At 42.4% G+C, this 57,671-nt stretch carries 55 protein-coding genes, 1 pseudogene and 1 riboswitch (1 of these 57 running past the window's edge); of the genes and pseudogenes, 45 read left to right on the plus strand and 11 right to left on the minus strand.

Features of this window, described 5'->3' with window-relative positions; all coding sequences use genetic code 11:
• Positions 1-257: zinc ribbon domain-containing protein (locus FTU58_RS08610; protein WP_180008849.1), on the plus strand; the 257-nt coding region annotated here is incomplete at its 5' end.
• A 227-nt stretch (positions 258-484) separates the two neighbouring features.
• On the opposite strand, the gene FTU58_RS08615 is transcribed toward FTU58_RS08610, so the two are convergent.
• The 5 genes from FTU58_RS08615 to FTU58_RS08635 form a co-directional block, all read right to left on the minus strand.
• Entirely contained in the window at positions 485-1,930 is a 1,446-nt protein-coding gene (locus FTU58_RS08615) for a YdiU family protein (protein WP_154320364.1), read from the minus strand.
• A gap of 124 nt (positions 1,931-2,054) precedes the next feature.
• Positions 2,055-3,221 carry an acyl-CoA desaturase gene (locus FTU58_RS08620; protein WP_104852484.1) on the minus strand — a complete coding sequence of 389 codons (1,167 nt, stop codon included), beginning with the start codon at positions 3,219-3,221 and terminating at the stop codon, positions 2,055-2,057.
• Positions 3,222-3,510: 289 nt separating this feature from the next.
• Entirely contained in the window at positions 3,511-4,224 is a 714-nt protein-coding gene (locus FTU58_RS08625) for a glycerophosphodiester phosphodiesterase (RefSeq protein ID WP_004975054.1), read from the minus strand.
• 168 nt (positions 4,225-4,392) lie between these two features.
• Entirely contained in the window at positions 4,393-4,977 is a 585-nt protein-coding gene (locus tag FTU58_RS08630; RefSeq protein WP_154320365.1) for a cob(I)yrinic acid a,c-diamide adenosyltransferase, read from the minus strand.
• A gap of 139 nt (positions 4,978-5,116) precedes the next feature.
• The gene (locus FTU58_RS08635; protein ID WP_167846255.1) at positions 5,117-6,973 is read right to left on the minus strand and encodes a TonB-dependent siderophore receptor; all 1,857 of its coding nucleotides are present in this window, start codon (positions 6,971-6,973) and stop codon (positions 5,117-5,119) included.
• Positions 6,974-7,008: 35 nt separating this feature from the next.
• Positions 7,009-7,233, minus strand: a riboswitch (cobalamin riboswitch).
• Positions 7,234-7,425: 192 nt separating this feature from the next.
• On the opposite strand from FTU58_RS08635, the gene FTU58_RS08640 reads away from it, so the two are divergent.
• From FTU58_RS08640 to der, 23 genes are all read left to right on the plus strand, one after another.
• Positions 7,426-8,079, plus strand: coding sequence for a phosphoribosylanthranilate isomerase (locus FTU58_RS08640; protein ID WP_004975062.1), 654 nt, complete (start codon positions 7,426-7,428; stop codon positions 8,077-8,079).
• Positions 8,051-9,295 carry a tryptophan synthase subunit beta gene (gene trpB, locus FTU58_RS08645; protein WP_004975067.1) on the plus strand — a complete coding sequence of 415 codons (1,245 nt, stop codon included), beginning with the start codon at positions 8,051-8,053 and terminating at the stop codon, positions 9,293-9,295. The genes FTU58_RS08640 and trpB overlap by 29 nt, the downstream gene beginning before the upstream one ends.
• A 174-nt stretch (positions 9,296-9,469) precedes the next feature.
• Entirely contained in the window at positions 9,470-9,991 is a 522-nt protein-coding gene (locus FTU58_RS08650; RefSeq protein WP_096901526.1) for a DUF1543 domain-containing protein, read from the plus strand.
• Between the two features lie 203 nt (positions 9,992-10,194).
• Positions 10,195-11,187 carry a DUF2804 domain-containing protein gene (locus tag FTU58_RS08655; RefSeq protein ID WP_179995987.1) on the plus strand — a complete coding sequence of 331 codons (993 nt, stop codon included), beginning with the start codon at positions 10,195-10,197 and terminating at the stop codon, positions 11,185-11,187.
• A 179-nt stretch (positions 11,188-11,366) separates the two neighbouring features.
• A complete protein-coding gene (locus FTU58_RS08660; RefSeq protein WP_004975071.1) occupies positions 11,367-12,173 on the plus strand; it encodes an enoyl-ACP reductase in 807 nt (268 codons plus the stop codon).
• A gap of 176 nt (positions 12,174-12,349) precedes the next feature.
• Complete coding sequence (gene glnE, locus FTU58_RS08665; RefSeq protein WP_167846252.1) at positions 12,350-15,094, plus strand: bifunctional [glutamate--ammonia ligase]-adenylyl-L-tyrosine phosphorylase/[glutamate--ammonia-ligase] adenylyltransferase; 2,745 nt, start codon at positions 12,350-12,352, stop codon at positions 15,092-15,094.
• A 34-nt stretch (positions 15,095-15,128) separates the two neighbouring features.
• Positions 15,129-16,055 (plus strand): branched-chain amino acid transaminase, encoded by a 927-nt coding sequence (locus tag FTU58_RS08670; protein WP_004975074.1) that lies wholly within the window; start codon positions 15,129-15,131, stop codon positions 16,053-16,055.
• Between the two features lie 754 nt (positions 16,056-16,809).
• A complete protein-coding gene (locus tag FTU58_RS08675) occupies positions 16,810-17,355 on the plus strand; it encodes a hypothetical protein (protein ID WP_154320368.1) in 546 nt (181 codons plus the stop codon).
• 97 nt (positions 17,356-17,452) lie between these two features.
• Positions 17,453-18,169, plus strand: a complete 717-nt coding sequence (locus tag FTU58_RS08680) for a molecular chaperone (RefSeq protein WP_154320369.1) — start codon at positions 17,453-17,455, stop codon at positions 18,167-18,169.
• A 3-nt stretch (positions 18,170-18,172) separates the two neighbouring features.
• A complete protein-coding gene (locus FTU58_RS08685) occupies positions 18,173-20,482 on the plus strand; it encodes a fimbria/pilus outer membrane usher protein (RefSeq protein WP_154320370.1) in 2,310 nt (769 codons plus the stop codon).
• A gap of 31 nt (positions 20,483-20,513) precedes the next feature.
• Positions 20,514-20,939 carry a hypothetical protein gene (locus tag FTU58_RS08690; RefSeq protein ID WP_004975083.1) on the plus strand — a complete coding sequence of 142 codons (426 nt, stop codon included), beginning with the start codon at positions 20,514-20,516 and terminating at the stop codon, positions 20,937-20,939.
• 265 nt (positions 20,940-21,204) lie between these two features.
• Positions 21,205-22,512, plus strand: a complete 1,308-nt coding sequence (locus tag FTU58_RS08695; protein ID WP_180062335.1) for a glycosyltransferase family 1 protein — start codon at positions 21,205-21,207, stop codon at positions 22,510-22,512.
• Positions 22,513-22,537: 25 nt separating this feature from the next.
• Positions 22,538-23,089, plus strand: a complete 552-nt coding sequence (locus tag FTU58_RS08700) for a phosphatase PAP2 family protein (RefSeq protein ID WP_180005866.1) — start codon at positions 22,538-22,540, stop codon at positions 23,087-23,089.
• Positions 23,090-23,190: 101 nt separating this feature from the next.
• Positions 23,191-23,391: a Fe-S cluster assembly protein IscX gene (gene iscX / locus FTU58_RS08705; RefSeq protein WP_004975089.1), complete on the plus strand. Its 201-nt coding sequence runs from the start codon at positions 23,191-23,193 to the stop codon at positions 23,389-23,391.
• Between the two features lie 161 nt (positions 23,392-23,552).
• On the plus strand, positions 23,553-23,984 hold the full coding sequence (gene ndk, locus FTU58_RS08710; RefSeq protein WP_004975092.1) for a nucleoside-diphosphate kinase: 432 nt from the start codon (positions 23,553-23,555) through the stop codon (positions 23,982-23,984).
• A gap of 136 nt (positions 23,985-24,120) precedes the next feature.
• The gene (rlmN, locus tag FTU58_RS08715) at positions 24,121-25,353 is read left to right on the plus strand and encodes a 23S rRNA (adenine(2503)-C(2))-methyltransferase RlmN (protein ID WP_004975094.1); all 1,233 of its coding nucleotides are present in this window, start codon (positions 24,121-24,123) and stop codon (positions 25,351-25,353) included.
• Between the two features lie 75 nt (positions 25,354-25,428).
• The gene (gene pilW / locus FTU58_RS08720) at positions 25,429-26,217 is read left to right on the plus strand and encodes a type IV pilus biogenesis/stability protein PilW (protein ID WP_371971077.1); all 789 of its coding nucleotides are present in this window, start codon (positions 25,429-25,431) and stop codon (positions 26,215-26,217) included.
• On the plus strand, positions 26,208-27,017 hold the full coding sequence (locus tag FTU58_RS08725; RefSeq protein ID WP_004975098.1) for a RodZ domain-containing protein: 810 nt from the start codon (positions 26,208-26,210) through the stop codon (positions 27,015-27,017). The genes pilW and FTU58_RS08725 overlap by 10 nt, the downstream gene beginning before the upstream one ends.
• A gap of 22 nt (positions 27,018-27,039) precedes the next feature.
• Positions 27,040-28,161 (plus strand): flavodoxin-dependent (E)-4-hydroxy-3-methylbut-2-enyl-diphosphate synthase, encoded by a 1,122-nt coding sequence (gene ispG / locus FTU58_RS08730; RefSeq protein WP_004975100.1) that lies wholly within the window; start codon positions 27,040-27,042, stop codon positions 28,159-28,161.
• Between the two features lie 3 nt (positions 28,162-28,164).
• Entirely contained in the window at positions 28,165-29,460 is a 1,296-nt protein-coding gene (gene hisS, locus FTU58_RS08735) for a histidine--tRNA ligase (protein ID WP_180062336.1), read from the plus strand.
• A gap of 30 nt (positions 29,461-29,490) precedes the next feature.
• Positions 29,491-30,192 carry a tetratricopeptide repeat protein gene (locus tag FTU58_RS08740; RefSeq protein WP_004975103.1) on the plus strand — a complete coding sequence of 234 codons (702 nt, stop codon included), beginning with the start codon at positions 29,491-29,493 and terminating at the stop codon, positions 30,190-30,192.
• Positions 30,192-31,340 carry an outer membrane protein assembly factor BamB gene (gene bamB / locus FTU58_RS08745; RefSeq protein WP_004975105.1) on the plus strand — a complete coding sequence of 383 codons (1,149 nt, stop codon included), beginning with the start codon at positions 30,192-30,194 and terminating at the stop codon, positions 31,338-31,340. The genes FTU58_RS08740 and bamB overlap by 1 nt, the downstream gene beginning before the upstream one ends.
• Positions 31,341-31,558: 218 nt before the next feature.
• Complete coding sequence (gene der / locus FTU58_RS08750; RefSeq protein WP_004975107.1) at positions 31,559-32,971, plus strand: ribosome biogenesis GTPase Der; 1,413 nt, start codon at positions 31,559-31,561, stop codon at positions 32,969-32,971.
• 137 nt (positions 32,972-33,108) lie between these two features.
• Here the strand turns inward: der and FTU58_RS08755 are convergent, their stop codons facing one another.
• Both FTU58_RS08755 and FTU58_RS08760 read right to left on the minus strand, forming a co-directional pair.
• Positions 33,109-33,663, minus strand: coding sequence for a hypothetical protein (locus tag FTU58_RS08755; protein WP_180062337.1), 555 nt, complete (start codon positions 33,661-33,663; stop codon positions 33,109-33,111).
• Between the two features lie 209 nt (positions 33,664-33,872).
• Entirely contained in the window at positions 33,873-34,646 is a 774-nt protein-coding gene (locus FTU58_RS08760) for an SDR family oxidoreductase (RefSeq protein WP_154320374.1), read from the minus strand.
• Between the two features lie 107 nt (positions 34,647-34,753).
• Here FTU58_RS08760 and mazG point away from each other — a divergent pair, with 107 nt between their 5' ends.
• The 9 genes from mazG (at position 34,754) to yjgA (ending at position 41,464) form a co-directional block, all read left to right on the plus strand.
• Positions 34,754-35,515 carry a nucleoside triphosphate pyrophosphohydrolase gene (gene mazG / locus FTU58_RS08765; RefSeq protein ID WP_004975111.1) on the plus strand — a complete coding sequence of 254 codons (762 nt, stop codon included), beginning with the start codon at positions 34,754-34,756 and terminating at the stop codon, positions 35,513-35,515.
• A gap of 16 nt (positions 35,516-35,531) precedes the next feature.
• The gene (locus tag FTU58_RS08770) at positions 35,532-35,999 is read left to right on the plus strand and encodes a ComEA family DNA-binding protein (protein WP_096901517.1); all 468 of its coding nucleotides are present in this window, start codon (positions 35,532-35,534) and stop codon (positions 35,997-35,999) included.
• 129 nt (positions 36,000-36,128) lie between these two features.
• Positions 36,129-37,595, plus strand: coding sequence for a polynucleotide adenylyltransferase PcnB (gene pcnB, locus FTU58_RS08775; RefSeq protein WP_096901516.1), 1,467 nt, complete (start codon positions 36,129-36,131; stop codon positions 37,593-37,595).
• Entirely contained in the window at positions 37,592-38,080 is a 489-nt protein-coding gene (folK, locus tag FTU58_RS08780) for a 2-amino-4-hydroxy-6-hydroxymethyldihydropteridine diphosphokinase (protein ID WP_004975118.1), read from the plus strand. Before pcnB ends, folK begins: the two co-directional genes overlap by 4 nt.
• Positions 38,081-38,129: 49 nt before the next feature.
• The gene (gene panB / locus FTU58_RS08785) at positions 38,130-38,939 is read left to right on the plus strand and encodes a 3-methyl-2-oxobutanoate hydroxymethyltransferase (protein ID WP_096901515.1); all 810 of its coding nucleotides are present in this window, start codon (positions 38,130-38,132) and stop codon (positions 38,937-38,939) included.
• Between the two features lies 1 nt (position 38,940).
• Positions 38,941-39,786, plus strand: a complete 846-nt coding sequence (gene panC / locus FTU58_RS08790; protein ID WP_004975122.1) for a pantoate--beta-alanine ligase — start codon at positions 38,941-38,943, stop codon at positions 39,784-39,786.
• Positions 39,787-39,810: 24 nt separating this feature from the next.
• The gene (rapZ, locus tag FTU58_RS08795) at positions 39,811-40,662 is read left to right on the plus strand and encodes an RNase adapter RapZ (protein ID WP_180062338.1); all 852 of its coding nucleotides are present in this window, start codon (positions 39,811-39,813) and stop codon (positions 40,660-40,662) included.
• On the plus strand, positions 40,659-40,928 hold the full coding sequence (locus FTU58_RS08800) for an HPr family phosphocarrier protein (RefSeq protein WP_026438354.1): 270 nt from the start codon (positions 40,659-40,661) through the stop codon (positions 40,926-40,928). Before rapZ ends, FTU58_RS08800 begins: the two co-directional genes overlap by 4 nt.
• Before the next feature lie 2 nt (positions 40,929-40,930).
• Positions 40,931-41,464 (plus strand): ribosome biogenesis factor YjgA, encoded by a 534-nt coding sequence (gene yjgA / locus FTU58_RS08805; RefSeq protein WP_167846246.1) that lies wholly within the window; start codon positions 40,931-40,933, stop codon positions 41,462-41,464.
• Positions 41,465-41,571: 107 nt separating this feature from the next.
• On the opposite strand, the gene FTU58_RS08810 is transcribed toward yjgA, so the two are convergent.
• Positions 41,572-43,218, minus strand: a complete 1,647-nt coding sequence (locus FTU58_RS08810) for an acyl-CoA synthetase (protein ID WP_180062339.1) — start codon at positions 43,216-43,218, stop codon at positions 41,572-41,574.
• Between the two features lie 202 nt (positions 43,219-43,420).
• Complete coding sequence (locus tag FTU58_RS08815) at positions 43,421-44,449, minus strand: AraC family transcriptional regulator (protein WP_004975134.1); 1,029 nt, start codon at positions 44,447-44,449, stop codon at positions 43,421-43,423.
• A gap of 121 nt (positions 44,450-44,570) precedes the next feature.
• Between FTU58_RS08815 and FTU58_RS08820 the strand changes: the two are divergent.
• The 8 genes and pseudogenes from FTU58_RS08820 to FTU58_RS08855 all read left to right on the plus strand — a co-directional run bounded on the left by FTU58_RS08820 (position 44,571) and on the right by FTU58_RS08855 (position 53,278).
• Positions 44,571-46,288 (plus strand): annotated as a pseudogene (locus FTU58_RS08820) (neutral/alkaline non-lysosomal ceramidase N-terminal domain-containing protein).
• A 191-nt stretch (positions 46,289-46,479) separates the two neighbouring features.
• The gene (locus tag FTU58_RS08825; RefSeq protein WP_167846245.1) at positions 46,480-47,763 is read left to right on the plus strand and encodes a D-arabinono-1,4-lactone oxidase; all 1,284 of its coding nucleotides are present in this window, start codon (positions 46,480-46,482) and stop codon (positions 47,761-47,763) included.
• Between the two features lie 58 nt (positions 47,764-47,821).
• Positions 47,822-48,991: an alanine racemase gene (locus FTU58_RS08830; RefSeq protein ID WP_154320381.1), complete on the plus strand. Its 1,170-nt coding sequence runs from the start codon at positions 47,822-47,824 to the stop codon at positions 48,989-48,991.
• 188 nt (positions 48,992-49,179) lie between these two features.
• Positions 49,180-51,102, plus strand: a complete 1,923-nt coding sequence (thrS, locus tag FTU58_RS08835) for a threonine--tRNA ligase (protein ID WP_004975142.1) — start codon at positions 49,180-49,182, stop codon at positions 51,100-51,102.
• A gap of 5 nt (positions 51,103-51,107) precedes the next feature.
• Positions 51,108-51,656 carry a translation initiation factor IF-3 gene (gene infC, locus FTU58_RS08840; RefSeq protein ID WP_096902435.1) on the plus strand — a complete coding sequence of 183 codons (549 nt, stop codon included), beginning with the start codon at positions 51,108-51,110 and terminating at the stop codon, positions 51,654-51,656.
• Positions 51,657-51,867: 211 nt separating this feature from the next.
• On the plus strand, positions 51,868-52,485 hold the full coding sequence (locus tag FTU58_RS08845; RefSeq protein WP_004975146.1) for a glutathione S-transferase N-terminal domain-containing protein: 618 nt from the start codon (positions 51,868-51,870) through the stop codon (positions 52,483-52,485).
• 72 nt (positions 52,486-52,557) lie between these two features.
• Entirely contained in the window at positions 52,558-52,842 is a 285-nt protein-coding gene (locus FTU58_RS08850) for a hypothetical protein (RefSeq protein WP_167846244.1), read from the plus strand.
• Between the two features lie 7 nt (positions 52,843-52,849).
• Positions 52,850-53,278 (plus strand): YqaA family protein, encoded by a 429-nt coding sequence (locus FTU58_RS08855; RefSeq protein ID WP_167846243.1) that lies wholly within the window; start codon positions 52,850-52,852, stop codon positions 53,276-53,278.
• A gap of 32 nt (positions 53,279-53,310) precedes the next feature.
• Here the strand turns inward: FTU58_RS08855 and FTU58_RS08860 are convergent, their stop codons facing one another.
• Complete coding sequence (locus tag FTU58_RS08860) at positions 53,311-54,069, minus strand: energy transducer TonB (RefSeq protein WP_373686812.1); 759 nt, start codon at positions 54,067-54,069, stop codon at positions 53,311-53,313.
• A 340-nt stretch (positions 54,070-54,409) separates the two neighbouring features.
• On the opposite strand from FTU58_RS08860, the gene rpmI reads away from it, so the two are divergent.
• Together rpmI and rplT are read left to right on the plus strand one after the other, a co-directional pair.
• Positions 54,410-54,604, plus strand: coding sequence for a 50S ribosomal protein L35 (rpmI, locus tag FTU58_RS08865; protein ID WP_004975152.1), 195 nt, complete (start codon positions 54,410-54,412; stop codon positions 54,602-54,604).
• Positions 54,605-54,615: 11 nt separating this feature from the next.
• Positions 54,616-54,975: a 50S ribosomal protein L20 gene (rplT, locus tag FTU58_RS08870; protein WP_004975153.1), complete on the plus strand. Its 360-nt coding sequence runs from the start codon at positions 54,616-54,618 to the stop codon at positions 54,973-54,975.
• A 292-nt stretch (positions 54,976-55,267) separates the two neighbouring features.
• Here rplT and FTU58_RS08875 read toward each other — a convergent pair whose 3' ends face one another.
• The gene (locus FTU58_RS08875; RefSeq protein ID WP_180062341.1) at positions 55,268-56,296 is read right to left on the minus strand and encodes a hypothetical protein; all 1,029 of its coding nucleotides are present in this window, start codon (positions 56,294-56,296) and stop codon (positions 55,268-55,270) included.
• Between the two features lie 159 nt (positions 56,297-56,455).
• Between FTU58_RS08875 and pheS the strand changes: the two genes are divergently transcribed.
• Positions 56,456-57,436, plus strand: coding sequence for a phenylalanine--tRNA ligase subunit alpha (gene pheS / locus FTU58_RS08880; RefSeq protein WP_004975156.1), 981 nt, complete (start codon positions 56,456-56,458; stop codon positions 57,434-57,436).
• A gap of 174 nt (positions 57,437-57,610) precedes the next feature.
• On the plus strand, positions 57,611-57,671 hold the beginning of the coding sequence (gene pheT / locus FTU58_RS08885) for a phenylalanine--tRNA ligase subunit beta (RefSeq protein WP_180062342.1). The gene runs 2,321 nt beyond the window's last position; the window shows 61 of its 2,382 coding nt (coding positions 1-61); its start codon is at positions 57,611-57,613; its stop codon lies beyond the right edge, outside the window.

Raw genomic sequence — 57,671 nt, forward strand, 5'->3', positions numbered from 1 at the left:
CACTAAAAACAATGCTCAAGTATAAATGCGAGAACGCAGGCGTATTGTTTGAAGAAGTCCAAGAAGCCTATACCACCCAAATCTGTTCGTGCTGCGGTGAGATCACCTCAAGTAGTCCCAAAGGTAGGACAGATCTTGGAATAAGAGAATGGGAGTGCATGAGCTGTGGTACAGCTCATGATCGAGATATAAACTCAGCTCTAAACATTCTTGCGCTTGGGCATAAGCGTCTAGCTGTAGGAATCACCCTCTTTTAAGGGGGTGAGGATGTCAAGCACCAAACAGCCATCACCAAAAGGTTCGCTCAGGCTAACTTGAGGCAGTTATGTTGCAACACTTGCTGCAATTTGATGCAGTGATGACTGTGTTTGTGCCACTTATTTTCTCCTAAAAAGTTTATCCTGTGGATAACCACAGCTTTTTCCACAGAAAATGTGTATAACTTTGCTGGAATTCTAAACGTCCTTTGGCGAGTGCATCAGTATTAAGATGAACAACTCACCATCACTTCTGGCACATCACTTGGCAAAGGCGCTAAATCTTCAGGTTTTTCCAATGCTGTTTGCTGAATATAGGGTTGGCTGAGCAAGTTAAATAAACGCTCAACTTCTGAAAAATCATCACGCTCTGCTTGCTCAATCGCCTTTTGTGCCATGTGATTGCGCAAAATATAGTGAGGGTTTACCTGTTGCATTGCAGCATCTAAATCATCGGTGTCTTGATATTCACGAATCTGTAAATACTGCGCTAAAAAGCTTTCCCACTGACGACGATCCAAACAATCATCCAGTATTTCTGTGTATTGTTTATTTTGTAGGCGGATAAAGCTTTGGGTGTAATCCAGTTGCTCACTTTGCAAAATGCGTAAGAAGTTGGTAGCGCAGTCAAAACTGTCTTTGTGGAAACTTGGTAGTCCCATTTTTTCACATAAACCAAGTTTGTAATGCTCTAAAAAAGTCGGTTCAAAATGCTCTAAACATGCTGCCAGTGCTTGTTTCCAGTGTTCTTTCTGATCTGGGTTTTGTTCAAGCGGAATTAAATTGTTCAACCAAACCCACAAATTCCAGTGTGCCACACTCGGTTGTTGTTGGTAGGTATAACGTCCTTGATAGTCCGAATGGTTGTTGATCCAGTTGGGACGAAAACGCTCCATAAAGCCATAAGGGCCAAAATCGAGTGTTGAACCTGTAATATTTAAATTATCGGTGTTCATCACGCCATGCGCAAAACCGACCAATTGCCATTTGGCAATCATGACAGCGGTACGTTGAATGACTTGTGTAGCAAAGGCGAGTACAGGCTGTTCGGCTGTCAAGCATTCATGATAGTGCCATTCGATACACTTTTGCACAAATTCAGGCAGTAATTCAGGTTGATACTGATTGATCCATTCAAAATGTCCCAAACGAATATGACAGTCTGATGTGCGTAATAGCATTGCGCCAAGTTCTAATTTTTCACGTTGTACGCCTTGAGTAGATGAGGTAAATCCAACTGCATTGCTTGATGGCACACCCAGCGCATTTAAAGCATGACCTGCCAAATATTCACGAATCACTGAACGTAACACGGCACGTCCATCCCCCATACGTGAATAAAGCGTTGCACCTGCACCTTTTAAATGAAGATCAATTGTACGTTGTTGTGTGTCCAAAACTTGCGCAATAAGTAAACCGCGTCCATCGCCCAATTGACCTGCCCACTGACCAAATTGATGTCCCGCATAGACCATTGCCAAAGCAGGAAATTCTTTAAACGTGGTTTGTCCGCTGCAAATTTCAACCCATTGTTGTTGTTCCTCTGCTGTCCATTGCAGTTCTTTTGCCAATGCAGCATTAAAGTGTCCTGCTTTTGCACCTTTTAAAGGTAAAGGCTGCTGCATGTGATAAAGACGGGCGGGCAGGGTCGGATAACGTGGATTAAATTGCATGATGATGAAGCGCTTGGCACAAAGTGAGTTTCACTATAGCAAACTTGGACTTTAAAAACTGTAGCCTAACAATGCAGAAAGCCCTGAACAGGTCAGGGCTTTCGCAGTGCATCAGAACAGAGGTTTATTCAGATACAGGGTTCTTTTTTAGGTTACGCATCAGCAAGTTCAATGTTTCACGATGGTGTGAAAGACGCTGTTCAACCAACTGGAATTCAACTTTTAATTTGTCATCCATTTGGTGAATTTTTTCAGCTACAGACGCTTTTTTCGCCTGAATTTCTTGCTCTTTTAACTTTGCCCAATCGTTCAGGGTTTGGGTAAAGGCATCATATTCTTGCGCAAGACGGCTTTTAACTTGACCAATGTCATCATTTACATTGTGACCATAAACTGCCAAGTCTTGCTCTGCATATTTAAAACGCATCGCCAATTCTGCTTTTTTAATATTAAAGCTTGGAATACGACGCAAGTTTTTCGCTAAGCCCAACTTTGAGCATGTCCAAATTAACCATTTGGTTGGGTCATATTGCCACCATTTTACGCCATTACGATAATCGTACTGGAAAATATGGTGATAGTTATGATAGCCCTCGCCCCAAGTGGCAATTGCTAACCAGAAGTTATCACGCGCGGTGTTTTCGTCAGTATACGGACGCGAACCCCACATGTGGCACAGCGAGTTAATAAAGAAGGTAACATGGTGGCTTAAAATCAGACGCATTAAACCGCCCAATAACAACACGCCCCACATATCGCCCACAGCCCAACCAATTGGCACCAAAATGCCAACGTGAACTGCAATTACGAGCGGAATATAGTATTTGTGTTGGAACATCACCAACTTGTCATTTAACAAATCTGGCGCATTTTTAAAGTTTGGCTCTGCGGCAGGGTAGTCACGTAGCATCCAGCCCATATGCGCAAACCAAAAACCATTATTAATTGAATATGGGTCTTTTTCGACATCATCAACATGGCGGTGATGGGTGCGGTGACCTGAACCCCAGAACAAAATACTGTTCTGAACGGCAAATGTTCCCATAATCATTAAAATGATTTTCAAGGGAAGGGTAGCTTCATAAGCACGGTGTGCCCATAAACGGTGATAACCTGCTGTAATACCCAAGCTACTTACGCCAAGTAATACAAACATGCTGATCCAAGCGGCTAAGCTAAAATCATGGTGATAGGCATACCAAGGAATCGCGATCACTGCAACAATAGGTAAGAAAACCAGTGCAAAGATGGCAATCCAGTTGATTGGGGCTTTGGGTAAGGGAGCATTCATCTCCAACAGCACTCCTAGAACCTTGGGAGGTATAAATGGACGCTTAATCCGTTATAACGCTATGACCGATCTATAGATTGAAATCATAGTATTAAATTTTTTAGGGATTAATTTTTTCGCATATTAGCATGAGCGTATTCACGATCACAGCATTATTGTACAGTTGTATTGTACTGGGTGGTAACAGAATATAATGGTATCTGCGAGATTTTACGGAAATATGATATACGGTAGCCAAACAAGCACGATAAATCATTTATTTATTCATCAATATGCTTAAGGTTACCGCTTACAAGTGTTGCATCATCAGTTTAGGATAATCGGTAATTAAACCCTGAATCCCTAAATCTTTAAGCTGTTTGGCGCGTTCAATCTGGTTGACTGTCCAAACGCTGATATTCAGTTTGGCCTGTTGTGTGGCTTGAATGAGCGCACCGGTTGCGAGTTCGTTCATCCAACCAATTTGGCAACAACCTAATTCTAAAGCCTGATCAATGGCTTGATATTGCAGATCATCTTCAACCAATAAACCGCGTTTAAAGCGTGATTTTTGTTGTTGCAAAGCCCAGTGAATTTTCGGATCAAAACTGGTGATGATGGCGTTGTGTTCAAAACCCTTCAAATGTTGCTCTAAACTTTGGGTAATTTTTTCGGCAGCGGCATGCGAGTTGACCGCTTTGACTTCTACTTCAATATGATCAAAATTTTGAATAATGGTCATGGTTTGATTGAGTAGGGGCGTGGTTTCGACTTTATTCCAGTCCGACCACATCACCGCATGATTGTAATGGTTTAAATCTTCCAGACTACATTCATACAGTGCTTTGTCTTGTCCTGTGGTGCGAATGAATTGATCATCATGCATAACCACTAAGGCATTGTCTTTGAGTTGACGCACATCAAACTCAACCGCTCGAATGCCAATATTTTGAATATATTCAAAACCACCGAGTGTGTTTTCAGGTGCTTCGCCACGCGCACCACGATGACCAATTATGCGCATAATGTGCCCATGAATTGAAAGTTTGCTTTCATTTTGCAAGTACGACGTGACAAAGAGATGACATTTCTTATTTTGGTCGGATGATGTGAAATTTCAAGCAGCATCCGACGTGATTTTTTAGATGCAAAATCAGGGCTTTATTTTAGTTTCCGATTCTAGAGTGTGATGTCAGTTACCAATACTGTCGTTGATGTTCTTTTGCCATAACACTTCGCTGCCTCTTTCGGCACGTTGCAAGCTGCGAGATGCCACAAATAGCCAGTCAGACAGTCGGTTCAGTAGTTGCAAAGACGGTGCCTGAATATTTTGATCACGGTTGTGTACGGTCATTAAACTGCGTTCTGCACGACGGCATACGGCACGAGCTTGATGTGCATAACTACATGCCAATGTACCTGCAGGCAAAATAAACTCTTTGAGCATTGGCAGGCTTTCATTCATGCGGTCAATGTCTTGTTCTAAGTATTCGATCGCAAGCGGTTGTACGAGGTGGTAATTGGGGATACAGACTTCACCGCCTAAATCGAATAGCCAGTGCTGAATCAGGCTGAGCGATTTGTCCCAAGTGTTTTTGTCTTGAATGTTGCTATGTGTAATTTGTGAGCGCAAAACGCCTATGCAGGCATTGAGTTCATCGACATCGCCCAGTGCATGAATGCGTAAGTCGTCTTTGGCGACACGTGAGCCATCGCCCAGTCCTGTTGTGCCTGAATCGCCTGTGCGGGTGTAGATTTTGCTTAAACGGTGGCCCATGATCGTTCCTTGTTTGAAAGTGAAAGTTGCGTTTACTTGGTTGTAAGAAATAAAAGCTGGCGCAATAAAAAAGGATAATGTCGGTCATTACATTATCCATAAACTGCGCTGTTTTAAAGTTTTTGTTGTTATGCGGGTTTTAGTAGCGGAAAGTTACGCCTGCAGAAGCGACGCGACCGCCACTGAGGTAATACTGACCATCAGAGTTACCTGCAGAAGCCATTTTATAGTTTACATCGCCAGCATTTTGAATGTTAAAGAACAATTTGGTATATGGATTGGCATTGTAATAACCATGTAAATCAATTTGCATATGACCTGGAATGCTATCTTCATCGTAGGCACTGCTATCTGAACGGCTATTGGCGGTAAGTGTTGCAGATAAACCATAAACTTCTTCAGCCAAACCTAGCGATAAAGCAATTTTTTGACGTGGGCGACGGCTTAAGTCTTCGCCTGAGGCGTCATTGGTGGCTTTGCTATAGCTATAACTGGTTTTTGCAAACCATTGATCTCGATTAAAGTGTAGATAAACTTCAGTACCGTCAATGGTCGTTTCATCAATATTGGCAAACTTCCATCCGTTGGCTGGGTCACTATCAATCAAGTTATCAATTTCAGTGCGATAGACCGATAAGCCACTGCGCCAAGCAGAACTCATCTGCCAATCTGCGCCGACTTCATAAGATACGCTTTCTTCAGGTTTGAGTTCAGGATTGGCATAGTTACCATAATATAAGTCATTCATGGTTGGAGCTTTAAATGCGGAACCAATATTGCTGTATATACTGATATGAGGCTTAAAGAAGTAGCGAGCTGCTGCTTGACCCACAGTATGAGAACCATATTTTTCGTGATCTTCAATACGTACACCGATTTGGGTTTTTAGTTTGTCGGTCTGTAATTGGTGTTGTGCATAATAGCCTGTGCTGTCCAATTGTTCTTGAAATGAATCTGATGGTTTGTGGGTTTCGGTATCTAAGGCTTTATAGTTAACACCAAATGTGAGGTTTTGATGAGCGGTGAGGTTTTGACGCACACTGAGGTCATATTCGTCAGACACAAAGGTGGTTTCTTCTGCCACATTCAATTGCGTTAATACATCTTTAAAATGTGATACACGTGCTTTGAGTTCAGTATTTTGACTGGCTTGATAACGAGTGCTCAAAGTTGTGACCTGATTTAAAAAGTCATGCGCACGTGGGCTATAGGCATAAGTCGTCCAGCTATAGTTTTCGTACTGTGAGCGACCTTCATTTTCAGAATGTTCAAGAGATATATCCAAGGCATCACTTGCATACCCGAATTTGCCCGAAAATCCTTTTTGATCATAGCTTGAAGGCTCTGCACCTTCATAATCAAAAATGTTAGTGCCATCGGTTTCAAGGCGTTGCCCACGTAGTTGAGCATAAAAGCCATTTTCTACAGCATCTAGCCCTAAAATGGTTTTATAGGTACTGTTTTCACCCACTTCTGCAGAGATAAATGCTGAGTTTTTACTTGGGGTCTTGGTAATCATTTGTACCACGCCACCAATGGCGTTGGTGCCATACAGGACAGATGCTGGGCCTTTTAAAATCTCAATCTGTTTAATTTCAGTGGTATCAATAAAGCTGTTAGACGCTAGACCACTAGCATCGTTATTTAAACGCACGCCATCACGGAGCACTAAGGTATGGTCTGACTCGGTGCCTCGCATAAATAAAGATGCAATTTGACCATAACCACCAGACTGCACCATATTGATGGATGCATCGGTCATCATCAGTTGTGGGAAAGAGGCAATTGGTGATTGCTCAATTTGATCTGTACCAATAACATTAATCCGCGCAGGCACATCTTTGATTTTTTCTTCAGAACGTGTCGCGGTAACGACCAAAGTGTCTAAAGATGCATTGACAACATTAGAACTGTCTTGTGCAGATACAGACGCAGAGAAACCCATCGCAAGCGCGATTGCGCCTACTAAAGCAGTAGGCTGAAAAAGAGTAGACATGACTTTGCTCCATACATTCACCCCACGTGAATGATTGAGTTAAGGGCACAACAAGCAGGTCTCCGGACTTCAATGTGCCAAGCATCTTCTAATTTATGATTGCTTCGCTATATATCCACCTTCCCATATTGTTCATACAGTGGTGTAAATCATAAGATTTAAATTGATATACGTTTCATGGTTACCGTTGCGGGGGCAGTGTTGGACTTTCACCAACTTCCCTAAAGCTCAAAGCTAGAACTCGTTGCATTTGCGCGAAGTATAAAGTCTGTATGCCATTTAAACAACGGAAATGCAGAATAATCCGCCTGAACTTCACTCAACCCCTTAAAATTGCATTACAATGATTCGCCCCAATATCTGATTTTGTTAGTGTGAACAGACAATTTAAAAGTCACACACAGCAAGATCAGCAAAATGAAGATTGAAAATCAGGATTAGAGTCCAAAACGATGCGTACCCGTGCCAAAATTTGCGGAATCACGCGAATTCAAGATATAAACAGTGTTGTGCATGCGGGTGCAGATGCAATTGGCTTGGTGTTTTATCCTCCAAGTCCACGTAATGTGAGCATTGAGCAAGCACAAGGCTTGCTGCAACACATTCCCGCTTATGTGCAAGTGGTTGGTTTATTTGTCAATGCAACGGCAGAAGAAATAGCCGCTGTACTGAAACAAGTACCTTTAGATATTCTGCAATTTCATGGTGATGAAACACCCTTGCAATGTCAGCAAATAGCACAGCAAGTTGGACGTCGATGGTACAAAGCCATTCAGGTCAAACCTGATTTAAATGTGTTAGATGCGATAAAAAGCTATCAACAAGCAGGTGCAAGCGCAGTATTATTAGACGCGTGGCATCCTGAACTCAAAGGTGGAACAGGACACAGTTTTGACTGGTCAAAATTCCCCAAACTCGATATTCCTTTAATTTTGGCGGGTGGTTTAAACCCTGAAAATATTGAAGATGCAATTCAGACGACTCAAGCCTATGCCGTTGATGTCAGTGGCGGAGTTGAGTCTGCAAAAGGTATTAAAGACCAACAACTCATAGAAAACTTCATGCAAGGAGTCCAACGTGGATCAGCAAAGTACAAATCACAATAACTCAGTGATTGACTATACCCAATTCCCAGATGCAAAAGGGCATTTTGGTATCCATGGCGGACGTTTTGTGTCAGAAACGCTGATGGCGGCTTTACAAGATTTAGAGAAATTGTATTTCCGCATGAAAGATGATCCGCAGTTTTTGGCAGAATTCGACCGCGATCTCGCCTACTATGTAGGTCGTCCTAGTCCTTTGTATTATGCTGAGCGATGGTCAAAAGAGTTGGGTGGTGCACAAATTTACTTAAAACGTGAAGATTTGAACCATACTGGCTCACATAAAGTGAACAACACCATTGGTCAGGCACTGTTGGCAAAACTGTCTGGTAAAAAACGCATTATTGCCGAAACAGGTGCAGGTCAGCACGGTGTAGCAACCGCGACCATTGCCGCTCGTTTAGGCTTGGAATGTGTGGTGTTCATGGGTGCAGAAGACGTGAAGCGTCAGGCCATGAACGTGTACCGTATGCGTTTACTTGGTGCAACTGTTGTACCTGTAGAAAGTGGCTCAAAAACCTTAAAAGATGCCATGAACGAAGCCATGCGTGACTGGGTCACCAATGTTGACTCTACATATTACGTGATTGGTACGGTCGCTGGCCCACACCCATATCCACAATTGGTACGTGATTTCCAGTCGATTATTGGTCGTGAAGCGCGTCGCCAAATTCAAGAGCAGGCAGGTCGTTTACCTGATGCATTAGTAGCTTGTGTAGGCGGTGGTTCTAATGCCATGGGCTTGTTCTATCCATTCTTGAACGATGCCGAAGTGAAAATGTACGGTGTCGAAGCTGCAGGTTTAGGCATTGAAACAGGCAAACACTCTGCACCATTGAATGCAGGACACGTGGGCGTATTACACGGTAACCGTACTTATTTAATGTCGGATGCACAAGGTCAGATCATTGAAACCCACTCTATTTCTGCAGGTCTGGATTATCCAGGTGTAGGACCAGAGCACAGCTTCCTGAAAGATATGCACCGTGTCGATTACGTGCCAATCAATGACCAAGAAGCCTTGCAAGGTTTCCGTGATTTAACCCGCATTGAAGGGATTATTCCTGCTTTAGAAAGCTCGCATGCTATGGCTTATGTGAGCAAGCTTGCACCAACGATGGATAAAGACCAAATCATTATTGCGACTGTTTCAGGTCGTGGTGATAAAGACTTAATGACTGTTGCCCGCATTGATGGCGTGGAAATGGTGGATATGTAAATCGTAAGCTGCTTGAAATAAAGTATGCTACATTTCAATTCAATCGTGCTGAAGCAATTCGGCACGATTTTTTATTTGGAGGATTGAAAAATTCTCGCTACTTTAAACAATCATGCTTAAAAATCATCAACCATAAAAGCCATCAAGCTTAGGATATTTGCGCAGGAGTCGGATATGCCCAGTTTATTTATCGTGATGTTAGGCGGACGTCATGCGCGAGCCAATACCGAAGTGCATGATGTGGTACTTGCGGTAGGTGATTCTTTAGAACAGACCTATCCGCAACTCAAGCAGGCTTGGTTTGCAGAACCGAAAGGTTTGCATATTGACGCATGGGCGCAAATTAATGGTGTTGAGTTTGAAGGTAAATCCTACTATTTAAAATTTACCGATGCGCAGCCGAATCAGGCAGAAAACCGACTGTATTTAATTAATTTAGGTGGATATGATCCGCGTGAGTTTGGCGAGTTACATCGTTATGTACTGGTGGTGGCGCAAAATCCAATGGTGGCAAAACAGCGTGGTAAAGCCTATTTTGCCCAGCACTGGCAAAAACAACATACCGATCGGGTCTTAGAGGTAGATGATTGTATTGCGATAGATCAGGTGCATGGTCGCTATGTGCAATTGGTTGAAGGCTCATTTTCAGGCAATCGTTGGGAAAATACCTATCTGACTTTGAATGCTGATGCTTAAATACCTTCAGAATATTGAGGGGAAGATATCTATTAATTTATATTTTGTATATTTAGTGAACGCTCAAGCCTTAAAATAGTAAAACAATCTATGCTTTTATAGTTTTTTGAACAAAATCATAAGCTGCGGGTTTTTTGTACATGCATTTGTAGGCATAATACGACCAAAGATGAATTGTTTTTAGACAATAGGGAATGTCTTCAATGGATTTAATTCAGGCGAATGGACAACCGCATTATGGACGTTTTAGTGAACTTCCCAAAAAAATTGATTATCAGGCTTATCAATATAAATCACCGTATGGTGAAGTATTGTCGGGTTGGCGTAAACGCTTAAAATATAAAAAGTTTAAATTTTGTAGTATTCAGCACGAACACTATACCATTGGGCTTGCGATTGCCGATATTGCTTGGGCAGGGCACGGTTTTGTCTATATTTATAATCACATGACGGGCGAAGTGCAGGAATGGAATGCGATTAATTTTTTATCGCGTAATACGGTTTTAGATGAGCAACCGTTATTTAATCAAAGTTTTTTTGAAAAATCGCCATTTCAAATTGAAATTCAACATGCCAATGGTGTGCGTTATATCTGCGTGACCAAATATGGTGAAATTAAACTCAGTGCGCGGATATTTTGTGCAGGCACAGACCCGCTAAGTATGTGTAGCCCAACAGGTATTAATGGTTGGACTTACACCCAAAAACTGACCACACTCGGCTGTGAAGGCTATTTTGTTAATAAAACAGGACAAACCATTCAATTCCATGAACGCACCTTTGCTTCTTTAGATGATACCTGCGGTTTTTTACGCCCTGAAACAGCATGGTTTTGGTTGTCGTGCAACTTTTGGGATACCGAAGACCGTCGTGTAGGCTTGAATCTGGCTTCTGGTGTGAATGAAAGTTTTGGCAACGAAAACTGTTTGTGGATTAATGGCGTGCTGTATCCCTTAACAGATGTGTTGTTCCAACCTGAGGATGATGGCTCGTGGAGCATTCGCTCACTGGATCATCGTTTGAATTTAACTGTCAGCACAGGTTGGCGCCGTTATGAAAACCTGAATTTGCGTCTAGTCGGCAGTCAGTTCAGCCAATGGCAAGCTAAAATTAGTGGTACTATTCAACAAGACGATACCGAAATTATTTTGTTAAACGAATACGGCTTGCTTGAACAGCATTATGCCAAGTGGTAGGGCAAGTTTTTAACCAAGATTGTACGTCACCATTTGCAGATCATCATGTGACGTCATCTATCACTCACTTGAATCGCCATTGAGTTTTTACATAAACGGCAAAAAAAGGCGCATTATGCAATTTCACTATGCGTTCAGAATTGGCATGATACTGCGAAATATATCAAGGTGAGTTTCACATGGCACAAGGTCTTTTGGCGGGTAAGCGTTTTTTAATTGCTGGTATTGCAAGTAAATTATCTATCGCATTTGGTATTGCAGAAGCATTGCATCGTGAAGGTGCAGAATTAGCATTTACTTATCCGAATGAAAAACTCAAAAAACGTGTTGATGACTTCGCTGCACAATTTGGCTCAAGCATTGTATTGCCTTGCGATGTAGGCGTAGATGCAGAAATTGAGCAAGCTTTTGCTGACTTGGCAAAGCACTGGGATGGTTTGGATGGTTTGGTTCACTCGATTGGTTTTGCGCCTGCGCATACTTTAGATGGTGACTTTACCGATGTTACAGATCGTGATGGTTTCAAAGTTGCGCATGACATTAGTGCTTATAGCTTTATTGCGATGGCACGTGCTGCAAAACCATTATTACAAGCACGCCAAGGTTGCTTATTGACTTTGACTTATCAAGGTTCTGAGCGTGTGATGCCAAACTACAACGTCATGGGTATGGCGAAAGCATCTTTAGAAGCAGGTGTACGCTACTTGGCTTCAAGCTTGGGTGCTGACGGTATTCGCGTGAATGCAATTTCTGCAGGTCCGATTCGTACGCTTGCCGCATCGGGCATTAAATCATTCCGTAAAATGTTAGACCTGAATGAAAAAGTTGCACCTTTAAAACGTAACGTGACCATTGAAGATGTTGGTAATGCGGCATTATTCCTTTGCTCACCATGGGCGAATGGTATTACTGGTGAAATTCTGTATGTCGATGCAGGTTTTAACACGGTTGGTATGAGCGCAGAATTAATGCTAGATGCTGAATAAGCATTGCATCAAGCAGATAAAACCGAAGTTTAGGCTTCGGTTTTTTTATCGCTGCATTTTAAGTAAGAGGTATTTTGCAGATTGCTGTAATTTTATTTTCTTCTTTGACGCATCTGCTGCTATAAATAGATGGGTTGACAATATTTCAAAATAAAACTGGGTTTTAGGTCTTAAAAATGAATGCGGAACAATTGCAAAAAACGTTACATGCCAGTCAATATGCAGAACAAGTCTTGGCAAATCACGAAAGCCTGTTACAGCAGGATTATGCAATTGACCAATTTCTAAAACCGCTGAGCGCAGACTATATTCATCAATTGGTGATTTCGACTTTACAAGACATTCAAGATGAAACCTTGTGGATGAAAACCCTGCGAATTTTACGCGCGCGTTTAATGTTCCGCTGGATTTGGCAAGATGCCAACCAACTCACCGATGTGGTGACGTTGACGCAGGAACTTTCAGACTTTGCTGATATTTGTGTGCAAGTAGCCAAAGATTTTGCGCGGATTCCGTTGGTCGCCAAGCATGGCGAACCGATGGGGTATAACGGTAAAGTCCAAGACCTGATTGTGGTCGCCATGGGTAAACATGGCGCGCAGGAACTGAATTTATCCAGCGACATCGACCTGATTTTTGCCTTTGATGAACAAGGCGAAACCAATGGACGCAAGTGTATTGAAGTGCAGCAATTCTGCATTTTATGGGGACAAAAACTGATCTATCTATTAGATCATATCACCGCCGATGGTTTTGTTTTCCGCGTCGATATGCGTTTACGCCCGTGGGGCGATGGTTCTGCTTTGGCGATTAGCCATGTCGCACTGGAAAAATATTTAAGCCAGCATGGACGCGAATGGGAACGCTATGCTTGGATTAAGGCACGTATTATCACAGGTGGGCAAGAAGGTTATGAACTGCTGGAAATGACCCGACCTTTCGTATTCCGCAAATATGTCGATTACACCGCCTTTGAAGCCATGCGCGAAATGAAAGCCATGATTGAGCGCGAAGTGCAGCGTCGTAATATTGAAGACAATATTAAATTGGGCGCGGGCGGTATTCGTGAAGTTGAATTTATTGTGCAGGTTTTTCAGCTGATTTACGGTGGTTCAAAACTAGAATTACAAGACCGCCAGTGTTTGGTGAGTTTGCGCCATTTGGGCGAAGCTGAATTGCTAGAGCCACAAGCCGTACTGGATTTGGAAGATGCCTATTTATTCCTGCGTCGAGTAGAACATGCCATTCAAGCCTTGAATGATCAGCAAAGCCAAGCTTTACCGACTGAACCTGAGTTACGCGCACGCATTAGCGATACTTTGGGCTTTGCCGATTGGGACAGCTTTATGCAGACCCTAAATGAAAAGCGTGTCAAAGTCATTTATCAGTTTGAGCATTTAATTAAAGAAAATGAACCCGATTCTTTGCTGGAAAATTACAGTCAGCTAGAAAAACAGCTCGATGCGGTACTAGACGATCAAGCGAAAAATTTAGTGCATGAGTTCTGGTATGGACATGCCATTAAAAAACTCACCGCCAAAGCTTTACAGCGTTTAAAAACCTTTTGGCCACACTTGATTGAAGCAGTGTTGCAGTCAGAAAATCCACAAATGGCATTGATGCGTTTAATGCCACTGGTCGAATCTGTTCTGCGTCGTACCGTGTATTTGGTCATGCTGATTGAAAGCAAGGGGGCACTGCAACGCTTGGTAAAAATGGCCACAGTCAGCCCGTGGATTTGTGAAGAATTGACGCAATATCCTGTGTTGTTGGATGAATTTTTATCTATGGATTTTGAATTGCCAAAACGCAGCGATTTGGAAGATTCTTTGCGCCAACAATTGCTGCGCATTGAACTGGATGAAATTGAAGACCTCATGCGGGTGCTACGTTTATTCAAAAAATCCAACGTATTAACAGTTGCGGCCAGCGATGTACTGGCAGAAAGTCACTTAATGAAAGTGTCAGATGCGTTAACCGATATTGCCGAAGTGACCGCAAATGCAGCCCTACAACTGGCCTATCAGATGATTGTCAAAAAACATGGTTATCCGCTAGACAGTGAAGGACAGCGCTGTGGTTTGGAGCATAACGCTTTTGCCATTATTGGTTATGGCAAAGTAGGTGGCATCGAACTTGGTTACGGCTCAGATTTAGACGTGGTTTTTATTCACAACATGGATGAACAAGCCGATACTGATGGCATTAAACCGATCAGTGGCTTTGAATTTGCTATGCGGGTGGCACGTAAATTTGTATCTTTAATGACCACGCAAACTTTAGATGGTCGAGTTTATGATGTCGATACCCGTTTACGTCCTTCGGGAGATGCGGGTTTATTGGTGACCAGTTTACGGGCCTTTGAGCAATATCAACTGAAAAGTGCGTGGCTGTGGGAGCATCAGGCTTTAGTGCGTGCGCGCAGTATTGCGGGTGAGCAATGTTTACGTGACAAGTTTGAAGTGTTGCGTTGTCAGATTTTAACCCAGCCGCGAGATGAAGCTTATGTCCGCAGTGAAGTGCTGAAAATGCGTCAAAAAATGAAAGATCATTTGGGTTCATCTAAAGAGCAAAAAAAAGATGGAATTTTTCATTTAAAACAGGATGCAGGTGGTATCGTTGATATCGAATTTATGGCACAGTATGCGGTATTAGCCTGGAGTGGGTCGAATCCTGATCTCGCCCATTATTCCGACAACGTAAGAATCCTTGAAGATGCCGCAAAAACAGGTTGCTTATCCAGCGACGATGCGACAGCATTGATTCAAGCTTATCTCCGTGAACGAGCCGAAAGCCACCGCTTAGCCCTTGCAAATCAATCCATGCAAGTCAATGCTGCGGACTGGTACGATACCCGTGAGGTCGTTTGCAAGTTATGGCAAAGATTAATTGATCCGACTGCAATGTCTGCGTTGGATTAAAATGACTATTGTATAAACATTTGGAGTGTGTGCCATGAATTTGGCTGATCGTGATGGTTTTATTTGGCAAGATGGACAATTGGTTGACTGGCGTGATGCAAAAATTCACGTCTTAACACATACCTTACACTACAGTATGGGTGTGTTTGAGGGTGTCCGCGCTTATGAAACGCCAAACGGAACTGCGATTTTCCGTCTTCAGGACCATACTAAGCGTTTGTTAAACTCTGCAAAAATCTATCAAATGAAAGTACCATTTGATCAAGCAGCTTTAGAGCAGGCGCAAATTGATGTGGTACGTGAAAACAAACTTTCATCGTGCTATTTACGTCCATTAATTTGGATTGGTTCTGAAAAACTGGGTATTGCTGCAACCAATAACACCATTCATGCCGCTGTTGCGGCTTGGGGTTGGGGTGCATACTTGGGTGAAGAAGCGATGGCTAAAGGTATTCGCGTTAAAACTTCATCGTTTACGCATCACCATCCAAACGTGACCATGTGTAAAGCTAAAGCTTCTGGTAACTACACTTTGTCTATTCTTGCACACCAAGAAGTAGCGCAAGCAGGCTATGATGAAGCGATGTTGATGGACCCACAAGGTTATGTATGCCAAGGTTCTGGCGAAAACGTATTCTTAATTAAAGATGGCGTTTTACATACACCAGACATCGCAGGCGGTGCTTTAGATGGTATTACGCGTCAAACGGTGATCACCATTGCTAAAGACTTGGGGTATGAAGTAGTTGAACGCCGTATTACGCGTGATGAATTCTACATTGCCGATGAAGCCTTCTTTACAGGTACAGCAGCAGAAGTTACTCCAATTCGTGAATACGATGACCGTGTGATTGGCTGTGGTTCACGTGGCCCAATTACCACTGAAATTCAAAAAACTTTCTTTGACGCAGTTCAAGGCAAGAATGACAAATATGCACATTGGTTGACTTACGTTAAATAAGTCACGCGTGTGTACCTGAGTCAACATGATTGACTCAGGTGTGATGACCCCATTCAGGCAATAGTTTGAATGGGGTTTTATTTTGTCTGCTATTGCGTTATGAGTTAGCTAAACATCTTGCGAGGTTTATCTCTCACGTTACAGATATAGATGAATGATCAACTGTTTCTTCGTTGAGTTGGTGGTGTGCAAATTTGATCTTTTGGATAGATTCAGCCGCCCAAAACATGGCTTTTTCATAGCGAGAGGCAATCCCTGTAATTAGTGAGATTTGATGTTAAAAAACGCTCAATCTGTCGAATGTGATAGGAGATAGTGAATCAAATACGTGAAAAGTGTAGTAAAAATTAGACTAGAAACCGAATTTTGACCATTCTTTCAAAAATAAATCCACTTAAAATGTAACAAAAGTTAAAATAAAAATGTTATTAAAGTTAAATAAAAACAATGTGTTGGTTTAAATGTAAATAAATATATTTTTTTGGGTATCCCTAGAATTGGGATCACAAATTTTGGGGAGTGAGCTGCTCCCTAGTTTTTTGCGATGTCATTTAAAACAGTACTTTAATCTCCTAATTTTATGAAATCCAAGGTTTATTTAATATTGCGTGAAATAGGGCGCATAGATGGTTTCTTGTGAAAAATACCTAAAATGAAGAAGCTTGCTAAGGATTGAGTTTCAATAATTCTAACGATATCTCAAGTGAGTGAATGATTAAAAAATGGTTTTTTATAAGAGTTATGGAGAAATGACATGTCTAAATTTATTAAAACAGCTGCAGCTGTGGTGGTTTTCGGCGCTTTTTCAACGGTAACAATGGCAAGTGGTGGCGGCAATCACGGTCCTAAACCAGACCCTAAGCCAACCCCAGTATGTAACGAAGGGCCGTGCACAGGAAGTATTCCAATTCAAGTTACTGTACCTAAGCGTTGTGAGCTGAAAGTACTAACATCAAGTATCTCATTAAAAGATGGTGCGGAAACTTCAGGTCAATTTATGGTTGGAGCGAATGCAAATTACAATCTACTGGTAAATACCGACAACCGTTTGGGGGATAAATCAACAAAATCTAAAGCAAAATTAGGTGTTGGTAATAATGCACCTGCAGTGGGTCTCACAGTTGAAACCAAGCGTGCGGGTTCACCGTCTATTATTCTGTTAAATGATAAGCAAACCAATATTGCGCCAGGCAGCAATGGTTGGAACACTTACAATGTCTTTGTTAAAAGTGACAGCGTAGGTATTTCTAAACCAGCGGGTACTTATACCGATAATTACAGCATTGAAGTTTCATTCTAATACGTTTGAACTCAATCTGAATGAGTTGGCTTTGCCGATGGGTGGAGTCAACTTTTTAGTCTAAATAAATACAAAATAAGACATTGCTGGGGGAAGCATGAAACGATTATTGAAATATATGCTGATTGCAAGTTGCTTATGTGTAGAAGCTGTTTATGCAAACATGGTGATTTCACCTACACAAATGTATTTGGGCGATAAAGCACGACAACGCAGTGCAACGGTTGTGATGGAAGCCACTGATCTTACCGAACCGAAAAGCTTTGAAATGTTTGCCTATAAATGGTCGCAAAATGCTCAGGGTGAAGATGTACTAGAGCCAGATCAAGACCTTTTAATTAATCCAAAAAACTTTGTTTTACAACCTAATACACAACAAATTATTCGTGTAGGTTTTAGCCGACCACTTTTGAAGGAAGAAATGGCGCAAGAAAAAACTTGGCGCATTGTTTTTAAAGAAATTGCTCCTGTAGTGGAAGAAGACGCCTTACAATTTTTATTCACAATTTCTGTTCCTTTATTTGTGGGTAAGCAAGAAGCCATTCAGGTAACAGCAACTCCGCGTTATCAAAATGATCATTTATTTTTAGAGATAGAAAATCATGCTGCATCGCATGTGCAAATTTCTTCAATCAGTATTTTAAATCAACAAAAACAACCTGTCGCAACTACTCGTGAAATGAAATATTTGTTAAATCAACAAAAGCACAGCTTTGATATGGGGCAAATCAAACTCAGTGATTTGAAAAATTACATACTCAAACTTGAAACAGATAAAAGTGAGCAAGCCATTGAGTTGAAAATGAAGGGCTAAATCATGCATAGAACTCGACTGTTTTTTGCGCTGCAAAGTGTCCTGTGGGGGATACCATTACAAGCCGCTGCTGCTCAGCCTGAAATGGTATTGAATAGTGTTTGGCTGAATGGCGTAGATCGTGTCATTGAAAGTCTGGTGTTGCAACAGGATGGGCAACGCTATATGGAATGTGAGGTCTTGCAACAACTCGGTTTACAGCAAGACCGTTTACAAAAACACAGCGCACAAACTCAGTTTTGTTCTGTAACCACCAATGAAATTCAGTCTGAGCAAGACTTTGCGTTGCAAGCGATTAAATTGACCGTACCTGCCAGCTATTTTATTGATGCACAATTTACCCAAACGCATGCGATTCCCTCAAAAGCGGACTTGGGTGGCTTTTTAAATTATGATGTGCTGTATGCACGTTATGATAATTACAATGAAATAAATGGCTTGGCGGAGCTTGGTGTTTTTAAAGATTACTGGATTTTTAAAAATGCCATGATGTATCGCAAAGAGGTAGAACAAGATCAAGATAAGCTACTGCGTTTGAATACCAGTTTTGAAATAGAGTTTCCATCACGTTATCAGCGTTTAACCTTGGGTGATAACACCAGCGTTTATAATCCATTATTAGATACATTTAGATTTGGCGGTGTATCTTTTGGTTCGAATTTTAGTAGTTATCCAGATTTTATTTATTGGAATGTACCCACCTTAAGAGGCAGTGCTGTACTGCCATCCACAGTCGATTTATACATTAATGGCATCAATTTATATCAACAACAGGTTACGCCTGGCCACTATAGCTTAAATACAGGTGCCAATATTCAGCAGTCGGGTGAGGCACAGGTGGTGGTGGAAGATGTATTGGGAAATCGTACCGTGCAATCTTTTCCAGTGTATGTCACCACGCAATTACTCAAACCTGGGTTAAATGAATATAACTTTTCTGCAGGCAAGCTGCGTTATGACTATGACTACGTATCGGATGATTATCGTGAGTTTTTTGGCAACTTATATTTCAGACGCGGGATTACCGACAGCACGACCTTAGGCACTAATTTAAATTATAGCAAGGATGTGCAAAATGTTGGTTTGTTATGGACACAAGCTATCAACAAATATGCCTTGTTAGATACGCATGCAGCTTCTAGTCACAGTGATTGGGGCGATGGCTATACCTTTGGCGCTTCGCTAAGCCGAAGTGGAAGTAGGATTGCGCTTGGTGCAAGTCATAAATACTACAGTCCTGAATATCGCGGTTTGGGATATAGCAATACGACGCAAACAGTGGAATACGACAATTTAGCTTATGTCAGTATTTTCAATATTCCTTTAATCAATACCTTAAATGTGAACTATCTAGAGCGCCGTTATCATCCCAATGCAAATAATAGTTTTACAGATAGCCAAATGCTTACAGTCGGTTTTTCTCGTATGTTGGGACGTCAAACCTCAATGTCGTTTTCTTATTATAAAGACTTGAAAATGCAGGATAGCGACGGAGCCTATTTAACGCTGAATTATCAATTTGACCAACGCCGCAGTGCGCAGCTTTCACATAATTTTGAAGAACAAACCCAGTTACGTTATGCGCAAAGCAGCCTAACTCAAAATGGTGTGGATTACACGCTTGCTGTGCGCCATCAGCAAGCTGAAGGGGATATTGGTGTAAATGCTTATACCGCCCTGAAAATGCCGATGGGTAATTTATATTTAAGCCACGATGAAAGCGAGCGCTTTAGCTACAGTCAAGCCAATTATCAGGGTGCATTAGTGTGGTTAGACCGTAAATGGGCCATGACCAAATATGTAGACAATGCTTTTGCTTTGGTGAATGTTGGTGATATTCCAAATGTGGAAGTACTGCGTGCGTTAAGGCCTGTTGGTAAAACCAATCAACACGGCTATGCGTTTGTGCATGACATTGTCCCTTACGTCAATTACGACGTGTCTTTTGATCAAGACCAGTTAGATTTGTATGACAGCTTTGAATATTCAAGCCAAAAAGTGATTGGTATGAATCAACGCGGCTATAAAGTGAATTTCCCTGTTCAGCGTACAGGATTGATCATATTGCGTTTACTCACGCCCGATCAGCAGACCTTTGTGCAGGGCAGTGAAGTGTATTTAAGTGATGATGCAACCGAATTTGTACCTGTGGGCAGCGATGGAAAAGTACATTTATATGGTGTGAAAGCAGGCAGTTATACGCTGAAGGTTAAAACCAAAGGTGGAAAAGTTTGCCATAGTTCACTTGAAGTCCCTCAAATTAAAGCAGGCACTGTTCCACAAACCAGACAGTTAGATTTGATTTGTCAGTAAGTATATCAGCAGGATGATTGAGGATGAGAACATGAAAAAATTAGGGATGGTAAAAAAATTAAGTCTAGTGCTGTGTGGATGCTGGATTTGTTTTCCTGCACAGGCTTGCACCATTGGTTCGGTCAGTGAATCTTTATTGCAAATGAGCTCACAATACCGTAGCCAGACTGCAACCAGTTTTAATGTGCGCTGTGATCGAGGTTATAGCATTCAGTTCAGTAGTCGTAATTTACGTGACAAACATGGCAGCAGTTTTGTGAATAATGGCACACACCGTTTACGCACCAGTATGAGTATTATGGGAGCAAAAACAAATCTGTGGAACACGCCCATCGCAGGGCATGTTTCTACGACAGGACATAAATACAGTGTCGCGGTACGCTTGGATGAACAACCGAGTTTGACAACGCCAGCAGGTCGTTATACCGATGAATTGTATATTAATTTACTTTTTTAGAGGGCTTCGATGTGTAGCAGATCAGGTATTCAGCAAACAAGATATTCAGCAGGCAGGTATCCAATATCTGCTTTTTTTATCTATTTAGGGTGAATGACAGCAAACGATTTACATTAAATTTATACATAAAACTATGTGTGCAAAACTAGGTATAGGCGATCATCGAGTTGTTAAAAAAATGACAAATGTGTCACCAAAGCATCATATTACTGCAATGCAGCTGCTCTATGCTAGCAAGCATAAAATAAGAATTGAGCATAAGGCGATGAGCAATGTATTGGCAAAGCAGAGCAGTAATGTATTGGCAAAGCAGAGCAGTAAATTAGAGCGTTACAGCGATGCATTTAAATTTCATTTCAAACAAGATCAAAAACAAAAAAGCAGCCAGCCTACCTCTGAACTCTCAGATATTGTCCGCCCACGTTTAAAAATTGCCCTTGTAACAGAAACTTGGCCACCTGAAATTAATGGTGTGGCACGTTCACTGTTGCAGCTTTGCAAAGGATTGCAGGAACTTGGACACAAAATTTTATTGATTCGCCCTGAACAAAAACAAGCCTGCACTCAATTCCAACCGTATCAAGAATGTCTGGTAAAAGCACAAGCCATTCCTAAATATCATAATTTACAATTTGGCTGGCCGCAGTGGTCTAAACTTTCGCAGGCTTTAGATGAGTTTCAACCTGATGTGGTGCATATCGTCACTGAAGGCCCTTTAGGGCTTGCCAGTTTACATATTGCAAAATCAAAAAATATTCCAGTATCAAGTGGTTTTCACTCCGCATTTCAAGATTTTAGCCGTTTTTTCGATTTGGCATTTTTACTCAAGCCAATTCAGCACTATCTAAAATGGTTTCATAACAATACCTCGCTGACGTGTGTGCCAAGTAGCCATACTGAAAAATCATTGCGTCAGTTTGGTGTGCAAGGGCCTTTGGTGGTGGTTGGGCGTGGTGTCAATGTTGAATATTTTTCACCAGATTTTCGTTCTACCCAACTGCGAGCAAGCTGGGGTGCGAGTGAAAATACGCGGGTGATGTTGTATGTAGGGCGTTTATCACCTGAAAAAGAAGTCAATCTTATTATTAATGCCTATCAGCGTATGCCAAAAAATACCGAACAGCCTGTGAAATTGGTGATTGTTGGAGATGGGCCAGACCGTGAACGTTTAGAAGCCATGAACGCTCAGGGAGATATCATTTTTACAGGTAGTTTAAGTGGCACAGCACTTGCACAAGCCTATGCCAGTGCCGATGTATTTGCTTTCGCCAGTCAGGTCGAAACCTTTGGCAATGTCGTGTTAGAAGCTATGGCCAGTGGCTTGCCTGTCATTGCTTATGACTATGCTTGCGCACGTTTACATCTAAAACCGAATGAAACAGGCTGGTTGAGTCCACTCGGTCAGCCAGAAGATTTGGTCGGTCATATCCACCGACTTCCCGATCTTACAACCCTTAGACAGATGGGCGAACACGCCCGCAAAGCGACTTTAAATATTGGCTGGCAGTATCCAGTCCAACAATTTGAGCAGGCGTTATATCTGGTGGCGAAGGAGCTACACATGCCATCTTAGCTATACGCCAAAGAGGAGAGAACTGATGAAGTTTAAAAATGCAAAAATAAGAATGCGGGATCTCGACTTAAAAGGCTGTTTGTATCTTAACCATTTTTCCCACTCTCAGCGGGTGGCACAATTTTTTAAAGTTATTAGCCGTTTGGGCGATGGTGTGTTCTGGTATGTCATGCTCGCAAGTGCATGGATGATGCAGGGCATTGGTTATAGTTTACAAATTATTTATCTGTTGTTAGGCGGATCTGTCGGCACAGGTATTTATAAATATTTAAAACAAAAAACCGTCCGTCCACGTCCGTATCAGGTACACCAAGTGATCCGTTTGGGTGAACGTCCCTTAGATCATTTTAGCTTCCCATCAGGTCACACTTTGCATGCAGTCATGACCACAACGGTTTTGGGTTATATCCAGCCAGTATTGTTGATGTTGATGTTGCCCTTTACGATTTTGGTGGCCGTTTCCCGTATGATTTTAGGCTTGCACTATCCGAGTGATGTGGCAGTCGGGGCGATGATTGGCGGTTCAGTGGCGAGTGCGATTATTTTGGCTGCACCTTATGTAAATATTGTTTTATAAGTCTGGATAAAACCAAATCGAAAATTCAGTGCAGTAATGGCAGGCAGCCCATGCGAAATTTGTTAAAGTAGTCGCTGTCTTGACTAGAATAGGGAATACACATGGGTTTACGTTGGACCGACAGCATCGACATTGCCATTGAGTTATATGAGGCGCATCCCGATGTCGATCCGCAATGGATTCGTTTTACCGATTTGCACGCTTGGGTCTGTGCTTTGCCAGAGTTTCAAGATGATCCCGAAAAATCGACTGAAGGCATCTTAGAAGCCATTCAAATGGCGTGGATTGACGAAGCACGTTAATCTAGCGGTGTGAAGCAAGATTGATTTGCCGATCAAGGTCCTGCACAATGCGCTTCATATCGAAAAAAGCAATTTTTTTACACATCAAAAGCAGAAAATAGCCCATTATTCGGTATAATGCGGCAAAATTTTCGCGTCAACATTGACTTAAGGAGCCAATCATGGCTATTGAACGTACTTTATCTATCGTAAAACCAGATGCAGTTGCTAAAAACCACATCGGTGACATCTTTGCTCGTTTCGAAAAAGCTGGTCTTAAAATCGTTGCGACTAAAATGAAACACCTTTCTCAAGCTGAAGCTGAAGGCTTCTACGCTGAGCACAAAGAACGTGGTTTCTTTGGTGACCTAGTTGCGTTCATGACTTCTGGTCCAGTCGTTGTTTCAGTTCTTGAAGGTGAAAACGCAGTTCTTGCTCACCGTGAAATTTTAGGTGCAACAAACCCTAAAGAAGCTGCACCTGGTACAATCCGTGCAGATTTCGCTGTAAGCATCGATGAAAACGCTGCTCACGGTTCAGACTCAGTTGCATCTGCAGAGCGTGAAGTAAACTACTTCTTTGCTCAAACTGAAGTTTGCCCACGTACTCGTTAATACGCAGTATTCAAACCAGATAAGTGTTATTATGCTTATCTGGTTTTTTATTCTCCGATTTTTATTTTCTGAATAAACCTTTGCTCACCTCTTGAGCTTCTCCTTTCATCTTTAGACATGGTTTAGGTATACACACATGAGTACAGAAGTCCTCGCTGCATCTGCGACAGATGTTCAGCAAGCATCTGCGTCCGCTCCTGCACAGTCTGCGACTGCAGAGAAAGTGAATCTCCTTGGCATGTCACGTCCACAAATGGAAAAATTCTTTGAAGATTTAGGCGAGAAGAAATTCCGTGCAGGGCAGGTGATGAAATGGATTCACCAGTTTTTTGTTACAGATTTTGCTGAAATGACCAATATTTCAGGCAAGTTACGTGAAAAACTGGAAAAGATTTGTGAAATTAAAGCGCCTGAAGTGGTGCATAAAAATTATTCTAAAGACGGTACTCGTAAGTGGGTATTCCGTGTCGGTGATGGTGAAGGCTCATTGGTCGAAACCGTTCTGATTCCTGCCGAAGACAAAACTGGCTCACGTAAAACCCTGTGTATTTCATCGCAAGTAGGTTGTGCACTGGACTGTTCATTTTGTTCTACGGGTAAACAAGGTTTTCAGCGTGACCTAACCCAAGCCGAAATTATTGGTCAGTTGTGGATGGCAAACTATTCCTATATGGAAGATGTGCCTGTGATTGAACGTGAGCGTTCTGTGACCAACGTGGTGATGATGGGTATGGGCGAACCGTTGTTGAATTACGATGCCGTCTTGAACGCCATGCGCATTATGCTAGATGACTTTGCTTATGGCATGTCTAAGCGTCGTGTGACTTTATCGACTTCGGGTGTTGTACCTAAAATTGACCAATTGGCACAAGATATTGATGTGGCTTTGGCAATTTCTTTGCACGCCACCAATAACGAACTGCGTGATGAACTTGTTCCAATCAATAAAAAATATCCATTGGAACAATTAATCGCAGCTTGTCAGCGTTATATTGGCAAAGATGGCAACGAAAGTGCGCGTAAACACGTGACCATTGAATATGTCATGTTAGATGGTGTAAATGACCATCCTGAACATGCGCAGCAAATGATTAAGCTACTCAAGAACCTGCCAAGCAAGATTAATTTGATTCCATTTAACCCATTTCCGCACGCGCCGTATGGACGTTCAAGCCGAAATCGAATTATTTCTTTCCAAAAAACTTTGTCTGATGCAGGTTTTGTGTGTACGATTCGTCAGACACGTGGTGATGATATTGATGCTGCGTGTGGGCAATTGGTCGGACAAGTGGCAGACCGCACCCGCCGTGCCGAACAGTGGAAAAAGAAAGTTGCAGCGCAAAATGAAATCATACGCTCGCAAGGATAATGACTTGTATAGATAACTAACTTGCATCGAACGAAGACGCAAAGGGGATGTCCATTGAATAAGCCTGTATTTAAAATCGCACAAATTACAACTGTTTGTATTTCGGCAATTTTTGCTGCAGCTTGTCAAACCACAGCTCCAACCTTAGGGCAAAAAGACCCTGAAAAAGCGGTGCAAGTACGTACGCAGTTGGCAGCAGAATACTTAAAAAATGGCGATTTAGACTCAGCCAAACGCGCACTTGATCAAGCTTTGGAAAGCGATTCACGTGATTCCACCGCCAATATGATGATGGGCGTGTTGCTGCAACAAGAAGGCAGCAAGCTGAATTTAGAAAAAGCCGATGCGTATTTTAAGCGTGCCATTGCCGCTGACCCAAAAAATGCACAAGCGCGTAACAACTATGGTACGTATTTATATCAAGTAGAACGCTATAATGATGCGATTGAGCAGCTCAGTATTGCAGGTGCAACACTGGGTTATGATCAACGCTTTAGAGCATTGGAAAATGTAGGTCGTATTTACTTGAAATTAGGCGATATAGAGAATGCCGAAAAGTCATTCAAACAAGCCTTGCAAGCCAATCGCGATTCTTATGTTTCAATGTTAGAGTTGTCGGAAATTTTATATTTAAGACAACAATTTGCACCCGCGCGACAATTGTATGAACAATTTGTACGTGCTGTGGGGCAAAAAAATCAGGGTGCGCGTGCCTTATGGATTGGGATTCGTTTAGCACGTGCCAATGGCGATCAATTGGGAACTCAGGTTTTAGTGAACCAGCTGCGTGCATTATTTCCCAATAGCCAAGAATACCAACGTTATTTGCAATTACAGTACAGTACTGAGGCCGTATGGAAGTAAATCCTAATTCACCGCAACCCACACAGGGGACAACGCCTGTACCCCATGCATTAGGAAATGTTCAACGTCCAGGTGAGTACCTTCGTCAAATTCGCGTCAATCAAAAACGCGAACTGGATGATGTTTCAAAAGATTTGAAAATTCCATTAAAAACGCTGATGGCGCTAGAGCAAGACGAATATACCGCTTTGCCTGAAGCGACCTTTATTAAAGGTTATTATCGTACCTATGCCAAATATTTACAGGTCGATGCTTCAGCCATTATTCAGCGTTTTGATGAAATTTATGCCAACGATACAGGGTTGTTGCCAAATCACGCCTTGAACAATTCACCCATCAAAATTATGGGAAAACTGCCAGGCTCTAACCGCGATCGCAATAAAAAGTGGCTCACACGTATCGCTGTGATTGTGGCGGTATTGCTGTTGTTGTGGGCATTGGTCGCGCTAATTCAAAACTGGATGTCGTCTGGTCAAGAGGGTGCAGAACCTGAAATTGCAGTACTGCAATCCGATGTGCAAATCATTTCTGACAATGCGACAGGCAGCACGCCTGCACTTGCTTCGGGCGATCAGCTGAATTTGCAATTTGCTCGTCCAACTTCAGTGCATATTGTTGACTCTGCTGGCAATGTTTTAGCGACAGGACGTCAAGCCTCTACTTTAAATTTACAAGGCGAAGCCCCATTTCAAATTCGCTTAGATGATGCGACTGCTGTGTCATTAAGTTTGAACAATGAGTCGATTTCATTATCGCCATATACTGTGAACGGAAAAGCAGAATTCCGTTTATCTCGATAATGCAGCAAGGTAGAGCGATATCATGATTGTGAATCCAATTCAACGCCGTCCGACCCGTAAAATTCGTGTGGGTTCTGTCTATGTGGGTGGTGATGCGCCCATCAGCATCCAAAGTATGACCAATACGGAAACCTGTGATGTTGCTGCAACTGTGGCGCAAATTCAGCGTTGTGTAGATGCGGGCGTAGACATCATGCGTGTTTCTGTACCAACCATGGAAGCCGCAGCTGCATTTGGCGAAATTCGTAAGCAAGTATCTGTGCCGTTGGTGGCAGACATTCACTTTGACTATAAAATTGCATTGGCAGTTGCCGATGCGGGTGCAGACTGTTTGCGGATTAACCCGGGTAATATTGGTTCGGAAGCCAAGATTCGTGAAGTGGTGGCTGCTGCCAAACATCATGATATTTCTATGCGAATTGGTGTGAATGCAGGATCGCTGGAAAAAGATATTCAGAAAAAATATGGCGAGCCGACAGGTGCAGCATTGCTGGAATCTGCTATGCGTCATATTGATATTTTAGACCGTTTAGATTTTCAGGAATTTAAAGTTTCAGTCAAAGCATCGAATGTGTTTTTAACCATGGATGCTTATCGTTTGTTATCACAACAAATTGATAATCCATTACATTTAGGCGTAACTGAAGCAGGTATTTACCGTACAGGCACCGTAAAATCTGCAATTGCCTTGGGCGGTCTGCTCATGGAAGGTATTGGCGATACTATGCGTATTTCGCTTGCGGCAGAACCTGAAGATGAAGTCAAAATCGGTTTTGATATTCTAAAATCTTTAGGTTTACGCTCTAACGGGATTAACTTTATTGCCTGCCCAAGCTGTTCACGTCAGGAATTTAACGTCATTTCTGTAATGCAGGCATTGGAGGAGCGTTTAGAAGATATTCGTACTCCAATGGATGTATCGGTCATTGGTTGTAAAGTGAATGGCCCGGGCGAAGCTAAAGAAGCTGATATTGGTGTGGTGGGCGCAAGTCCGCGTTCATTGGTTTATCGTAATGGTGAAAAGAGCCATTTAATTGATACCAATCAACTCGTTGATGAAATCGAAAGCATGGTTCGTCAGCGTGTTACAGAGCTTGAACAAGCTAAATCTAAAGAGATTATTCGTACAAATTTTTCTGAGTAAGTCATGAGTTCAATTGTTGCAATTAAAGGTTTTAATGACATTCTTCCAACGCAAACACTTGCGTGGAGACGTCTAGAGCAACATTTAGCATCTTTAATGGATGCTTATGGTTATCAACAAATTCGTTTGCCAATGGTTGAGCAAACCAATTTGTTTAAGCGTTCAATTGGTGATGCGACCGATATTGTTGAAAAAGAAATGTACACATTCTTAGACAAGGGTAATCCGCCTGAGTCTTTGACTTTGCGTCCTGAAGGAACTGCGGGTTGTGTACGTGCCATGTTAGAGCACAATTTGCTACGTGGTGCGACACCGCGCGTGTGGTATATCGGCCCAATGTTTCGTTATGAAAAACCGCAAAAAGGTCGTTATCGTCAATTCCACCAATTTGGTGTAGAAACTTTTGGCGTTGCAACACCAGATATGGATGCCGAACTTATTTTAATGACTGCGCGTTTATGGAAACGTATGGGCGTTGCCGATAAAGTTCGCTTAGAGTTGAATACGCTGGGTGAGTCGGATGAGCGCGCAGCGTATCGTGCCGCTTTGGTTGAGTTTTTGGAAGCGCACAAAGCCGATTTAGATGAAGATTCACAGCGTCGTTTAGGTACTAACCCACTGCGTATTTTGGACTCGAAAGATGCTAAAACGCAAAGCATCCTAGAAAATGCTCCAAAATTGCATGATTTTATGGGTGAAGATACGCTGAATCACTTTGCCCAATTACAGCAGTATTTAACCGATGCAGGCATTGAGTTTGTGATTAATCAAAAACTGGTACGCGGTTTAGATTATTACAATAAAACCGTTTTTGAATGGACAACCACGCATTTAGGTTCGCAAGGCACAGTTTGTGCAGGCGGGCGCTATGATGGTTTGGTTGGGCAGTTGAAGGGTAAGGCAGATCAGTCCGTACCTGCCGTGGGCTTCGCCATGGGCATTGAGCGTTTATTGTTGTTGCTTGAGCAAGTCGAAGACAATACGCCTGTACGTGATTGTGAAGTATTCTTGTTGGCAGATCCAACAACTCAAGGCAAGGCGTTGGTTTTAGCTGAGCAAATTCGTGACCAATTCGAACAAGCGGGCAGCCAGATTCGCTTAAAAGTTGGTTCACAAGGCTCAATGAAAAGCCAAATGAAAAAAGCCGATCAATCAGGTGCAATCTATGCCTTGATTTTTGGTGAGCGCGAAGCGGAAGCACAGCAATTGGCAGTGAAAACCTTGGCAACTGCTGAGCAAACGACTGTTGCAGTGACCAAAATTGTGCCTTTCATCATTGAAAAATTTTCTTCACAATAAGCCAAATAATATAAGGAAAAGGGTAATCCAATGAGCGCATTGAGTGATGACGAACAACTTGATAGTTTAAAATCGTTTGCGAAAAAATATGGTTCAGCCATGATTAGCGGGATTTTAATTGCGTTGATTGCCTTTTTCGGATGGCAATATTGGCAGAAAAAAACCTTGGCAGAGCAGCAAATGAATACTGCTAAAGTGCAACAACTGATGGATGATGCACGTACAGCAGAAGGCAATCCAGATGCCTTCAGTCAATTGTCTGCAACTGCCGATAAAATTGTGAAAGAAGCCCCTGATTCTGCGCAAGCTATTCAAACTCAATTCTTAATGGCTAAACTCGCTTACGATCAGCAAGATTTTGCTGCCGCAGAAAAAGCCTTAAAGAAAGTTGAAAACTCTAAAGTAAAAGACCAAGGCTTAGTGCAATTGGTTAAGTTGCGTTTGGCTTATGCACAGTTGGCGCAAAAGAAATACGATGAAGCTATTCAAAGTTTGGCCGCGGTGACTGATCCTGCATTTAAAGCGACTGCAGATGAAGCGCGTGGCGATGTTTATGTCGCGAAAAATGACCGTGAAAATGCCCAAAAAGCGTATCAAAGTGCATGGGATACTTTGGTGGAACGTAAACAAGAACGTCAAATTTTACAAATAAAACTCGAAAGTGTTGGTGTTTTGGTGGATGATCCTGAAATTGAACGCCCAGTATTAGACACACAAGTGGATGAGAGCTAATGAATAGAAAGTATAAAATACCGTTTGCACTGACCGTTTTAACCCTTGCTTTGGCGGGGTGTTCCACCAATAAAATTAAAGTTGCAGAAGTTAAGCCAAATCCACTGCCAAAACTTGAGCAAGCTCAAAGTCTAGTTCCTGTATTTTCACAAAGCGTTGCATCGACTACAGCAGCCGATCCATTGCGCCTGCAATTAGATGCCGAAAACGGGGTAATTTATACTGTTGATCCTAAAGGTGAGATGGCTGCCTATCAAGGCAAACAACGTCTTTGGCAAAAACAAGTGTCTAAGCAAGGCTTAACGGCAGGTGTCAATGCTGCTGAAGGCATTGTGGTTGCAGGAAATGCCAAAGGTCAATTGTTTGCTTTAGATCAGCAAACAGGTGAGCAAAAGTGGGTTGCACAGTTAACAGGTGCAATTCTTGCGCCATCGTTAATTCAGGCGGGTCGTGTGGTGACTGTAAGTAATGACGGCACGGTATATGCACACAATGCCGAAACAGGTCAGTTGGTGTGGACTTACAACTTGCCAAACGTGCAATTTAGTTTGCGTGGTATGGCTGCACCTGTGGCGCTCGATTCACGTACTGTACTGATTGCTTCTGCAAATGCCTATGTCTATGCACTGGATATTGTTACAGGCGTACCACGTATGCAGCGCCGCGTTGCCATTAGTGAAGGCCGTTCAGACATTCAACGCTTAAATGACATTGATGGCGACCCAGTGGTTGCTGGTCAATTCTTGGTGACCACAAGCTACCAAGGTCAGGTCACCGTATTGGACTTGGCTTCACAACAAGTGATTTGGAGTGAAGATGCAAGCAGTACCAAACGTCCAGAAGTTGCGGGGAATGGTGTATTTGTCAGCACTGCAGATGGTAAAATTGCAGCTTACGAAATCACATCAGGACAAGCACTTTGGGAAAATGACAGTTTGCTCAACCGTCGTTTATCTAATCCTGTGTTGTTTGGACAATATTTAGTGGTCGGTGATTTAGATGGTGTTTTACACCTCATTGATCCAAGCTCAGGGCAACTGGTTGGACGTTCAAAAACCAATGGCGAAGTCCGTTCATTGCGTGTAATTGACAATCAACTCTATGTCGCAACGCAAAAGGGCGCATTAAGCGTTTGGCAGAACCGCTAATTTTGTTCTGACTTTTATGCTAAAATAGTTGTCCGTATTTTTACGCGGGGTAATTGAATCATCAATGCCCCGTGTTTTTATTTAATAGAGTGGTCGATGTTCTCTCTGTCGTTTGCGTGGTCGCAACGCTGAACCCAACATCCATACTCTGTTCTTTCTTCCACAGTTTCGGATGTACAGACCATTGAAACTGACTGATCTTGAATAAAGGTTAATCTATGAAACCCGTAATTGCGCTCATTGGTCGTCCGAACGTCGGAAAATCAACGCTGTTTAACCAGATTACCAAGAGCCGTGATGCACTTGTTGCTGACTTTGCAGGTCTGACACGTGACCGCAAATATGGTGATGCAACCTATCAAAATAAATCTTTCATTGTGGTCGATACTGGCGGTATTGGCGAAAGTGAAGGTGGCATCGACTCTTACATGGCTGAACAATCTAAAACAGCCATCCATGAAGCCGATATGATCATTTTTGTGGTCGATGCACGTGCAGGCTTGTTGGCATCGGATGAGCAAATTGCGCGTGAATTGCGTACTTTGGGCAAAAAAGTATTCTTGGTGGCGAACAAAGTAGATGGCGTACATGCCGAAGCCGCTTTGGTTGAGTTCTTTAAACTGGGTATGGGCGAGCCATTGCAAGTGGCTGCCAGCCATGGTCGAGGCGTTCAGCAAATGCTGGAAGACGTTTTGGCAGATGTTCCTGAAGATGAAAACCCAGATGCACATGATCAAGACACAGGTTTGCGTTTAGCCATTATTGGACGTCCAAACGTGGGTAAATCGACACTGGTTAACCGTTTATTGGGTGAAGAACGTGTAGTGGCATACGATCAGCCAGGTACGACACGTGACTCAGTCTATATTCCGTTTGAGCGCAACGAACGTAAATACACCTTGATTGATACTGCAGGTGTGCGTCGTAAAGGTAAGGTCGATGAAATGATCGAGAAATTCTCGATTGTGAAAACCTTGCAAGCCATGAAAGATGCACACGTGGTGGTGATTGTGGTCGATGCACGTGATGGTATTGTCGAGCAAGATTTGCACTTAATTGGTTACGCACTTGAAGCAGGGCGTGCCATGGTGATTGCGATTAACAAATGGGACAATATGTCCGAATATGATCGCAAACAATGTAAGTTAGATGTTGAGCGTCGTTTTGACTTTATTCCATGGGCAAAAATCCACCTGATTTCTGCCTTGCATGGTACAGGCGTGGGTGACTTATATCCATCTATCCACCGTGCGTATGAGTCATCGCACTTAAAAGTGTCACCTGCCAAATTGACGCAAATTTTGAATGACGCAACAGATGCACACCATCCACCTAAAGTGCAAGGTCGCGCTATTAAAATGCGTTATGCACACATGGGTGGACAGAACCCGCCAACCATCGTGATTCATGGTAATAAGGTCGATAAAACTCCTGCAGATTACCGTCGTTATTTAGAAAACGTGTTCCGTAAAGTCTATAAGCTAGAAGGTACACCTGTAAAAATTGAATTTAAAACCTCTGAAAACCCATTTGAAGGGCGTAAGTCACAAGTGGATGAGCGTACTGCGGCACGTCGTCGTCGTTATGTGCAGAAGTTTAAGAAAGCCGAGAAGAAGTTTAAGCGAGGCTAAGGCTTAAATTTTGACGCGTTTGATTAAAAAATCCCGAATGTGAATTCGGGATTTTTTTATTACAGTTTGAGCAAAATTGCCTAGAGATCAGCTTTGTGAATATTTTACTGAAGTTGTTAGGTCAATTCTTAATATTGTTAAAATGCACATTTTTTCGCTTTTTGATAAATTTGGATGTTATCCAGATTATTACGTGCAATTTCCAAAGACTGTTGGCTTGCACTTAAATCTTGTTGTGCATTTTGACCCGAAAAAGCATTTGCAATTTGGCTTGCTTTAGACACTGTTTCAGATTGACCTGAGAAAGCAGAAAGGGCTGAACCTGCAATGCCAGCCCATTTGCTTACAGGGTTGTTGGCTTGAGCATTGGCTTGGCTGCTGCTGATCTCTGCTTGCGCCAAAGTGCGTTGTGCTGCTTTGGCTTCAACTGCTAAATCTGTGCAGTCTAAAGTTTTTAAATAGCTGGTGCTATAAACCTGATTTTGCTGAAGGTTGCCATAATAAGCTTTATCGGCTTGCTTAACTGCATTCGCAGCAGCTAGACGGCTTTGATTCATTTGAGCTTCGGCTTGATTGACTGCAGCCGCATTTTTAGCACCTAATACTGCTGTTGCTGCTTCAATCCAGTTGGCTTGAGCTGCTAAAGGTAAACAAAGAATCCCGCAGCTAAGAAACAATTTTTTTAAAGTCATTATTTATCCCTCTCATTTATATAAGATTGTGATTCTAATAAAAATAAAAGCAAAAAAGGTGATTTGTTATACTTTTGTATCAAATTAATTGTTTGATTGTAAATAATTTTTTAATTTCAAGTATTGATTGTTTAATCATTCTAATGAATCTAGCGCCTGTGATGAAAAAAGGCGCTAGAAGTATTGCTGTTGAAGTTTTATATATTTATTTAATGACGCTTCGCCAACAAGCTATTTGACAGACGATTTAACCATTGTGGGCTAATACTCGAAAGTTGCATCAGGGTTTTGGCTTTTAAACCGACCGCACGATGCGTATTGGTCAGAATCGAATCTTTAACTGTCGCTTGTTGATACACCACCTGTGCAACATCTTCTGTTGATAAATGCACGCCCATGTTCTGAATGGTGGCTGCATCCATATCTTTAACCATTGCAGTTTGTACAAATAGCGGCATGACATCTAAGACCCGAATACCATATTTTTGCCACTCTATATCTAAACCTTCTGTAATGCCACGCACTGCAAACTTGGAAGCAGAATAAGAAATTAAATCGGCTTGTCCATAAATCGCAGATGCAGAAGATAGGTTAATCACCCGTGCAAAATTCGCTTGTTTTAAATAAGGCAAAGCCGCATGACAGCCGTTCAACACACCATTCACATTCACCGCCATAATCCGATGATGCGCTTCTATGGGCGTGTCTTCAAATGCACCTGAGTAGAGAATTCCTGCATTATTCACCAAAATATTCAATTCACCTGCCCATTGGCAAAAATCGGATAATGCAGCTTGCCAACTGGCATAGTCTGCTACATCAAGCAAACCTGCATGCGCACGCTCACCCAATTGTTCTGCCAATTGCTGTGCTTGTGTGAGATGAATATCATAAATACCGACACGGTAACCTTGCCGATAAAACAATTGTGCGATTGCCGCACCAATGCCTTGTGCAGCGCCACTAATCAAGATACTGTGCATTTGAACTTGCTCCCTGATGTTATTTTTGTTGTGCATATCGTCCTTGCCGTCTGAGCATAACAAAAAAATGGTGCATTCGTGCAATAAATTGAAATAAGGAACAACCCATGCAGCAATTGCTTTCAATCATGCAACAGTTACGTCAACAATGCCCGTGGGATCAAAAACAAACCCCAGAAAGTTTGACTCAATACGCAATTGAAGAAGCTTATGAAGTTGAAGCAGCAGTGCGTTCAGGCAAGGTGGATGATGTACGTGATGAACTGGGTGATTTGTTGTTGCAAGTGGTGTTTCAGGCACAAATGTATAGCGAACAAGGCGCATTTGATTTTCAGGATGTGGTGCAAGCCATTTGCGATAAATTGATTCGTCGGCATCCACATGTTTTTCAGGCAGAACAGTTTGCGCAGCTCAGCGCAGAAGATGTCGCTGCTTTATGGAAAACCATCAAACAACAAGAAAAACAGGGTAAAGCAAAGTCACGTTTAGATGAGGTGAAACATGCACCCGCCTTGGTGCAAGCACAACAAATTCAACAACATGCGGCACAATTGGGCTTTGACTTTCATACCGTGCAAGATGCGTATGGCAAGTTAGAAGAAGAATTGCAAGAATTACAACAGGCGATTCAACAGCAACAATCCGATGAAATACAGGATGAGTTAGGGGATTGTTTGTTTTCTTTAATCAATGTTGGGCGTAAACTTGGCGTGTCCAGTGAGTTGGCATTATTGGGCACAATTCATAAATTTAGAACACGCTTTGCTTACATTGAAGATCAGGCCGAATTACAACAAAAAACAATAGAAGATATGACTTTAGAAGAAATGGATCAACTTTGGGAGCAGGCAAAACAACAATTAAAATGACAGGTTTTGCGGCAACATGAATATATCGCAGCAATTAAAAGTTTCTTTTCGCTTTTTTTCTTTCGGATGGCAGTACTGGCTTGCATTGCTGTTATGCAGTATCAGTGTATGGACTACAGCACAAAATGTGCAATCTAAGCCTGCGCAGGTGGGTGGGCACAGCTATGATCAAAACTATTTAAAATGGAAAGCGCAGCAAGCCGCGCAAGATCAGCGTTTAAGTGCGGCTCAAACCACATCATCAAGCGCAGAACATTATTTAGCACGTCCTACTCAGCAGAGTGCGCATACAAATCAAGTGCGTTTAAATAGCGCTTCACTAGAACAATTGCAGCAATTGTCTGGGGTGGGCATGAAAAAAGCACAAGCGATTGTGGAATATCGAAAACAAAATGGAAAATTCCAAAGTATTGAAGAACTTCAGCAAGTCAAAGGGATTGGGTCTGCCTTATTTGCCAAGAATAAACACAAGTTGGCATTGTAGCTGCAAGCAGAATTTTAGCACTGCACATTGCAAAATTAGCATGTGAATCAAATTGCCCTTTGATTGTGTTAGAGATATGATTAGCGACATCTTATCTGTTTTACGTTCAGACGTAGGAGACAGCGTCTTTTGCAAACTTTGCGCGCGTCAAAATGTGGTTTATCTACCGCTCAATTACCTTCTTCCATTTTAGATGTTCTAGATGCTTTAACCAAAGCAGGCTATGAAGCTTATATCGTCGGTGGTGGAGTTCGTGACTTAATGTTAGGGCTAAATCCGAAGGATTTTGATGCCGTAACCAATGCCACACCCTCACAAGTGAAAGAAGTTTTCGGACGACGTTGCCGAATTATTGGACGACGTTTTGAGCTGGCGCATGTCTATGCAGGGCGTGAACTAATTGAAGTGGCCACTTTCCGTGCGCCACCGAAAAAAGCTGTGACTTCTGCGGCGGGGATGATTCTGCGCGATAATAACTGGGGCACAATCGAGCAAGATTTTGCCCGTCGTGACTTTTCAATCAATGCGTTGTATTACCAGCCACGCAAAGGCATCGTGTTAGATTTTTGCAATGCCGTAGATGATATAAAGCACAGAAACTTGCGTTTATTGGGCGATCCAACTTTACGTTTTGAAGAAGACCCAGTGCGTATGCTGCGTACTTTGCGTTTTGCTGCCAAATTAAATTTCAATATTGATCCAAAAATTCTTAAAATTTTTACGCCTGAAATGACGCAGTTATTGCGTGATGTATCGCCACACCGTTTATATGATGAGTCGCAAAAACTCTTTACGATGGGACATTTAAATAAAGTCCTGCCGATGTTGATTGAGTTTGGTATTTGGCGTCAGTTATTTGCCGACATCAAGCCAGACATCAACTCATTTATTGAACGTGCAGCAAAAAATACCGATCAACGGATTGCGATTGGTAAAACCATCAACCCTGCATTTTTCTATGCGGTGCTGTTGTGGCAACCGTTTTTAGAGCGTTGTGACTTTTATCTTTCTAAAGGTGTGGTGGCAGCCGAAGCGCGAGCCCAAGCAGGTTTAGATGTACTGAAACGTCAGGCGACACGTACCATTATTCCTCGTTTTGCTGAAACTTTTATTCGTGAAGTTTGGGAAATGCAAACCCGTTTATTGCAACCGAAACCACAGCAAATTGAAGCATTGTCTGGGCATGCGCGTTTCCGTGCAGGTTTTGACTTTTTATTACTGCGTGAAAAAGCAGGCGATAGCTCGACTTTAGGAATGGGTCAGTGGTGGGATGCCTACCAGCTTATGAGCACCGATGAAAAAGAACGTGCGATTGCCCAATATAACCGATTACGTGCCAAGAGCCGCCGTAAAACAGCGCAAGAACCTGTTGATGTGGCACCAGCAACACATGCTGCCGATATGCAGATTGAACCCTTGGTGAATGAGCCTGAGCCTCGTAGTCGACGTGCGCGTAAAGCCAAACAGTATGAAGAAAATCGGGCGCAATTGACTGCTACAGCAAACGGTTCAGGTATTGGTGCAGATCATCCGATTTTAAAACGTAAACGTGTGCAACGTGATTTAAGCCAAGTGATTTTTGGGCCAACACAATGAGCAACATCACCTATATTGGTTTAGGCAGTAATTTGGGCGATTCGCGTCAAATTTTGACTGAAGCGGTGCAAAAACTGGCAACTTTGGGGCAAGTGCAGACTTCTAAACTGTATCAAAGCCCACCAATGGGGCCACAAGATCAGCCTAATTATTTGAATGCTGTGGTACGTTTAGATACCGAACTTGAAGCCTTGGCATTGTTAGATGAATTACAGCGTTTTGAACAAGAGTCGGGTCGGGTGCGTTTACGTCATTGGGGTGAGCGTACGCTAGATTTAGACTTGTTGATTTATGCTGATGCCAACATTCAAAATGAACGTCTGACTGTACCGCATGTGGGGGTGTTAGAACGTGATTTTGTCGTCATCCCGTTGTTAGATTTGGATGCTAACTTAAGCGTTAAGGGACAATTATTAAAACACTCGCCATTGCTTGAACATCCGAGCTTAACTGTTGTAGATGCCAGCAATTGGGCAGGGCTATAAAGTTTTAAATTAAGCATGCGTGATGCTTTTTCCATAGAGGAATATTTTCATGATTAGTTTAAGTGACCTAAGAAAATTTAAAGCGGAAGGTCGAAAATTCTCCTGCCTGACTTGCTATGATGCAAGCATGGCGAAAGCAATGGAAATTGCTGAAATTGATACGATTTTAATTGGCGATTCTTTGGGGATGTCCATTCAGGGGCGTGACTCAACCTTGCCTGTCAGCGTGGCGGATATGGCTTATCATACTGCGGCGGTGCGTCGTGGTAATCAACATGCTTTTATTTTGACTGACTTGCCATTTATGAGTTATGCCACCTTAAATGATGCATTGCAAAGCTCGAAAGAGGTGATGCAAGCGGGTGCACAAATGGTCAAAATGGAAGGTGGTGCATGGCTCAGCGAAACCGTTGCAACACTGACCCGTAATGGTATTCCTGTCTGTGTACATTTAGGTTTAACGCCACAATCGGTGCATGTATTTGGCGGTTATAAATTACAGGCACGTACCCGCGAAGCTGCAGATAAACTGATTGCTGACTGTAAAGCTGTGGTAGAAGCAGGCGCGGCGATTCTGTTACTAGAATGTGTGCCAGCACAGCTAGGTCAAGAAATTTCTGCCTTGTTCCCTGAAATTCCAGTGATTGGGATTGGTGCAGGTGCAGACACTGACGGTCAGGTACTAGTGGTGCAAGACATGCTGGGGCTGACTTTTGGTCGTGTCGCAAAATTTGTACGTAACTTTATGAAAGAACAAGCGGGTGAAACTGCCATTTTGGATGCATTTAAAGACTATCATGCTGCAGTTCAAGATGGTTCTTTCCCTGCACGTGAACAAACTTTCCAAGTCGAGTTGTAATATGAAAACTGAAACCACAATTCAAGGCTTAGCGGCTTCATTACAGCCTGCACGCGCTGCGCGTAAAACCATTGGTTTTGTTCCGACTATGGGCAATTTGCACGAAGGGCATTTGACCTTGGTGCGCGAAGCGAAAAAAATATGTGATGTGGTGGTGGTCAGTATTTTTGTCAATCCAATTCAATTTGGCCCTAATGAAGACTTTGACAGTTATCCGCGAACTTTAGACCAAGACAGTCAATTGTTGGCAGAAGTCGGTTGTGACATTATTTTTGCGCCTTCAGTTGAGCAAATGTATGGCAGCAAACCACGTTTGACCAATATTTCAGTGAGCGAGATTACGGCAGACTTATGTGGCTTGCAGCGTCCTGGACACTTTGATGGTGTTGCGGTGGTCGTGACCAAGTTATTCAATATGGTACAGCCAAACTATGCTTTCTTTGGTGAAAAAGACTATCAACAACTGGCAGTCATTCGTCAGTTTGTACGTGACTTGAATATTCCGCTAGAAGTGATTGGTGTGCCAATTGTACGTGCAGCAGATGGTTTGGCACTTAGTTCACGCAATGGGTATTTGAGCGCTGAACAGCGTCAAATTGCACCGACAATCTATCAAAGTTTAAAGGCTGCTGCACAAGCATTACAGCAAGGTGAAACTTTGTCACAAGTGTTAGCGAATATTAAAGCAACATTGACAGCAGCAGGCTTTGTTGTGGACTATGTAGAGGCGCGTACAACAGAATTGCAGAAAATTGAAGCATTTAGTGAAGATCTGGTGTTGTTCGTTGCAGCAAAATTGGGCAATACACGTTTAATTGATAATTTGCAGGTCAAACATTCTGCATAGCTGGCAATAGAAGGGTTGCATGCCATGAAACGTATTTTGATCGTGACAGGTCAATCGGGTTCAGGAAAATCTTCGGCATTACAAGTGTTGGAAGATTTGGGTTATTACTGTATTGATAATTTACCTTTGGCATTGCTCCCCGAAATTGTGGATAAACTGGATCAGGAAAATAACTTGGAGCAGTTGGCATTGGGGGTAGATGTACGCAGCACCCGTGCCGACTTGCAAGAGTTTGATTTGGTATTTGAGCAACTGCAAAAGCATGGTTCAGTCGATATTATTTATCTGACCACGCAAGATCAGGAATTGATTGCCCGTTTTAGCGCATCACGCCGTCCGCATCCACTCTCTAGCCGTTTTAAAAGCTTGAATGAATGTATTCAAGAAGAAAAAAACTTGTTGATGCCGATTCAGTTCCGCTCTACGGTTCATATTGATACCACTGACAAAAGCGTGCATGATTTAAAACATGTGTTGTTGTCTAAGCTTGGGCAAACTGACAAATTGATTGTAATTTTACAATCCTTTGGCTATAAGCACGGAATCCCCTTAGATGCCGATTATGTGTTTGATGTGCGTCATTTGCCCAATCCACATTGGGATTTGGAGCTCAGGAAATATTCAGGCTTAGATGCCCCTGTGCAGGAATTTTTGCAACAAAGTTCACAAACGCATGAAATGTTTCACGACATCCACCAGTTTTTAGAAAAATGGTTGCCAGCCTTTGCCGAAGGGCATCGTCACTACATCACCATTTCAATTGGCTGTACGGGTGGGCAACACCGTTCCGTTTATATCGTAGATAGACTAAAAAAAGCACTTGAGGCAAAATGGTCTATTCAAGTCTTACACCGAGAAATGAAGCACTGGTCATGATCGACACAACTGTTGACGTAATTAATAAACTAGGTTTACATGCACGGGCATCTGGGAAACTGATTGAAGTGACCACCAAATTCCGTTCGTCAATCCAAATTGGTAAAGGCGACAAATTGGTTGATGCCAAAAATATTATGTCCTTGCTCATGTTAGGTGCAGGCAAGGGAACTACTTTACGCTTGGTGATTGATGGTGCAGATGAAGAAAAAGCTTTATCTGATATTCAAGCACTGTTTGCAGCAAAATTTTACGAGGCAGATTAATCGTGGCACGTCGACCGCAACGTTTTACCGAAGATGACTTTGAATCTTTAGAAGGGCGTGCAAGTAAAACCGAACAGAAAAAAGCCGTACAACGTATGGCCGCGCTTGGCGAACAATTGGCGCAGTTAAGTACTAAACAAATTCAAAAACTTCCAGTAGAAGAGCGTTTAATTGATGCTTTACTGGAATTGCAAAGTATTACTTCACATGAAGCACGTCGTCGTCAGTGTCAGCGTATTGGTAAATTGTTGCGTAATGAAGATGAAAGCGTAATTTTGTCTTATTTGACGCCGCAGCAAGGTGCGAAAAAAACCGCACAGTTACAGCGTTGGGTAGAGCGAATTATTAAAGACGGCGACCCTGTGATTAATGATTTTAGTAAAACCTATAAAGCAGCTGAGCGTCATACGCTGCGTCAGCATGTGTTGCGTATCCACCGTGATATGAAACAGGAAGTGTCTGCGGAAGAACTTGAAGCATCTAAGCTCAAGTTGTTTAACTATGTGCAGCAAGTGGCTTTGCTGTCAGAAAACTAAGCTATCAGAGAACCAAGTGATCAAACGCGAGCTTGTCTGATTGCAATAAAAAACGACTCATAACGAGTCGTTTTTTATTGTCTTTTATGTGTAAGGATTTTCAAATTTTAGCCGAACTCACCGACTGAACGCTCTTTGGCCCATTCACGCAGTACAAATTTTTGTAATTTACCTGTCGATGTTTTTGGAATTTCAGTAATCACCACATCCTTTGGTACTTTAAAACGCGCCAAATGTTGACTGCAATAGGCAATAATTTCTTCAGGGCTGACCTGCTTGCCTTCTTTCAGTTCAATAAAGGCACACGGGACTTCCTGCCAACGTGGATCTGGTTTTGCCACCACTGCGGCTGTCAAAACTGCAGGATGTTGATACAGCACCTCCTCCACTTCGAGTGACGAAATATTTTCACCCCCTGAAATAATCACATCTTTAGAACGGTCAGTAATTTTGGCGTAGCCATCGGGTTGGCAGACGGCTAAATCACCTGTATGAAACCAACCGCCTGCAAATGCTTCTGCGGTAGCTTTTGGGTTTTTCAAATAGCCTTTCATCACGATATTGCCACGGAACATAATTTCGCCCATGGTTTTGCCGTCTTTTGGTACAGGTTGCATGGTTTCTGGGTCTAAAACTTTCATGCCATCTTGCAGCGGATAAGGCACGCCTTGACGCGAATGTAATTGTGCTTGTTCTTGAATGGATAGGTCGCTCCAGCCTGCTTGAGAAGCACACAGCGCAGATGGGCCATAGGTTTCAGTTAAGCCATAAACGTGAGTTACGTTAATGCCAATATTGCGCATACCTTCAATAATTGCTGCTGGCGGTGCAGCACCCGCAACCATCACTTCAACACGGTGATCAAACTGGGTCTTTTTCTCCTCAGGGGTGTTGATGAGCATCGACAAGACAATTGGCGCACCGCAGAAATAATCGACTTTGTGCTCTGCAATTAATTTAAAAATCAGTTCAGGGTCGACTTTACGTAAGCAGATATTGGTGCCACCGTTGGCTGCCATCGTCCATGCAAAGCACCAGCCATTACAGTGGAATAGGGGCAGTGTCCATAGGTAGGTTGCACGTGGGGTCATCCCGCAGGCAATAATATTACTGGCTGCATTAATGTAGGCACCGCGATGATGATAGACCACGCCTTTCGGGTTGCCTGTCGTGCCAGACGTATAGTTCAGGCTAATTGCATCCCATTCATCTTGTGGCAAATGCCATTCAAAATTTGGGTCACCTTCAGCCAGCCAAGTTTCGTATTCAATCTGTCCGATGCTAAGGGCATTGGCAGCATGCTCATATTCTGCATCGTTGACATCAATCACGTAAATTTCATGATTGACCATCGCTAAGGCTTCTTGTGCCAAAGCCGCAAATTCAGGGTCAACCAAAAGCACTTTGGATTCTGCATGATCGAGCATAAACGCCAGTGTTTTGGCATCTAAACGAGTGTTTAGTGTGTTCAGCACTGCACCCGCCATTGGCACAGCAAAGTGTGCTTCTAGCATGGCAGGAACATTCGGAAGCAGCACCGAAACAGTGTCATTTTTGCTGATGCCTAAATTTTGAAGTTGATGTGCAAATTGGCAGCAGCGCAAATAAGTTTCGCGCCAGGTAATTTGACGTGAACCGTGAATAATCGCGTTTTGGTGCGGGTAAATATAAGCTGCCCGTTCTAAGTAACGTAACGGGGACAAGGCGACAAAGTTCGCAGGGGTACGCGGTAATTCATCGTATGCGCTGACCATTGTTATTCTCCATAATATGTGTCGTTATTTTATCCAACTTAAAAAGATAGGGATTTTATGACAGCTTTGCAGTTATGCTTTAGTCGAAAATCTGTTGTTTTTGTTTTGAATCGCTTGTAAGTAAATTTAAAAAATAGTTTAAGTAAAATTTAGCAGCTATTTTTTATTCAATAAAAATAGTAGCTTATTGGAAAATATTAACTTATTCTGTCATTTGGCTTTTATAGAGTGATGGGCTGAGACCTGTCCAACGCTTAAATGCACGTCGAAATTCGCGTAATTCACTAAAGCCAAGTTGTTGGCTAATTTCAGTCATGCTCAAAGGCTGTTGTAGCAGTTGTTTGGCTTTATTTTCCAAAACATGTTGGCGCAGGTTTTGGAAGTTGCAGCCTTCGGCAAGTAATTGTCTGCGTAAATGTCTTTCGCTCATTTGAAAATGTTGTGCCGCTTGGTGCATATCAAAGTGCTGAGGTAAATGCTGTTCGATTAGATAACTCAACACGTGTGCATATTGCTGTTGATTAATCGCCTGCATATCCTGATACGCTTGTTGGCAGACACGCAGGGCGGTGCTGTAATTGGCGGCACTAGAGGTTTTAATTTGGCGTCCTAAAATCTCTGGTCGGAACACCAAAGCATTCATGTATGATGAAAAGTGCAGAGGACATTGATAATGCACCTGATAAGCCTCTAAATAGTCGGGTTGGGCAAAACTAAAATGCACTTCGACCAAATCTTGATGATTGCCAAGCATGACGTCTAAGCAGCTAACAATACTGGAGAGGACTTCATCGCAAAAAAAGCGCAGTAAGTTCCCCGTGGGATAACGCTCTTTCATCACCAGTGTAGGAGAGGTCGAGGAAAAATCGTACTCCAAATCCATCACACTGCCTGAAATGGGATGGTACTGCAGTCCTGTCTGTAAGGCTTCTACAACATTTTGACTGGACACCATGGCAAAACCGAGCATGCCCATGGAAATCAGCCCCTTGTCACGTCCAATTTCTAAGCCTAAATGTGCACATTGAGTGTCTTGCAGGGCGCGTGTCACCACTTTGCAAATATCTTGAAATGAAACAAAACCATTGCCTTGGACGATTTGATCAAGATCTTGAGAAATTCCCTGAAACCATGGTTGATAGGGGATCTGTTGTTCTTTGGCGTAATGAATCAGACCTGACAATAAGGCAGGCGGCACGTGCTGCAGCAAGTAGTTTGAAGTTGCTGACATAAGTCCGATTATCCCCCCATGCCATTGTCGCTTTAACCCTTATTTGCCGTGATGCAATTTTGTTTAATGGCGTTGATCAGCGTCATGACTGATTGTATAGATGAAAAGGAATACGATTGCAATGTATTTGGTGGGTTGGGATAAACAGGAAATTCATATTCAGCCAAAAGGGCTTGCCATGTTTGGTTATGGCAACTGGAAACATCGTGCCTATGAACAACGAACAGCTTTATTTGCCCGCAGTATTTGTATTCAAATCTTAGACAATGACTTATTAATTTTTTGCTGTCTGGATATGGGGTGTGTGACCTATGCCATGCGTCATTTAGCGATACAGCGTTTACAGCGTAAACTGGGGGAGCGTTTTCAGCCGCAGCGTTTGGTATTGATGGCAACGCATACTCATTCTGCACCTGGCGGTTGTGCACATGAAGCGTTGTACAATATGCCCACACCTGGTTTTGTGCCTGAACATTTAAATGCAGTGGTCGATGCGATTGTGAGCAGTGTGCTCAAAGCTTTGGCGACCCAGAAAAAACCGATATTTATATGAGCAATGGTCGTTTTGCAGAAGAAACGCCAGTGGCATGGAATCGCTCTTTAACAGCGTATAACCGTAATCCTGATGTATCTCGTAGAACGCTGGAACAGGCACATTTGGCCTTAGATCGTGATATGCAATTGCTTGGTTTTTATCGCGAAGGTAATTTACAGGCAGTTTTTTCTTTATTTGGGGTGCATGCTACCTGTTTAAGCAGTCGTTTAAGCGCTCATGATGGTGATAACAAAGGTTATGCCGCACTTTGTACCGAGCGTGCACTGCAACAACGTGGGGTCAAAAATCCTGTGGCAATTTTTGCCCAAGCCGCAGCGGGTGATGTTTCTCCACATTATCATGGCCCTGAGCAGTCACAGGTACGTGCTGCAATGCGCGATGAAAAAGAATACGAATATACACAGCAAAATGGTCGCTATCAAAGTGAATTGGCACTGAAAGCTTTGGCACATAGAGGTACGCCGTTAATGGGAGCTTTAGATGCTGTGTGCCATTATGTCGATTTAAGCAATATTGAAATTCCAATTGAATTTGCGATGGGGCAAACAGATGCAAAAACCAGTGCAGCCTGTCATGGTGCAGCATTTTTTGCAGGAACACCTGTAGATGGTGCAGGTGTGGCACAACCGATTTTTAAAGGTATGCAATGGTTAGCGCAGCGAGTGAAAAAGAAAAAGTTGAGTAATCCTCAAGCCGCAGATTATACCTATTATCAACAGCTATATGCCTCACAAGGCCCCAAAGATATTGTGCTGGAATGTGGTTCTAAAACCATTTTTGGCAAGCCACTGAATCATTATCCTAAATTTTTAGACAAACTGATTGCAGAAATGAACAAGCAGGCCAGTGTAGGCGCAATTGATCATAGCTTGTTGGTACCGAATGTAGTGCCATTACAATTAATTAAAATTGGCGACTTAACCTTGCTGTGCTGTCCTGGGGAAATTACTACTGTTGCAGCTAAGCGGCTCAAAGTAACCGTACAACAAGAATTGGAATCGACTCAAAAAGTATGGTTGGCTTCATATTGCAATGATTATATGGGCTATGTGACCACCTTCGAGGAATATCAACAACAAGCCTATGAAGGTGGTCACACTTTATATGGACAGTGGACTTTGGCAGCGTTGCAAACTAAATTTCAATATTTCGCAGAGCAATTGAATTTGCCTATTCCACAACGCGATACAGCATCGTTATTACCGCCCGCTGTACCTTTGGATGAATTAGAAAAAAGAACATATCGTGACAGTTTGAAAGCTAATGCGCTAAATGAATTGTAGTTTTTTTATACATTGTTCCATGTGAAACATATTCTAAATCATGTACTAGTCAGGAGGTTAATCTAAATCAATATGGATAGAGAGGTCATTTATCTCATCCATGTGTCTCTATTTTTTTAATGCGGTACTTTAAAAAGTAACGCAAAACAAACTGCAATAAAAATAAATGCCACGCAGAAAAAGGAAGGATTATGAAACAGCGTTGGAGTAACTGGTCTGGAAAGCAAACAGCCTATCCAGACTTTTTACAGCCGAAAAATGTAGATGAACTGAAAAAAATTGTGCGAAAGCACGACAAAATTAGAATGGTCGGAGCAGGGCATTCCTTTAGCCCCTTAGCCACAACCGATGATGTGATGGTGAATTTAGATCATATTCAGGGGGTGCATCAATTTAATGCACAAAAGCAGCAATGCACCTTACATGCAGGGACTCGGCTGTACAAACTGGGTGAATGTCTAGCTCCGATTCATCAGGCGCTGCAAAATCAGGGCGATATTGATCATCAGAGTTTGGCAGGTGTGGTTGCAACAGGAACACATGGCACAGGTGTGGATTTACCTTGTCTATCGGCTTTGGTGACTGATTTTGAACTGCTCACAGCAGAGGGTGAGGTGTTGCAATGTTCACCTGAACACAATGCTGAAATTTTTCAGGCAGGTCGGGTCGCGCTGGGCAGTTTTGGGGTGATGACCAAAATCACTTTACAAAACCGTTCGCGCTATAAACTCAAAGAGCAGCTACGTTTATGTGCCTTGAGTGATATTTATCAATATATAGACCGTTGGAAGCATCAACATCGCCATATTGAGTTTTGGGCATTTTTACACAGTGATCAGGTGATTTTAAAAACCTTAGATGAGAGCCGAGGATTGACGGATCCTCGTCCGCAATATTGGTTATCAGAAGACCGTTTATTAAATTTTTGTTCGGAAATAACCCGTGTTTTTCCACAGTTAAATCCGTATTTACAATCTTTGTTGGGCGTGTTTATCAAACCGAGTACTCATGTCGATTGGTCGAGTCAAATTTTCCCAACGCCACGCAATACCAAATTTAACGAAATGGAATACCAATTGCCTGCCGAGCAAGGTTTGGCGTGTTTAGAAGAATTATTGGCGGTTTTGAAACAACAGCGTGTCGCCATGTTTTTCCCAATCGAGTTTCGCTATGTCAAAGGCGATGATATTTGGCTGAGTCCTTTTTATGGACGGGATTCGGTGTCTATTTCAATCCACCAATTTTATAAACAAGATTGCCAACATATTTTTAAATGGGTCGAACCGATTTTACAAAAATATCAGGGACGTCCACATTGGGGCAAATTGCACAGTATGCAAGCGGATCAATTACGTGAGTTATATCCAAAATGGGATGATTTTATGCAACTTCGTGAGCAGCTTGATCCACAGCAAAAATGGATTAATCCATATTTAAGACAAATTTTCACGATTCCAAGTTTGAGTGCAGCGTGATGTTCAATAAACAACTCAAGCAATCGCAAAATAAGAGCATTCAATTAGGGAGCGTGACATGCAAAGTGATTATTTTCAGCAACTCACCCACAGTTTGCAGCAACAGGGTACAGGAACACCGCAACTGATTGTGGATATGGCACGTTTTCAGCATAACTTGGATTATGTTGCAGCCCATTTGCCTGCACGGTTGCAACCACGACTGGTGGTGAAATCGCTAGCGTGTTTGGAGATATTGCAACACGCAAGCCAAAGTCTGAATACGCAGCGTTTTATGTTGTTTCATCTGCCACATTTGTATGAAGTGATGCAGCACTTTCCACAAGCAGATGTACTGTTTGGCAAGCCAATGCCAATACGTGCGGTAGATGCTTTTTATCAGCAGGTGATGGCGTCTGCTGAGAATATCCAATTGCATTTACAATGGTTGGTTGATCAACCTGCACGTTTACAACAGTATTTACATTTGGCACAACAACGCCAGCTTTGTTTGAATATTAATCTTGAAATTGATATCGGTTTGCATCGTGGTGGGGCGCAAGATCATGCTGGATTTATGCAAATGCTGGAATTGATTCAGCAGCATCCACAACATTTAAAACTGTCAGGTTTGATGGGGTACGATGCGCATGTGGTGAAATTACCAAATGTATTTCATGCACAAGCCAAAGCCTATCAACACTCACAGCAGCAATATAGAAATTATAAACAACTGATTCAGCATCATTTTCCAAAGTTGTGGCAGGATGACTTGTGTTTTAACGGTGGTGGTAGCCTGACATTTATGCAGCATTGTCAGCACAGTGAATGTAATGATCTGGCTTTTGGTTCGATGTTGCTTAAACCCAGTGATTTTGATTTAAAAATCTTGTCAGATTTGCAATCGGCTTTGTGGATTGCAACACCTGTTTTAAAGGTATTGGCTGCGGTACAAGTGCCAGGCTTAGATCGTTTGCAGTCCTATTTGCCACAATCCAATCAAGCCATTTTTGTTTATGGTGGCTATTGGATGGCAGATTATGTTTATCCTGAGAGCAGTCATCCACATGCTTTATACGGACGCAGTAGCAATCAAGAGTTGATTCAAGTACCCAAACAGCATCGCATCCAAATAGATGATTATGTATTTTTACGCCCGCAACAGAGTGAGGCGGTGTTGCCACAGTTTGAAGCGGTGTATGCCTATCAACATGGACAATTCACGCCGTGGGCAACCTTTAGGGAATAAAAACAGCTGAAATGCCGATTCTTTGGCTTTTTTAGTACACAAAGGTTTAAACCTGTACGCAAGCCGTGTAAAATTTAAGGCGCTTTTTATTTATACACCGTTTTTATCTTTTGAGGGTCTCCCTTAATCATAATCTCGCGGTGATATGCTCCATGGTACGGGGCATCACTCCTTAAGGATTTTTATCTATGCCTATTATCACTTTGCCAAATGGCGATCAAAAACAGTTTGATCAAGCCGTATCTGTGATGGAAGTTGCTCAAAGCATCGGTCCGGGTCTTGCCAAAAATACAGTTGCTGGACGTGTGAATGATCGTTTGGTCGATGCCTGCGATTTAATTACCGAAGACGCAACCCTACAAATTATTACGCCTAAAGATGAAGAAGGCGTAGAGATTATCCGTCACTCATGTGCGCACTTGGTGGGGCATGCGGTAAAACAGCTTTTTCCTGAAGCGAAAATGGTGATTGGCCCTGTCATTGAAGAAGGTTTCTACTATGACATCTGGATGCCTCGTCCATTTACGTTAGATGATTTGGCAGCAATCGAAGAGCGTATGAAAAAGCTCATCGACCAAGATTATGATGTTGTGAAAAAAATGACCCCGCGTGATGAAGTAATTGCAGAATTCACAGCGCGTGGCGAAGAATATAAATTACGTTTGATTGCAGACATGCCAAACGAAACCCAAATGGGCTTGTACTATCATCAAGACTATTTGGATATGTGTCGTGGTCCACACGTTCCAAACACTAAATTCTTAAAGTCGTTCAAACTCACCAAAATTTCAGGCGCTTATTGGCGCGGTGATGCGAAAAACGAACAGTTACAACGTATTTATGGTACGGCTTGGGCGGACAAAAAACAGCTCGCAGCGTATATCAAACGTATTGAAGAAGCAGAAAAGCGTGACCACCGTAAAATTGGTAAAGCTTTGGACTTGTTCCATATGCAAGAAGAAGCACCAGGCATGGTGTTCTGGCATCCAAATGGCTGGACGATTTACCAAGTACTTGAGCAGTACATGCGTAAAGTACAACAAGACAACGGTTACCTAGAAATTCGTACCCCGCAAGTGGTCGATTTCACGCTATGGGAAAAATCAGGACATGCTGCCAACTACGCAGACAATATGTTCACTACCCATTCTGAAAACCGTAACTATGCAGTAAAACCAATGAACTGCCCATGTCACGTACAAGTCTTTAACCAAGGGTTAAAGTCATATCGTGATTTGCCAATTCGTCTGGCAGAATTTGGTTCATGTCACCGTAACGAGCCATCAGGTTCACTGCACGGCATTATGCGCGTACGTGGCTTTACTCAAGACGATGCCCACATTTTCTGTACCAAAGAACAAATTGGGCCAGAAGTTGCAGACTTCATCAAACTGACTTTAGATGTTTATAAAGATTTCGGTTTTGAAGAGGTGCAAATGAAACTGTCTACACGTCCTGAAAAACGTGTGGGAGATGATGCACTTTGGGATATGGCAGAAAAATCTTTGGCTGATGCCTTGGATGCTGCAGGTCTGGAATGGGAGTTACAACCGGGTGAAGGTGCGTTCTACGGCCCGAAAATTGAATTCTCACTGAAAGACTGCTTAGGTCGTGTGTGGCAATGTGGTACAATTCAGTGTGACTTTAACTTGCCTGAGCGTTTAGAGGCATCTTATGTCACTGAAGACAATGATCGTGATCAGCCTGTAATGTTGCACCGCGCAATTCTTGGCAGCTTTGAACGATTTATTGGTATACTTATTGAGCACTATGCAGGCTTTATGCCACCATGGTTAGCGCCAGTGCAAGCTTGTGTCATGAATATTACCGATTCACAAGCTGCTGCAAGTGAACAGGTCGTCGCAAAACTTAAAGAAAACGGTATTCGTGCTATTTCTGACTTGAGAAATGAGAAAATCGGCTTTAAGATTCGTGAGCGTACATTAGAGCGTATTCCATACTTACTGGTACTTGGGGACCGTGAAGTGGAAGAAGGAACGGTAAACGTCCGTACTCGCTCAGGAACAAATTTGGGTACTATGTCAATTGATGCTTTCATTGACCTAGTGAAAACAGCCGTCGCAGAACGCGGCCGGTATATTGTGGAGTAACAGCGATTAAACAGCCTGACCGTAATCAACAGGGCGGAAAATCTAACCGTCCTGCTTTGAATGATGAAATTCGTGCAAAAGAAGTCCGTCTTGTAGACGAAAATGGTGAGCAAAAAGGTATTGTAAGCTTGGCTGATGCATTACGCGCAGCAGAAAGCGTTGACCTTGACTTGGTGGAAATTGTGGCAAATGCCGAACCACCGGTGTGCAAAATCATGGACTTTAACAAGCATTTGTTTGATCTAAAGCAAAAGCAGAAAGAAGCGAAGAAAAAACAGCATCAAGTACAGGTGAAAGAAATCAAGCTCCGCCCTGCGACTGATGTTGGTGATTACAACGTAAAATTACGTGCAATTATCAAATTCCTTGAAGAAGGGAACAAGGTAAAAATCACTTTACGCTTCCGTGGTCGTGAAATGGCTCACCAACAGTTAGGTTTGGCTCAATTGCAAAAAGTTGAAGCAGATGTAATTGAATATGGTGTAGTTGAACAAGCACCAAAAATGGAAGGTCGTCAAATGGGTATGTTGCTTGGTCCTAAAAAGAAAAAGTAATCCCATCTTGAACAAAAGAAGCACTGCACCTTGGCGGTGCTTTTTTTTGCGTGATGAAAGTGAGCATCTATGTTTCATGTTTATGAGATATGCCATTCGATAAAAAAACTCTACGCAGCGACACGCAACAAACGCTTAAAAACATGCTATAACTAAAACCGCAGTAGAAGAACGCTGGTCAAAAAGCAAAAAAAGTAATGAAGGATAAAACATGATTGATCTTTATTATTGGGGCACCCCCAACGGTCATAAAATTAGTATTGCACTTGAAGAAATGGGTTTGGAATATCAAATTTTCCCCATCAATATTTCAGAAGATGATCAATTTCAGCCAGATTTTTTAAAAATTTCGCCCAATAATAAAATTCCTGCAATTGTCGATCAGAACGGTCCGCGTGGTGAGCCAATCTCTGTGTTTGAGTCGGGTGCAATTTTGCAATATCTAGGGCGCAAAACTGGCATGTTTTATCCTACCGATGAACAGGAGCGTGTTGAAGTAGAGCAGTGGCTCATGTGGCAAATGGGTGGTTTTGGTCCAATGTTAGGACAGAATCATCATTTTAGCCGTTATGCACCAGAGAAAATTCCTTATGCGATTGAACGCTATATCAATGAATCCAAGCGTTTGTATGGCGTGTTAAATAAGCAGTTGATGGGGCAAAAGTACGTGGCGGGCGAATATTCAATTGCTGATATGGCTATTTTGCCGTGGGCGTTACGTCATGACTGGCAAAATATTTCGCTGGAAGATTATCCGTATGTACAAGACTATATTACACGGCTGACTGCGCGCCCTGCAGTGCAGAAAGCACTCGCGATTCAAGTTTAAATCTACTTTTATGCTAAGATGCCAGCCACCTGATACCTCACTTTTTCAGGTGGCTTTTTTATTGGATGAGCTATGCAAGAATTTTTTTTAAACTTTACCAAGATTGTTGAGCAAAATGCCAAAGTGTATTGGAGCATTATTTTGGGCATTGTGTCTTGCTTGATCTTATTTGTGATCGAAGCATTTCATGTGCAGAATATGATTGTGGCTTTAAATAGCACAGATCAACAGGTTTTACGTGCTGCGATTGAGCCTGTTACTCAGCGTTATGCATGGGCACGTGCGGCACTTATTTTGCTTAGTATTGTTTGGGCGAACTGGGAATATCGTAAAACCAAGCAGGCTTTAGGGCTTTAAATCGTCTATGCTTTGGACGCTGTTTGGTTTATTTTTATCTGCATGTGGTGCGGCAACTTTATTGCCTTTACAGTCCGAAGCTGTGTTGTTGGGGCTGTTATATGAAGGCAGCTATGCACCCATTTGGCTGATTAGCATTGCCAGTCTAGGCAATATTTTAGGTTCTTGTGTGAACTGGTATTTGGGACTCAAGATCGAACATTATAAAGATAAAAAGTGGTTTCCTGTTTCGGCTACACAATTAGAAAAAGCACAGCACACCTACGCCAAATATGGGTTTTGGTCTTTACTGCTCAGTTGGGTGCCGATTATTGGTGATCCAATTACGCTGATTGCAGGTTTAATGAAAGAACATTTTGCCCGTTTTGTGTTGATGGTGAGTCTAGCCAAAATCGGGCGTTATCTGTTTATTTATTTTGTTTATACATGGGTTTAAGCCAACCACCGCTTTACTGTCCCCATGTACACTTATGACTGTTCTTGTGTACCACACGTGTTTAAATCAAAATAAATTTCATCTTTTAATTTTGACTTTTTATACAGCCAAAATTGACGCGGTACATCTACTTGAGCAGCTTTCACTGCAGCTAAAACTTGTTGATCAAGCGCGTATTGTCCCGAACCTTGTGTCAATTTCACACGTTTCACTTCGCCATGCTTATTCACTTTGAGTTGAAACTTTAACTTGCGTGAGTGATTTTTTAAATCTTCCGCACTTAGGTTTAATTGTGGTTGATGACGATACTTAAATTGAACTTTTTGCTGATGTCGCTGTGCTAACCATTGTTTAGATTGAAAATTAAACTGGCAATTTTCGTGTTGGTTATCCTGAAATCTTAAATTAAAGCTTTGAAAACCAATGGTCGGTACGGCAGTATCTTCTACATAGGTCGGTTGAATTTCAGCAGTGCGAACCGCTTGTAATAAGGCATCATCTAATTTTTTCAGCCCTGTACTTTCTTGAATAGTGGCTTGACTGATTTTGCCGGTTTCATCTGCATAAATACGCACAATTGCAGCTCGGTTTTGTTGATTTAAATCTTCATTTTTATATTTGGGTTGTGGAAACTTGCGCCATGCTAAGCGTGTGGTGAGATGAGCAGGCAAGGCAGCACTTTTTTGTACTTCGAGTGTGGCTTTTGGTGTCGATTTCTGCTGCGGTGGTTTTGCAAAAAGATGCGTCGCACTGAGTCCAAGCAATAGAGTTATATATAAAGATGTTTTCATCATATTACGGTCTTTTTTATCTCACACAAGACGAGGCGAAGTATTGATGGAATTGTGGATAATCGCAAGGGTAATCCGCAACTTATTGCAAGTTTTTAGGGTGTTGATCTGCACAATTTTTGACAGAGCTTTAGCTTTATTTTGAATTGTAGTGGGTGTTCACAATTCCAGTATTTTTTCCTGAGTTGAATTACGGCAAATGAGTGAGGTAATGATCATTTTTTATTTAGCCAATATGCTTTTGTTTTAAGCAAAGATGCTTTAGAATACTCGCTCCCTTACCTGCAGGTCGTTTTTGCAATGGTGCAGACGTGCCGAACAGGTGTTTAAAGAGGTTGTTATGGCTAAGTTAAAAACTCGCCGTGGTGCAGCTAAACGTTTCAAAGCGACTGCTAACGGTTTCAAGCGTAAACAAGCGTTCAAACGCCACATTTTGACCAAAAAATCTGCTAAACGTATCCGTCAATTGCGCGGCTGTGTAATGGTTCACGTGAGTGACGTTGCTGCTGTTCGTGCTATGTGCCCATACATCTAAGGAGATTATAAATGGCTCGTGTAAAACGTGGTGTACAGGCTCATCGCCGTCATAAAAAAATTCTTGCTCGTGCTAAAGGTTACTATGGTGCTCGTTCACGCGTATATCGCGTAGCGTTCCAAGCGGTAATCAAAGCAGGTCAATACGCTTACCGTGACCGTCGTCAAAAGAAACGTCAATTCCGTGCTTTATGGATTGCGCGTATCAATGCGGGCGCTCGTCAAAATGGTTTATCGTACAGCCGTATGATCGCTGGCTTGAAAAAAGCACAAGTGATTATCGACCGTCGCGTACTTGCTGACATCGCTATGCATGACGCAGTTGCATTTGCTGCTTTAGCTACAAAAGCTAAAGATGCATTAGCTGCATAAGTCTTTATGACTTAAAAGAAAGACCGCATTTGCGGTCTTTTTTTATGCCTGAAATTTAGGGTCTCTGCCAAGTTTCATAACTCAATCTGAGAAATTTTTAGCCACAGCCTGAGCAAAAACAAGCACTGCTTTGTTTGCAGCGGAAGGCGCAGCGAAGGACAAGCATATTTTTTGCTGCTATTGCGTTATGTGCCGGTCATTTAGAATGACTAAATTTCCTGTCCCATGCCTTATATCAGCTAAAAAATATGCGTTGTCGCAAACATAGACGAATTGTCAACAGCCCCTAAGCTTATAAACCAAAATAATAGGCAGCTGCACAAATAACCACAGTCATTAAAATCAGTTTAATCACGGCAGATGTGCCTACTTTATGCGTAGCTGCAGGTGTTGGTATTTGTGGTGAAGCGATGTTTTGTACTTGGCTAGGCGTTGATTCAAAAGGATCAGGTGTTTGCACTGGCGTGAGCTGTGCGGTCTTATAATGGTTTGCCACCTTAGTGATAAATTTGGCGTGTAAATCTTCAAGTTTCTGAGAAAAATGACGTAAATTGAGTTGTTCGCTTGGTTCAAGTTCTGTGCCATCGGCATGATAAGGATGCTGGATTTTATTCTGGATGAATTGATCCAGTGCATCTAAACGATACAGCATCTGATGTGCATAGGCAGCAGGGTAGTCTGCGGGAATTAACGCCAAAGTTGGGTACATGCTTTCAGTTGCGTTTTGAGTAAGATCTACACCGAAATAAGGTTTAGCGCTTTGCTCTGGTTCAACAAACTCTGTAGCACAAGGATTTAAAAATAACTCGGAGCGAATAAAGCGATCAATTTCATCCCAGTTTGGAGAGGCAAAATCTGTATCGAGCTGTCTGGCAAGTTTGTGATTTAATTGATAACGCCACATGACTTCTTGACGTAGCTCGCTCTGTTGGGAAACAGGCGCCATATAATCTTGTTCTGCGGTATACCATTCTGCAAGCTCTTTTCCGAAAATCCAAGCAGATTTGTGCTGTGCCTCGTGACTCACAATAAAGTGTGCAAAAGGCAATAACTCTACATTTGGATTGGGGTTTTTTTCATCATTTAAAATACTTGCCTGATGTAGGCTTAAACGTCGCACACCTTGTTGTTTAAGATGCTCTAACCAGATTTGAAAGTGTTGTGCCAGTAAATGTTGTGACAATAAATCACGAAACTGAATTTGATGCTGGTTAAACACTTGATGCTTGAGCCAATGATTAAAACTTAAATCTTGAGCCAAATATTCATTGCCATAAGTCACAAGGGCAAGTTGCTGTTTCCAAATCTGATCGAGCGCCATAATGTTGAGATCTCGTGGTGATTGGCTTTATCTTATACTTTTTGTATTTCAAGATGCTAATCTAATTTTCATTACATCGAAGCTTCATCAAAGCGACTAAAAACTGTTAGAATACGGGGTTTTTAAATTATTTCTAAATTGTTGCTTTTGAGAGTTACTATGTCACTGGAAGCCCTGACCAATGAAGCGCTCGCTGCAATTGCAGCAGCAGAGGACCTTGCTACACTCGACCAGGTGCGAGTGCAATTTACGGGGAAAAAAAGCCAGCTTGCGGAACAATCCAAAGCACTGGGTAAAATGGACCCTGAACAGCGTAAAGAATTTGGTGCACAAATTCATGCTGTGCGTGAAGCAATCAATGCGGCATTAACTGCGCGTCAAACTGAATTACAACAAGCGGCTTTGGCACAAAAACTGGCGAATGAAACCGTTGATATTACTTTGCCAGGTCGTGGTCAAAGCATCGGCAGTATTCACCCAGTTACGCAGGTACAGGAACGTATTTGCCAATTCTTTACCAAAGCAGGTTTTACCGTGGCAACGGGCCCAGAAGTTGAAGATGACTATCACAACTTTGAAGCGTTGAATATTCCAGGACATCACCCTGCGCGTGCCATGCACGATACTTTCTATTTTGATGTGAATCATTTATTGCGTACCCACACGTCGGGCGTACAAATTCGCACCATGGAAAATCAACAGCCGCCTATTCGTATTGTTTGTCCAGGTCGTGTGTATCGCTGCGACTCAGACCAAACACACTCACCAATGTTCCATCAAATTGAAGGCTTATACGTCGCAGAAAATACCAGTTTTGCAGAACTCAAAGGTTTGTTGATTAACTTATTAAATGAATTCTTTGAAAAAGACTTAAAAGTACGTTTCCGCCCATCTTATTTCCCATTCACAGAGCCAAGTGCTGAAGTGGATATTATGGATGAACGTGGTCGCTGGTTGGAAGTTTTGGGCTGCGGCATGGTGCATCCAAACGTGTTACGCGCTTCAGGCATCGACCCAGAAAAATATAAAGGTTTTGCCTTCGGTTTAGGGGTAGAGCGTTTTGCGATGTTGCGTTATGGCATCAATGACTTGCGTATGTTCTACCAAAATGATGTGCGTTTCTTGCGCCAGTTTGCTTAAAACTTTTTAAACAACCTTTCCTAAAATTAGGAGAGGGAAAAGAGATTATTTTTAAATTTTAAAAATCCCCCTAAATCCCCCTTTGTAAAAGGGGGACTTACGCGAAATAAATAGAAGTGTGGGAATTCCCCTCTTTATTAAAGAGGGGGTAGGGGAGATTCAGGAAATGAATGTATGAAAATTAGCGAAAATTGGCTACGCACGTGGGTTAACCCAGCCATTGACAGCGATACTT

The organism is Acinetobacter sp. YH12120 (assembly GCF_013418795.1).
In the GTDB taxonomy this organism is placed as follows: domain Bacteria; phylum Pseudomonadota; class Gammaproteobacteria; order Pseudomonadales; family Moraxellaceae; genus Acinetobacter; species Acinetobacter towneri.

Excerpts from the sequence above, each read along its gene's own strand:
- FTU58_RS08615 (WP_154320364.1), bottom strand. The coding sequence starts at position 1,930 with ATGCAATTTAATCCACGTTATCCGACCCTGCCCGCCCGTCTTTATCAC.
- FTU58_RS08620 (WP_104852484.1), bottom strand. The coding sequence starts at position 3,221 with ATGAATGCTCCCTTACCCAAAGCCCCAATCAACTGGATTGCCATCTTT.
- FTU58_RS08625 (WP_004975054.1), bottom strand. The coding sequence starts at position 4,224 with ATGCGCATAATTGGTCATCGTGGTGCGCGTGGCGAAGCACCTGAAAAC.
- FTU58_RS08630 (WP_154320365.1), bottom strand. The coding sequence starts at position 4,977 with ATGGGCCACCGTTTAAGCAAAATCTACACCCGCACAGGCGATTCAGGC.
- FTU58_RS08635 (WP_167846255.1), bottom strand. The coding sequence starts at position 6,973 with ATGTCTACTCTTTTTCAGCCTACTGCTTTAGTAGGCGCAATCGCGCTT.
- FTU58_RS08640 (WP_004975062.1), top strand. The coding sequence starts at position 7,426 with ATGCGTACCCGTGCCAAAATTTGCGGAATCACGCGAATTCAAGATATA.
- FTU58_RS08650 (WP_096901526.1), top strand. The coding sequence starts at position 9,470 with ATGCCCAGTTTATTTATCGTGATGTTAGGCGGACGTCATGCGCGAGCC.
- FTU58_RS08655 (WP_179995987.1), top strand. The coding sequence starts at position 10,195 with ATGGATTTAATTCAGGCGAATGGACAACCGCATTATGGACGTTTTAGT.
- FTU58_RS08660 (WP_004975071.1), top strand. The coding sequence starts at position 11,367 with ATGGCACAAGGTCTTTTGGCGGGTAAGCGTTTTTTAATTGCTGGTATT.
- glnE (WP_167846252.1), top strand. The coding sequence starts at position 12,350 with ATGAATGCGGAACAATTGCAAAAAACGTTACATGCCAGTCAATATGCA.
- FTU58_RS08670 (WP_004975074.1), top strand. The coding sequence starts at position 15,129 with ATGAATTTGGCTGATCGTGATGGTTTTATTTGGCAAGATGGACAATTG.
- FTU58_RS08675 (WP_154320368.1), top strand. The coding sequence starts at position 16,810 with ATGTCTAAATTTATTAAAACAGCTGCAGCTGTGGTGGTTTTCGGCGCT.
- FTU58_RS08680 (WP_154320369.1), top strand. The coding sequence starts at position 17,453 with ATGAAACGATTATTGAAATATATGCTGATTGCAAGTTGCTTATGTGTA.
- FTU58_RS08685 (WP_154320370.1), top strand. The coding sequence starts at position 18,173 with ATGCATAGAACTCGACTGTTTTTTGCGCTGCAAAGTGTCCTGTGGGGG.
- FTU58_RS08690 (WP_004975083.1), top strand. The coding sequence starts at position 20,514 with ATGAAAAAATTAGGGATGGTAAAAAAATTAAGTCTAGTGCTGTGTGGA.
- FTU58_RS08695 (WP_180062335.1), top strand. The coding sequence starts at position 21,205 with ATGAGCAATGTATTGGCAAAGCAGAGCAGTAATGTATTGGCAAAGCAG.
- FTU58_RS08700 (WP_180005866.1), top strand. The coding sequence starts at position 22,538 with ATGAAGTTTAAAAATGCAAAAATAAGAATGCGGGATCTCGACTTAAAA.
- iscX (WP_004975089.1), top strand. The coding sequence starts at position 23,191 with ATGGGTTTACGTTGGACCGACAGCATCGACATTGCCATTGAGTTATAT.
- ndk (WP_004975092.1), top strand. The coding sequence starts at position 23,553 with ATGGCTATTGAACGTACTTTATCTATCGTAAAACCAGATGCAGTTGCT.
- rlmN (WP_004975094.1), top strand. The coding sequence starts at position 24,121 with ATGAGTACAGAAGTCCTCGCTGCATCTGCGACAGATGTTCAGCAAGCA.
- FTU58_RS08725 (WP_004975098.1), top strand. The coding sequence starts at position 26,208 with ATGGAAGTAAATCCTAATTCACCGCAACCCACACAGGGGACAACGCCT.
- ispG (WP_004975100.1), top strand. The coding sequence starts at position 27,040 with ATGATTGTGAATCCAATTCAACGCCGTCCGACCCGTAAAATTCGTGTG.
- hisS (WP_180062336.1), top strand. The coding sequence starts at position 28,165 with ATGAGTTCAATTGTTGCAATTAAAGGTTTTAATGACATTCTTCCAACG.
- FTU58_RS08740 (WP_004975103.1), top strand. The coding sequence starts at position 29,491 with ATGAGCGCATTGAGTGATGACGAACAACTTGATAGTTTAAAATCGTTT.
- bamB (WP_004975105.1), top strand. The coding sequence starts at position 30,192 with ATGAATAGAAAGTATAAAATACCGTTTGCACTGACCGTTTTAACCCTT.
- der (WP_004975107.1), top strand. The coding sequence starts at position 31,559 with ATGAAACCCGTAATTGCGCTCATTGGTCGTCCGAACGTCGGAAAATCA.
- FTU58_RS08755 (WP_180062337.1), bottom strand. The coding sequence starts at position 33,663 with ATGACTTTAAAAAAATTGTTTCTTAGCTGCGGGATTCTTTGTTTACCT.
- FTU58_RS08760 (WP_154320374.1), bottom strand. The coding sequence starts at position 34,646 with ATGCACAGTATCTTGATTAGTGGCGCTGCACAAGGCATTGGTGCGGCA.
- mazG (WP_004975111.1), top strand. The coding sequence starts at position 34,754 with ATGCAGCAATTGCTTTCAATCATGCAACAGTTACGTCAACAATGCCCG.
- FTU58_RS08770 (WP_096901517.1), top strand. The coding sequence starts at position 35,532 with ATGAATATATCGCAGCAATTAAAAGTTTCTTTTCGCTTTTTTTCTTTC.
- folK (WP_004975118.1), top strand. The coding sequence starts at position 37,592 with ATGAGCAACATCACCTATATTGGTTTAGGCAGTAATTTGGGCGATTCG.
- panB (WP_096901515.1), top strand. The coding sequence starts at position 38,130 with ATGATTAGTTTAAGTGACCTAAGAAAATTTAAAGCGGAAGGTCGAAAA.
- panC (WP_004975122.1), top strand. The coding sequence starts at position 38,941 with ATGAAAACTGAAACCACAATTCAAGGCTTAGCGGCTTCATTACAGCCT.
- rapZ (WP_180062338.1), top strand. The coding sequence starts at position 39,811 with ATGAAACGTATTTTGATCGTGACAGGTCAATCGGGTTCAGGAAAATCT.
- FTU58_RS08800 (WP_026438354.1), top strand. The coding sequence starts at position 40,659 with ATGATCGACACAACTGTTGACGTAATTAATAAACTAGGTTTACATGCA.
- FTU58_RS08810 (WP_180062339.1), bottom strand. The coding sequence starts at position 43,218 with ATGGTCAGCGCATACGATGAATTACCGCGTACCCCTGCGAACTTTGTC.
- FTU58_RS08815 (WP_004975134.1), bottom strand. The coding sequence starts at position 44,449 with ATGTCAGCAACTTCAAACTACTTGCTGCAGCACGTGCCGCCTGCCTTA.
- FTU58_RS08825 (WP_167846245.1), top strand. The coding sequence starts at position 46,480 with ATGAAACAGCGTTGGAGTAACTGGTCTGGAAAGCAAACAGCCTATCCA.
- FTU58_RS08830 (WP_154320381.1), top strand. The coding sequence starts at position 47,822 with ATGCAAAGTGATTATTTTCAGCAACTCACCCACAGTTTGCAGCAACAG.
- thrS (WP_004975142.1), top strand. The coding sequence starts at position 49,180 with ATGCCTATTATCACTTTGCCAAATGGCGATCAAAAACAGTTTGATCAA.
- FTU58_RS08845 (WP_004975146.1), top strand. The coding sequence starts at position 51,868 with ATGATTGATCTTTATTATTGGGGCACCCCCAACGGTCATAAAATTAGT.
- FTU58_RS08850 (WP_167846244.1), top strand. The coding sequence starts at position 52,558 with ATGCAAGAATTTTTTTTAAACTTTACCAAGATTGTTGAGCAAAATGCC.
- FTU58_RS08855 (WP_167846243.1), top strand. The coding sequence starts at position 52,850 with ATGCTTTGGACGCTGTTTGGTTTATTTTTATCTGCATGTGGTGCGGCA.
- FTU58_RS08860 (WP_373686812.1), bottom strand. The coding sequence starts at position 54,069 with ATGAAAACATCTTTATATATAACTCTATTGCTTGGACTCAGTGCGACG.
- rpmI (WP_004975152.1), top strand. The coding sequence starts at position 54,410 with ATGGCTAAGTTAAAAACTCGCCGTGGTGCAGCTAAACGTTTCAAAGCG.
- rplT (WP_004975153.1), top strand. The coding sequence starts at position 54,616 with ATGGCTCGTGTAAAACGTGGTGTACAGGCTCATCGCCGTCATAAAAAA.
- FTU58_RS08875 (WP_180062341.1), bottom strand. The coding sequence starts at position 56,296 with ATGGCGCTCGATCAGATTTGGAAACAGCAACTTGCCCTTGTGACTTAT.
- pheS (WP_004975156.1), top strand. The coding sequence starts at position 56,456 with ATGTCACTGGAAGCCCTGACCAATGAAGCGCTCGCTGCAATTGCAGCA.